Raw genomic sequence first — 57671 nt, 5'->3', positions numbered from 1 at the left:
TCCTGCCCGAGCTTGCGGTGATCGCGCTTGGCGGCCTCTTCCATGCGGGACATATAGGCCTTCAGGTCGTCCTTGCTCGCCCACGCGGTGCCGTAGATACGCTGAAGCATCGGGTTCTTCTCATCGCCGCGCCAATATGCGGCTGCGGTGCGTTCCAGCTTGAATGCCTTGATGTAGCGCGTGTTCGGCAGGTGAGGTCCGCGGCACAGATCCTTCCACACCACATTGCCTTCACGGTCGACATTGTCGTACATGGTCAGCTCGCCCTTGCCGGAGACCTCGGTGGACGCGGCCTCGTCGATTTCGGCTTCCTTGGCGCCAATCAGCTCAAGCTTGTAGGGCTGACCCGCTTCTTCGGCGCGAGCTTCTTCCTCGCTGACCACGCGGCGGCGGAAGGACTGGGAGGACTTGATGATGCGCTGCATGCGCTTTTCGATTTCCTTGAGATCCTCCGGAGTGAACGGATCCTTGACGTCGAAATCGTAGTAGAAGCCATCCTTGATGACAGGGCCGATGCCGAGCTTGGCATCAGGACGAATCTCCTGCACGGCCTGTGCCATGACGTGGGTTGCGGAGTGCCGCATGATGGCCAGACCGTCCTCGGAATCGAGGGCGATCGGCTCAACCTTGTCACCATCGTGAAGAGGGGTGTACAGGTCACGGGGTTCGCCGTTGAGACGCACGGCGATGATGTCTTTGTTGTCGCTGAAGAGATCGACGCCGGTCTGGCTTGCATCCACCTCCTTCACTTCACCGTTGACTGTGATGGAGATGGTTTGTTCTGCCATGAGGTGTCCTTTGCTATCGGGGCCCGCGGTACTAAGGTGCAGGCCTGGACTGTGTGTTACCTCGTTTACGGTAAATGCGGGACACGACATTGCACCCCGGTGCGGCATGAAGACTGTGGATGTCCGCCAAGTATCGCCCAATCTGTGTGTCTGGAATTGGGTGTGAAGGGTGTGTTGTCGGGTGTGTCGCGGTTTTGGGTCTTCTGGTCTGTGGGTTCGGACCGGGCAGGCATGGGTGCCTGAAACCCGCACGGACCTGTTGCGATGCAAGGTGTACGTGCGAGTTCGGAATGCCGTGCCGCGCATGCCCCGGCATACGTCTCACGCTAGGTAGGAGATCTTCCAGCCTGTCTGGGTGACGGAATGTCACTTTACATATGTCCGGGCATGCGCAAGGCACGGAACACGATGCAGTGCCGATACTTTCCGGCTATATCTGTTCAGTTGCGCATGCCACGGCGTACAGGACGCACGCAACTACCGGAACAATGATCCTAACTGTCGTACGCTCCACAACCGGACACGCATCCTGGGCAATCACTTCACAAACTGACGGCGTTGACGATGATCCTGGCGTAACCAGTTGTAGGTGACGGCATTGTTCCGTTGGCGCGCCGCTGGACACACATGTTGGCCTATAACCCGGCCACGGAGGGGAAGCCGACAGTGGAAAACAAAAAACGCCACGCTAAGCATGACGTTCCTGATGATGTGGGTGATGCAGGAATCGAACCTGCGACCCCTTCCGTGTGAAGGAAGTGCGCTAGCCGCTGCGCCAATCACCCGATTGGTGAAGAAAGCCGGATTCCTCCGGACTCGTGGGCGATACAAGATTCGAACTTGTGACCCCTTCCGTGTCAGGGAAGTGCGCTACCTCTGCGCCAACCGCCCAGGTTGTGTCTTGGTTTGGAAGACTTACGCCTTCCTCGCCAGAGGTGGGTACGAGAGTCGAACTCGTCTATACGGCTTTGCAGGCCGCTGCCTAACCGCTTGGCTAACCCACCGTAAGGTCGTCAACTCATCGGACCTCAGAGCGGACAACGGGACTCGAACCCGCGCTCTCGACCTTGGCAAGGTCGCGCTTTACCAACTAAGCTATGTCCGCGTTTCAACCACATTGCTGTGTTTGAAGCAACGAGTAATTACTATAACGACATCCGTGTGATTTGCAAAATCGAGTGCCTTCCTCGGCGTGTCGCTTTCTGCCGCCGTCGTTCCCACCAGTAGGAAAAGCTCAATATTTCCAAGGGCTGAGAGGATTCACCACCGGCATAAGCACCGGCACACACCGCAAGGAACAGATACATTAGAGGCTATGAGAGCAGAACCGATGCATGAGACATTCATGATCTCCGCCTTCGAGGGCTGGAACGATGCGAGCCAAGCCGCAAGCGAAGTCATCCATTACCTCATCGGCCACTACGAATCCAAACTCATCCACGAAATCAATTCGGATGGCTATTACGACTACCAGGCCACCCGCCCGATGCTCTGCCATATCACCGGCCGGGCACGCATCATCTGGCCGCACACCTCGTTCTACGACATCATCCTCTCCCCCGACCTGCACGTTCTGGTCCAGATCGCCCCCGAACCGAATTATCACTGGAAAGACTATTGCAGGGAGGTCCTGCATATCGCCGAGGACTACGACGTCACCCATGTCATCACGCTCGGCTCGATGTACGCCGCATGCCCGCACACCAGGCCGCTGCCGGTAGACATTTCCAGCGCCACCTGCTCTTGCGAGCTCGACCGTGAATACAGCGGCCCCATCGGTATCACCACCATACTTGACCAGATGGCCTGCAACGCTGGCATGCGGACGACATCCATGTGGGTGTCCATTCCCAAGTACATGAATACGGATATGTGTGCGCAGGGTACATTAGAACTTGTGCACGGACTGTCCACGATTCTCGGCGTGCCGCTTGGCACCAAGGATCTGGCGGCGAAGGCGGAGACATGGAAGATGAAGGCGTCCACAATCGCCGCATGTGACGACCGGCTGTCAGCGTATATCGCCAAGCTAGAGCGCGAGTACGACCTCGCCCAGCGCGCCCGCACCATAGCCTCGCTCGGGGCGCCGCAAGCCGAACAGCTGGTCAAAGAGGCCGAGGCATTTCTCAAACGCATGGAGTAAAGCGGCGATTCACCTTCAGCAGTCGTGTCGACCGGCCGACACGCCGTGGATTTGTCGGCCGGTCGACATGACGCTATAGTAATCCACGTTCCAAGTCGCGCGGTTACGTTGTGACAGAAGAGCATGCGGACATAGCTTAGTTGGTAAAGCGCGACCTTGCCAAGGTCGAGAGCGCGGGTTCGAGTCCCGTTGTCCGCTCCATCATCCCGGGTGTCAAGCCCGGGTTTTTTGTTTTCCACTGTAGGCTTCCCCTCCGCGGCCCAGCTTCTCCCGCCCGTGGACACGTCAGTTGCCGCATGCACCGCCGCAATCGGCTCCCGCCCCAATCACCCCTGCACGGGCGAACGCCGCTCGGTAAATCGACACCAGATCATTCAGCGACTTGGCCGCGTTTGCCGGACTCGTGGACGCCACTGTCATCATCTCCACATCGATACCGAGCCGTTTGAGTTCGGGTTCGACAAGTTTGACGTACAGCTGTCCGGCCTTGCTTCCGGTGGTCATCACCAGCCGTATCGGCGCGCCGCGTAGAATCATGCTGATGTCGTTGGACTCGGGATTGCGGATGCTACCGTCGTTCGCCCCCGAAATATCACACGAGGCAAGCACGTCCCACAATGCGACATGATGGTTCAACGCGAACGCCGCACGCGTGGCTGGCTCGCGCCCGGGATCGCCGCCGAACACCGCCGCCATCACAGGCCAGAACCGGTTTCTGGGATGCATATAGTAAAAGCCCCGTTCCCTTGATTTCGGGCTCGGCATACTGCCCAGCACAAGCACTTGCGAAGCCTCGTCCCATACAGGGCCGAATCCGTGAACCACATGTTGCATCATGGAAGGGCATGATACCCACAGGCCTGCTCAGGGTAGACATCGCTCTTCGGATATGCGAAGGGCGCCATGCGTATGAATCCGCGAATCCGCGGAACCACACGCATGGTGCCCCTCGCCGCCCGCCACGTGCGTGGCGGCAACCCAAAGCCTTATGTAGGTCAGAACATCGCTGCCACGGTGTTGACCATCTCAATCGCAGCCGTCTTGGTCGTCTGCTCCATCGGCTGCAATGCGCCGGCGATCAGCAGAATCGCGACAATAACGGCAATCACGATGCGGTAGATGGCGAACGCGCGGTACGAGAACGTCGAAACGAACTTCAGGAAGCCGATGATCACGACATAACCGACCACGAAACTGACGATGGTCGCCGCGATGGTCGCACCCCAACCCGGGAAGGTCGGATCGGCAGCAGCCGAACCCACCGATTTCACGGTTTCCAGAATGCCCGCACCGAAGACCGCCGGAATCGCCATAAGGAAGCTCACCCGCACTGCGTCTTCACGGGTGTATCCCATCGCACGGCCGAAAGTGATGGTGCCGCCGGAACGCGACACGCCAGGAATCAAAGCGAGCATCTGTCCGATACCGAAAATCAGCGCCTCTTTCCAGTTCATCTCGCGAATCGTCTTCTTCTGCGGCGCCTTCGCATCAATCACCCACAGCAGGACGCCAAAGACGATCAACACCGTCACCGTGATCCACAGGTTGCGCAACGTGGTCTCGATGGCATCCTGGAACAGCAGACCGGCCACGACAATCGGAATGGTGCCGATGATGATGTACCAGCCTTCGGCTGCGTCCCTATTCCGCGTGCCGAACCGCTCCTTCCAGTCCCCCGTGACCGGACGGGTGAACAGGCAACGGAACCAGTGGGACAGAATGCGCGCAATATCACGACGGAAATACAACAGCACCGCGAGCTCAGTACCCAGCTGAATGATCGCGGTGAACGCCGCACCCGGATCCGTATGGAGCATCAATTCGCCGATGATGCGGATATGGGCGCTTGACGATACCGGCAGATACTCGGTAAGCGCCTGCACCAAGCCGAGAATAATCGCTTGGAAGAAATTCATGATCCCTCTTATCACTACTAATCGTTGATCTGGTTGTTCATCCGTGTAGGCTCAGCAGATGACGTGACCACTTTATCCATAGACAGGAATATTGCACACACCTGTTCGATTTTCATCGCAAGGATGGCACACTACGCCAAGACGATGCCAAGGCGCCACGCGACACGGAGCATACACTAGAGGTAAACAACAGGAGGTTCCATATGGCGAAATATCGTAAAAGCAGGATGTTCGCGCCCGCAGGGTTCTTCGAATGCGAAGGCCGCGGGCTGCAATGGCTTGGAGCGGCACACGCCCAGGGCGGCCCGCGCGTCGTCGACGTCTACGACTGGGGTGACGGCTATCTGGATATCGAACGCGTCGAAGGCTGCTCCCCCACGCCGAAAGCCGCATACGATTTCGGCGCGGCGCTCGCCCACATGCATGATGCCGGAGCACCGTATTTCGGTTCGGCGCCAGAAGGATATACGGGAACGTGTTACTTCGGGCCGCTCCAGGACCCAGTGAAGATGGACACCGGCGAATGGACCGACCCGGTCGCCTACCTCGCCGAAGGCAGATTACGTCCGATGGTCGAGCTGGGTATCCAACGCGGAGAACTCAGCGAAGACGATCTGGCCTTGACCAATGAAGTCATCGACCGGCTGCCGGATCTGCTTGGCCGTGCTGGCGAGGACAAACCCGCTCGTGTCCATGGCGATCTGTGGAGCGGCAACGTCATGTGGACCCGGGACAGCGGCGATGTGGAGGCAGTGCTCATCGACCCAGCGGCACACGGCGGGCACCGGGAGGAGGATCTCGCGATGCTGAACCTGTTCGGCATGTCGTATCTGCACGAGATTCTCGACGGATATCAGCGTGTGCATCCGCTCAAGGCAGGATGGCAGGACCGCATCACCATCTGGCAGCTCTATCCCATCGCCGGACACTGCGTGTTCTTCGGCGGCGGGTATGTCAGCGAATACCGCTCGATGTGCCACTCATTGTTGAAATAACTCCTTGCTGAAATAACAATGAACAGCGGGCTGGTCTCCTTGCCAGTGCGCAACCGAATGTGCCCGTTTGCTGTTGATGGGAATCCTGAAAACCCATCAACAGCAAACGGGCACCGTTATTGAATCACCGGGCCGTCACCATATCTGTGATGTCAAGTCTAATCAGCCCAAAGCGTCTTTCAGCTTGCTGAAGAAGCCTTTCTTCGCGCTCAACGGCTTGGAGCTTTGCTCGACCTTCGGTTTGTCCCCGTCGTGACGTTCGCCGAACTGCTCAATCAGCTGGCGTTCATCGTCCTTCAACTTGGTCGGAATGACCACATTGACGTGGATGATCAGGTCGCCGCGGTTCGTCTCACCGAGCTTGGTCGCCCCAAGCCCCTTCAAGGTCACGGTTTGTTCTGGTTGGCAGCCTTCAGGAATGTCAAAATGCTGCGAACCATCGAAGGTGTCGATATCGAGCCCGTGTCCAAGCACCGCCCAACTCATCGGAATCTGTACCCAGCAGTGCAGGTCATCGCCGTCACGGGTGAATTGTTTGTCAGGCTTGATGCGGATATCGACGTACAGGTCGCCCGCGGCACCGCCGCCTTCGCCGACTTCTCCCTGATGCGGCAGACGCAGCCTGGTGTCATCGTGGACGCCCGCCGGGACAGTCACTCCGACGTCACGGGTAGTACGTACGCGGCCATGCCCCATGCACGCCGGGCAAGGATGCTCGATGATGGTCCCATGTCCTTCGCAACGTTCGCACGGCGCGGATGTCATCATCTGGCCGAGCATCGTGCGCACGACTTTCTGGCGGTACCCCTGTCCGTGGCAGTCGGGGCATGTCACCGGCTGGGAGCCTTCTGTGGCACCCGATCCGCCGCATTCCTGGCACAGGCCAAAGGTGTTGATAGTCACGTGGGCGACACCGCCGAACACCGCGGTTTTCAGGTCGATGGACGTTCTGGCGAGCGCATCCCTACCCGGCTGGGTGCGCGGGGTGGGACCTTGCGAAGCACCGCCGCCGAAAGCACCGCCGAAGAATTGTCCGAAGATATCGCCCATATCGCCCATATCGAAGCCGGCGGCTCCGGACCCGAAACCGCTTGACGGGTCGTTGGGGTCGACGCCCTGGTCGTACATCCGGCGTTTGTCGGGGTTGGACAACACTTCGTAGGCGCTGTTGACCTCCTTGAATTTGTCCTCGAATTCGGGACCGGCGATATCAGGATGGTATTTGCGGCTCATCTTGCGATAGGCCTTTTTGATTTCCTCTTCGCTGGCCGTGCGTTCCACGCCCAGGGCCTCGTAGTAGTCTGCCACTGCTTATTTCCTTTGGTTGGTTTCTGCAAGTATTGTGTCACAGCCCTATGTCAGCTGTCTGCGTCTGTCGCGTCTTCGCCGATGATCCCGGTGAGGTATCTGGCGACCGCTCGGACCGCGGCCATGGTCGTGACGTAATCCATATGCGTGGGACCGATTGACCCGACAAAAGCGACAGGCTTGCCGGTTTGCGCGGAGGCAGAGCCTTCGGAGATGGTCGCGTTGATATGCCCGTATCCGCTGGTGATGACGGAGGCGTGCATGAGTTCGGGGGTATGCGTTTCCGATCCGATGGCGACGCCCACGCCGTTTTCCGTGACTTCCTCGCTTAGTGAATTCATGAGTCTCATGATGACGACCTGTTCCTCGAGCGCGTCGAGCAGTGGGGCCATCTCTGTGCTGGAATGCTGGTGGGCGAGTTTCGATGTACCCGCCATATACATGTCGGTGGCCTGTTCGTCTGCTGCCATGCTGGTCAGGGCGTGGGACAGGGCCTGTGCCAGTGCCGACAGTCTGCCGTGTTCGACGGTTTTGCCCAAGGCGACGATGGTTTTCGCCGCCAATGTCAGGGATTTCCCGGCACAGCGCGCGTTGACCGTCTCCGAGAAGGTCGCGAGCAGCTCGGTCGAGGGTAACGGGCGCACTTCCAAGGTATGCTGGGCGACTCTTCCGGTATCGGTGATGATGACCGCAAGCAGTTTGTTCATGGATACGGGGACGATTTCGACGTGCCTGAGCGTGGATTTTGACAACGCCGGGGAGGCGACGACCGCCACCTGCCCGGTGATGCGGGCTAGCAATCGGGCAGCTCGCTGCAAGGTGTCCTCAAGGCTGACCGATCCGCCGAGGAAGTTGCCGATCGCCCTGCGTTGCGCTGGTGACAGGGGAACGACGGTCGCCAAGCGGTCAACGAAGTATCGGTATCCTTTTTCGGTTGGCACTCGACCGGCGGAGGTATGGGGCTGGACCAGGTAACCTTCGTCTTCCAGTGCGGCCATATCGTTGCGCACGGTCGCCGAGCTCACACCGAGATGGTGGTTCCGTGTCAGCGATGTCGAGCCGACCGGCTCCTGCGAACGGATGTAGTCCTCCACCACGGCGCGCAGGACCAACATGCGTCTCGATTGCGTCATATGCGCGCCTCCTTATTCATTCTTTTCTGTGTTTCTTTGTCGTTCTCGTGTTTCACGTTCCGTGAGGGTTCTTCTGTTGCAATCATGTCGGTCTCCCGTCCAGGCGGGCAGGTGCGCGCTTGTGTACCGGCATACACGACACATGCATGATTTCTGATGAGAAGTCGATATGTATTGTCTTAGCACTCCAGCGTCGAGAGTGCTAATCGGTTCATCGACAGGGAAATCCGCACAAACATCATGTTCATTTGCACCAACAAGAGCACACGAATGTGCCATAACACGCCAAAAGCGCACCCCGAAGTCTGATGCAATAGTTAGCATGGAAGGGCAATGTGAGGGTGTCCGTGGCGCGGCACAAGCCGAATGCGCGGCCACCCGAAGTATTGGAAGGAAAGTAGATCACCTATGACCGATTTCACCTGGTCTGAATTGGACGAGCGCGCCGTCAAGATGGCGAAGGTCCTCTCCGCCGACGCCGTCGAGCGTGCTGGACACGGCCACCCCGGCTCCCCTGTGTCCCTGGCTCCGATTGCCTACACGCTGTATCAGCACTACATCAAGCACGATCCGAACGATCCCAAGTGGGCCGGACGTGATCGCTTCATCCTCTCCGCTGGCCATGCTTCGCTCACGCAGTACGTGCAGCTGTTCTTCTCCGGCTACGGCCTGACGCTGGACGACCTCAAGTACTTCCGCGGCGGCGCCGACACCCGCACCCCGGGCCACCCTGAGTACGGCCTGACCCCGGGCATCGAAATGACCACCGGCCCGCTCGGCCAGGGTCTTGCTTCCTCCGTCGGTTTCGCATACGGCCAGCGCTTCGAGCGCGGTCTGCTCGACCCGGATGCCGCCGAAGGCACCTCCCCGTTCGACCACAAGGTGTGGGTCATCTGCGGTGAGGGCGACGTCGAGGAAGGCGTTTCCTCCGAAGCCAGCTCGCTCGCTGGCAACCAGAAGCTCGGCAACCTCTTCGTAATCTTCGATGCGAACCACATCCAGATCGAAGGCGACACCAAGCTCACCTTCTCCGAGGACATCCTCAAGCGTTACGAGGCCTACGGCTGGTACACCGACGAAGTGTCCTTCATCCAGCCCGACGGCTCCTACAAGGAGGACGTCGAGGCGCTCGCCGCGGCCATCGACAAGGCCGAGACCGTCACCGACCGTCCGCACTTCATCAAGGTCGACACGCTCATCGCATGGCCGACCCCGGGCAAGACCAACAACGAGGCTTCCCACGGCTCCAAGCTCGGTGCCGAGGCTGTCGCCGGTCTGAAGAAGGAACTCGGCTTCGACCCGGACGTCGACTTCCCGATCGACGAGGAAGCCCTCGCCCATGCCCGTAAGGTCGCCGAGCGCGGTCTCGAGGCCCACAAGGAGTGGGACGAGAAGTTCGCCGCCTGGCAGAAGGCCAACCCGGACAAGGCCGCCTTGTATGAGCGCATCAAGGCGCACAAGCTGCCTGAAGGCTTCGACGAGGCCATCGACACCTTCGAAGCAGCTCAGGAAGTCGGCAAGGGTGTCGCCACTCGTAAGTCCTCCGGCCAGGTCCTCAACGCCATCGCTGAGGTCATGCCTGAGCTGTGGGGCGGTTCCGCCGATCTCGGTGGCTCCAACAACACCAACATCAACGGCGCAAAGTCCTTCGGCCCATCCTCCGACGAGACCCGCACTTGGCCTGAGCAGTCCGAATACGGCCGCCAGCTGCACTTCGGCGTGCGCGAGTTCGCGATGGGTGCCATCACCAACGGCATCCTGCTCGGCTCCGACACCCGCCCGTTCAACGGCACGTTCTTCCAGTTCTCCGATTACGAGCGTCCGGCTGTGCGTCTGGCCGCACTCATGGAGATCCCGAACCTGTACGTGTGGACCCACGATTCCGTCGCCCTCGGCGAGGACGGCCCGACCCACCAGCCGATCGAGCATCTGGCCGCCTTCCGCGCCATGCCACAGTTCGAGGTCGTGCGCCCTGCCGACGCATATGAGACCGCAGAGGCCTACCGTTACTTCTTCGAGAAGAAGAACACCCTGCCGACCGCGATGATCCTCACCCGCCAGGGTGTGCCAACGCTCGCCGAGACCAAGGACAAGGCGAAGAACGGTGTCCGCAAGGGCGCTTATGTCCTCGTCGACACCGAGGGTACCCCGGATGTGATCGTCATGGCTTCCGGCTCCGAGGTCCAGTGGGCCGTGGCCGCCGCCAAGACCCTCGCCGCTGAAGGCATCAAGGCCCGCGTTGTGTCCTTCCCGTCCATGGAATGGTTTGAGGAGCAGGACGACGAGTACAAGGAGGAAATCCTCCCGGCTGGCGTCAAGGCCCGCGTCTCCATCGAGGCCGGCGTTGCCATGCCGTGGTACAAGTACCTCGGTGCTTACGGCAAGGCCATCTCCATCGAGCAGTTCGGCCTGCAGGGTGACGGCGCCCAGAACATGATTGATCTGGGTATCACCGCCGAGCACGTCGTGGAGGCTGCCAAGGCTTCCATCGCCGAAGTGAACGCCTGATTCCGTTCATTTCCACCACGGAAGGTTACCTTGGCTTCGCGTAAAGGAAACCTCAGGGTACCCTTCCATATAGAATAAATGTGTTCCCATCTAGGAATATCAAGGAGTAACACAACATGACTGAAGCAACTCAGCGCATCAGCGACAACGGTGTTTCCATTTGGCTGGACGACCTGTCCCGCACCCGCATCGAGTCCGGCTCACTGCAGGACCTCATCAAGAACAAGAACGTCGTTGGTGTGACCACCAACCCGTCCATCTTCCAGAAGGCCCTCTCCCAGGTCGGCCCGTACGATGCGCAGCTCAAGGAGCTCGGCAAGGTCGACGTTGAGACCGCCGTGCGCGAGCTGACCACCACCGACGTGCGCAACGCGGCCGATATCTTCCGTGATATCGCCGAGGCCACGGACTTCGTCGACGGCCGCGTCTCCATCGAAGTGGACCCGCGTCTTGCCCATGAGACCGAAGCCACCGAGAAGCAGGCTGTGGAACTGTGGGAGAAGGTCAACCGCCCGAACGCCATGATCAAGATCCCGGCGACCCTCGAGGGCCTTCCGGCTATCACCGCCACGCTCGCCAAGGGCATCTCCGTCAACGTGACGCTGATCTTCTCCATCGAGCGCTATGAGCAGGTCATCGACGCCTTCATCGAGGGCATCGCCCAGGCTGACGCCAACGGCCACGACCTCAAGCACATCGGCTCCGTCGCTTCCTTCTTCGTGTCCCGCGTGGACACCGCTGTCGACAAGCTGCTCGAAGCCAACGGCTCCGACGAGGCCAAGGCCCTCGAAGGCAAGGCTGCTGTCGCCAACGCTCGTCTGGCTTACAAGCTCTTCGAGGATAAGTTCGCGAACGATCCTCGCTGGGCTGCTCTCGAGGCCAAGGGCGCCAAGAAGCAGCGTCCGCTGTGGGCTTCCACCGGCACCAAGAACGCCGCGTACTCCGATTGCAAGTATGTCGACGAGCTCGTCGCTCCGCACGTGGTCAACACCATGCCGGAGAAGACCCTGAATGCTCTCGCCGATCACGGCAACGGCGCTCCGTCCATCAAGGGCACCTATGAGGAGTCCCAGGCCATCATGGACAAGCTCGCTGCCCTGGGCATCAACATCAAGGATGTCACCGACCAGCTCGAGGCTGACGGTGTCGCCAAGTTCATCGCCTCTTGGGATTCCGTGCTGGCTGACGTCCAGTCCGGTATCGACCGCGTCAACGGCTGAGACTATGAATCCACGCTGATGTAACTCATCAGTAGAGCAATAACGCAACTGGCCCTGCTTCCCCACTTTGGGAGGCGGGGCCAGCTGCGTTTTGGACGGAAACTGATATCGACACGTGCGGGCTCGGTGAGACGCGGTGCTATGTGGGACTTACAGGTCGGTAATCTTCTGTTTGCTGATGACGCCCATCTGTGACATCGTTGTCACAGCACACCTGACCTTTCTGTTTCTACCGACGCTGAGACTACTGTCAGCGTCGGTAGAAACAGAAAGAAGCGGCGTATTCAGGTCGAGCCAAGGAGGGAAACCGCCCGCCGCTGCACCAACCAGCTATGAATATCACGACGTCAGCGTAGCTAGTTTGTAGTGCTACACACAAACTGGTGACGGAATCCACGCGCGCAGCGTAGCCGGTTTGTGGACTGGCACAAACCGGCTATGTAACACGCACACTGAGGGTTACCGGATTGTGCGATGGCCACGCGGTTACGCCGCCATCACACACGGGCATTCGGTTCCCGTCGCATCAGGAACCACGGTTTCAGCTTTTGGCAGATTATTGATGATAGGTGGCCAGGAAATTGCGCAGTTTGGCGGTGGCGTCCTTGAGCACTTCGATTCTCGGCAAATAGACCACACGGAAATGATCGGGCTGCTGCCAATTGAACCCACTGCCCTGCACGATGAGGAGCTTCTGCTCGCGCAACAAATCCAGCGCGAACTTCTCGTCGTCCTTGATACCGAAGCGTTTGACATCCAGCTTCGGGAAGATGTAGAACGCGGCTTTCGGCTTGACCGCCGACACGCCCGGAATCGAGTTCAACGCCTCATAGATGTATTCGCGCTGCTCATAGATCCTGCCGCCCGGAACGATATAGTCGTTGACGCTCTGATGGCCGCCGAGCGCGGTCTGGATGATGGACTGTGCAGGGACATTCGAGCAGATGCGCATGTTCGTCAGCATGTTCAATCCCTCGATGTAGTCCTTCGCAATCTCCTTGTTGCCGCTGAGCACCATCCAGCCGACGCGGTATCCGGCAATCATGTGTGATTTCGACAGTCCTGAGAAGGTGACGCAGAACAGGTCGGGCGCCATGGACGCGATGGAGACGTGCTTGAGACCGTCCATCACCAAGCGGTCGTAGATTTCGTCGGAGAATATCATGAGCTGATGCTCACGGGCGAGTTCAACGATCTGCTGCAGCACTTCCGGCGGGTACAATGCGCCTGTCGGATTGTTCGGGTTGATGATGACAATCGCTTTCGTACGGTCGGTGATCTTGCGCCGCATATCCTCGATATCGGGATACCATTCCGACTGCTCGTCACACACGTAATGCACGGCCGTACCACCCGTCAGCGTGACGCACGCCGTCCACAACGGATAATCAGGCGAAGGCACAAGCACCTCGTCACCGTTGTCAAGCAACGCCGACATGCTCAGATTGATCAGTTCGCTCACACCGTTGCCCGTGTAAATCCCGTCGATGCTGACATTCGGGATATTCTTGAGCTGCGCGTATTGCATGATCGCCTTGCGGGCGGAGAACAGGCCTTTCGAATCGGAATAGCCTTCGCAATCGGTCAGTTGCTGCGCCATGTCGTATACGACTTCATCAGGCGTGCAGAAGCCGAACGGCGCCGGATTGCCGATATTGAGCTTGAGGACATGGGTCCCGGAGGCTTCCATTCGCGCCGCTTCGTCGACAACAGGTCCTCTGACATCATAGAGCACGTTATCAAGCTTCGATGACTTGCCGAAATGCCGCATGGTGGTTCCTTTCGTTGATGCAGTCTTAACGTCGAGCTGCTCAGGCGAGCCTTCGCCGGATTCCGGGGATGTGGAAGCATCCGGCTTCCTGCGGGTCATCTCGTCGCTGTCCCCCATCAGCCACGAGGCGCTCACGCCGAGCATATCAGCCAAGGCGTTGACTGTTTCGGTACGCGGGACAGTTTTTCCGCTCACATACTGGCTGACATGGCTTTTGCCAAGATGCACGCCGAATTCGGGTGCACGCCTGACGATGTCTATCTGCTTGAGGTGGCGTTGGTTCATCGCCTGGGTGAGCCGTTGTGCGAACAATCCTTCTGCCATAACACTCCAGAGTTCAACGTATGTTCAATCTTATCAGGAACTATAGCACAACTCTCGGAAACAATGAACCGAAAAGTCTGAAATTGAACCCTACAGCGTTATAGGAAGTTCAATTCGAATCCGGGGAGGGCATCACCATCGTCATTTGGGACGCTCATACCACTGGAAGATGCTCACATCCCCCAGTGCCGTTCAATCCATTGGGCCACACCATCCTCATTATTCGACGGGCAGATGTCATCCGCGATTGCCAACACCTTGGGGTTCGCATTCGACACCGCTACACCGGTTCCTGAACGCCGCATCATCGCGATATCGATCAGATCGTCGCCGAATGCAACAGTCTGCGACAGCGGAATATTCATCGACGCGCAAATCCGTTCCAGCGACCGTTCCTTGTTCGCCTGCGGGTTCATCAGCATCCACATTGATCCTTCGGAGATGCTCACCGAAAAATCGTCCGGGACGAGCCTACCCAACACCGACCACTGGTACGGATCGGGAAAGATGATAATCTTGTCGGCCACGCCATCGGGTACGTCCGTGAAATCCGTAATGACGAAGGTCTGCGTTTTCCAGTAGACGCTGACGTCAAAATTCGTGTACCGGACGTCATCCATGACGATGCCGATCTTCAACCCCGGCAATTCATGCACAAGAGACCTGCACACCTCGCATGCGCGTCGGGATGAGAACCCGATTTTCATCAGATGCCCATCATCGGGCAGTACACCGCTGGTGAGCATATCGACGTCGGACGACGACGGATTGGTGTCGATCAGTGCTCCATTGAGGTAGATGCACGCGTCGACTGGCAGTCTGTCGACAACATCGTATCCAGTGCTCACCGGGCGCGCCGTCGCAACGGCGAATCGAACGCCCGCGTCATGCATCCGCCACACGGCGTCGATGGAATGCTCGGCGAGATACCGTTCCTCGAAAGTCGGGGCATCGTGCATCAACGTTCCATCAAGATCGGCGACGACCAAACGCACGGGCGTATCGCCGCAGCGGTCCCGGTTATTATCGGGATTCATGGGTGCACCATGTTCAAGTCCGTCCCCATGTTCGGGACGCTCGGGGGTGGTGTCTGTCCCCGATTGGGATGATGATGCCGCCTCAATCATTGTTGCTTCCTCTCCCCCAACCGACCGATGCATGAGATTACCGCCGTTGCACGATTGCTTTCCTGGCGAGGGGGTGATGTTGGGCTGAGCATGTGATAGGCCGATGGATACAAAATCCGCCCTGTCTCCGTATGGGAAGCAGGGCGGTTTCATGACGATGCTGGACTGATATCCGCTGATATCTATCGCGCTGAATTACCGTGACGATAGCGAAGGAGCCGGCGAGGCTGCATAGCGTGTCGTCTGTGTGCCGGAATTTGCAACGATTCAGCCGCCGATATTGAATTTAGTGAACAAATCGAGGGTGATAATCAGAGCGACCCAAAGCACCGCGATAATCACCGTCCAACGGTTCAGGTTCTTCTCGGCGACGCCTGAAGAGCCCGCGTTCTGGGTGAGACCGCCGCCGAACATGTCGGAAAGGCCGCCGCCCTTGCCCTTATGCATAAGAATGAGCAGCGTCAACAGGAAGCTGAGTACAACGACCAGAATCTGGATAACCAGCTTGAGAACAGCCAAACCTGACACGAGTTGAACCTCCATTGTGTGTAACTTATCTAAGCATAGCGCAACCGCGGGATTTTGGCATGCTAACCCCGAAAGGGGCAAGGCACCCTGACAAACGGCAAGGATATACTGGACCAAACCAATCCCGTCGAGCGCGGCCCCACGCTACTTGCGGCCCGACGCCCCAGATTTCGCCACAAGCCGTACAATCTTTGCGAGTTCCTCCGGATGCAAGGACGCGCCACCGACAAGGAAACCATCGACATCGGGTTGGGTGATCAATTGGGACGCATTCTTCGAGGTCACCGACCCGCCGTACAAGATACGCAGGCTCGTGGCTGTCTCATCGCCGAAGGTCTCACGGATATCGTCACGAATCGCCTTGGCTGCATCCTGGGCTGACTGCGGGGTGGCCACCATGCCGGTGCCAATCGCCCAGACCGGCTCATATGCAATCAGCAGATTCGTGGCCTCTTCCACAGACAGGTCACGGGTCACATCCCGCACTTGGCCGACAGCGAAATCAAGCTCGATGCCCTGCTTGCGTTCCTCGTAGCTTTCGCCCACGCACAGGATGGGCCGCATGCCAGCTGCGAGCACGGCGCGGACCTGATCGACGATATTCGCGTCATCTTCCGGATGGTATTTGCGTCGCTCCGAATGACCGACAATCACATATGAACAACCCAGCGCCGCCAGCATATCTGCGGAAACGTCACCGGTGAACGCCCCTTGCGAAGTCACGGACACGGATTGCGCGCCATACTTGATGGGCAGATCATCGGCTTCGACCAGCACCTGGACACTGCGAATCGACGTGAACGACGGCATCAACGCGACCTCGCACGTGCGCGGATCCACATGAGCGTCCCGCAACAGCCATGCGAATTTCTGGACGAAATAGGTCGCCTCGAGATGATTGAAGTTCATCTTCCAGTTCCCCGCGACCAGCGGAATCCGATTCACCGCCATACCATCTCCATCCTTGTCAACAACCCCGACACCACTTTTCCGGCGACGATACGTGCACGACACCGGGAAACACGTGTGCGGGCACGCCGGTCACGACATGCCCGCACACGGTTCGCCGTACATGCGAATTACTCGAGCACCTTCAGCCCCGGAAGCTCCTTGCCCTCGAGGAACTCAAGGGAAGCGCCACCACCGGTGGAGATGTGGGAGAAGCCATCCTCCGGGAAGCCGAGGTTGCGCACGGCAGAAGCGGAATCGCCGCCGCCGACGATGGTGAACGCACCGGCCTTGGTCGCATCGACCAGCCCCTGCGCCACAGCGCGGGTGCCCTCAGCGAACTGAGCGACTTCGAAGACACCCATCGGGCCGTTCCACACGACCGTCTTGGAATCGACGATCTTGTCGTGGAACAGCTTCTGGGAATCCGGGCCGATATCCAGACCCATCTTGTCAGCCGGGATGGCATCCGCCTTGACGACCTCCGGAGCGATCGGGGTGTCGCCAGCTGGGAAGCCGGCGTTCACGACGATATCGGTCGGAAGCACGAGCTCGACACCGGTCTTCTCAGCGGTCTCGATGTAGCCCTTGACCGTTTCGAGCTGGTCTTCCTCGAGCAGCGAGGTGCCGACTTCATAGCCCTTGGCCTTGAGGAAGGTATAGACCATGCCACCGCCGATGACCAGACGGTTGGCGCTGCCGAGCAGGTTCTCGATGACGCCGAGCTTGTCGGAGACCTTGGAACCGCCGAGCACGACCGTCAGCGGGCGTTCCGGGTTCTCGGTGGCGCGGGACAGCGCCTTGACTTCCTTCTCGACCAGCAGGCCGGCCGCGGAAGGCAGGAACTTGGCGATGGAGTAATTGGAGCCCTGGGCGCGGTGCACGACACCGAAGCCGTCGGAGACGAACACGTCGCCGAGTTCGGCGATCTTCTTCGCATAGGCGTCGCGCTCGGCTTCGTCCTTGCTGGTCTCCTCAGGATTGAAACGCACATTCTGCAGCAGCACGACGTCACCGTCGTTCATCGCCGCGACCTTGGCATGGGCGTCCTGTCCATAGGTGTCCTCAGCGAGCGGGACATCGACACCCAACAGCTCACCAAGGCGCTTGGCAACCGGCGCGAGAGACAGTTCAGGAACAACCTTGCCCTTCGGACGGCCGAGATGCGCCATGAGGATGACCTTGGCGCCGTCGGCGCGCAAAGCCTTGATGGTCGGCAGGGCGGCACGGATACGGCCGTCATCGGTGATCGTGGTGCCGTCCAGCGGAACGTTGAAATCCGCGCGGACGAGAACGCGCTTGCCCTTGAGATCTCCAAGATCCTTCAGTGTCTTCATGAATATCCTTTCCTAACCGCATGCCACACAGGCCATGCGGGAAGATGGTGGCGTGACTACGCCAATTGCGATGATACAGGCAACGAAGAACAAAAGACGCCATCCTTCGCGTGCAGCAAGAAGGATGACGCCGTCAAAGTGGAAAAAACGCAACCGTGTCGCGAAACGAGAGGCTCACAACCCCTGTTGCCGCGCATTCTGGACTTTCTCCGCTTTCTGCAGCAGCCGCCGGATGCGCCCTGCGATTGCATCTTTGCTGATTGGGGGATCAGCAAGGCGGCCGAGTTCCTCTAGGCTGGCGTCACGGTGATCGAGGCGAAGCTGTCCTGCCGCACGCAGTTTCGGCGGAATATCCTCGCCGAGGACTTGGAAGGCGTTACGCACTTTTTCGGTCGCTTCTGCGGCTGCTTTCGCGCTACGACGCATATTGGCGTCATCGAAATTCGCCAGACGATTCGTCTTGCCTCGTGGTTCGCCGTCGGTGCGCTTGCCGGTCCATTCCCTTGCGGACTGGGGTGCGCCAATCAGGTTGAGCAGCCGTTCGATGGCGTCAGGATCACGAAGAGTCACACGCTCCGAGCTGCGCACCTGACGTGTTTTTGCACTGATGCCCAGACGATGAGCTGCGCCTTGGAGCGCCAATGCCGCCTCATGGGTTGGGCAGATGACCTCGAGATAGCCGGCCGTGCCGATGTCCGAGATACGGCCGTGGGCCATGAACGCACCACGCCATGCGGCTTTGATCTGCGGGATTTTCCCGTTCACGATCTCGGGCGGCAGGCCACGAACCACGCGATGGATGCGCGGATTGTACAGTCCCAGCCAGACAGCTAGTCCCATAGCCCCTTGATCGACGACGACGTTGTACCGCTGGATGATTTGACCCTGCGGGGTCTTAGGGCGGACCGACTTGATGACAGCGTCGAATTTCGGTTGCTTGGCACCGTTCTGCTCGTGCAACGGCTGTCTCTTCGCGACTTCCTGAGCCTGATGCTGGAACTGGTTGACAATGGCATTGCGCAGCCATTTCGCCGCTTCCAGCGAATCGAACTGTGCGAACAACACGACCTGTTTGCTGCTGGTCTGACGCAGACCGCCGCCAAATTGGAACATGGCGGCCGCCTGAGCCACCATTGCAGCTGGCAGGTCATCGTTAATCGTGGCGAGTTCGCTATTGACATCATCGAGAAGAGCCAAGAGCCAACCTCCTACTTCCTGTTTCTCTTCACTGCCTCTGCAACATGCCGGCATAATCCGGCAAGGTGGCAACGTGTAACTGTGATATCCAATATCTTGGACAAGATTACGACAAGCCGTGTAAATTCAGCTTGGGGCTTTTTGTCATGCGGTCAGGCCTGATGCAGATGGCGATGCAGCTCGCGCGCGGACACCGTCACGGACAATCCTTGCGCGCGCAAACGCTCGGCAAGTGCATTGCTCATGGCCACTGAACGATGCTGACCTCCGGTACAGCCGATGGCTATGGTCACATAATGTTTGTCTTCCCTGGCGTAACCGTCGATGGCGATGCTGATGGCTCGCTGGTAGGCGTCAAGGAACTCCTTGGCACCCTTGCTCGAGAGCACATAGTCGCTCACCGGTTTGTCCAGACCGGTCAGCTCACGCAGGGAAGGTACCCAGTACGGATTGGGCAGGAATCTGACATCCGCCACGAAATCGGCATCGATCGGGATGCCGTATTTGAACCCGAAACTGAAGATATGGACCGAAACCGTGGTGGGGCCGGAGCCGAGTAACGCCTCATACAGTTTGGTGGACAGCTGATGGATGCTGAGCGACGACGTGTCGATCACCATATCCGCATGTTCCTTGAGATTGGCGAGCAACGTACGTTCTTCGAGAATGCCGTCAATCAGCCGGTTGCCATGCTGGAGCGGATGCGGGCGACGGACGGACTCGTACCGTTTGATCAGCACTTCGTTGCTGGCATCGAGGAACAGGATGCGCGTCTTGACACCCAGATCATCAAGATGACTGAGCACCTCGGACAAATCGTCGAAATAGCTGCGCGAACGAACATCCACCACGGCTGCGAGCTTGTGGACCTTCGAACCGGAGGATGTCATCATATCGACCAACGGGATCAGGAGTTTCGGGGGCATGTTGTCGACAACGTACCACCCCATGTCCTCGAGTGCATCCGCGGCATGCGTGCGTCCGGCTCCGCTCATACCGGTGATGAGCAGCACCTCGAAAGAATCGGCGGGATCCGGTCGATCGCCATTTCCCGTGGCGGCGGTCGCAGGGCTTTGTTCGCTCGTTTCAGCCATTCAGTGCCTCCAATAACGCTTCTCTCATTGCATCTTCCAGCGGGGCATCGACTTCCTCCATGACCGCCGGCTGATCCCCGTTCCAGCGTTCCGCTCCCCTGCCGGTCATCAGGCATACCTGCCCGATGGCTTGATACAGGAGCATGTCCTCGCCGCCGATGGACAGGCCGCCCGCCTGCGACCAAGCGCGGTTCAATGCGCTGGGACGTGGATCATAGGCGACGTCGAGCAAAGTGCCGTGTACCATGGCTCCGGCTTCACCCAAGGCGTCCGCAATGGGATCCGCGGCCCTCGACGGGAGCGTCGAAATCACGATATCGCAATCGGCGATCGTCTCAGGGACACGGTCGAGCACGATGATGTCGACGTCGATGCCGATGCCCGACAATCTGCCGTTGTCTCGATGCTCGGCAAGTGCGACGATGTCCGCATTATGCTCTGGATGGCGTGCGGCTACGGTGATACACCGCACCACCGCTCCCCCCGGGGAAGACAACTGAGACAATGCGGCGATCGCGGACATCGCGGTGTTCCCGTTGCCGATGACCAACGCGTGCATACCATGCCTCTGGGGTCGCATATCCGCTCCTGCCGTCTGCCACGCGTGGCGGATGGCCAGGTCGATGCCGTCAACGTCCGTGTTATACAGGCGCATCAAGGGAAGGCCGTGTTCTCGCGCCGGGCCGGGGATGCCGGGCTCGTCCCAGTCGAAGACCACGGTGTTGGCGACGGCAAGCCTGCGCGCCCACATATTGGAGGGAAGCCCGTACGGCTGGATGGTGCGTTTCAACGGCATGGTGAGGCTCAGACCTCGCCAACTCGAATCAAGGCCTGACAGAAACGGCCCAAGATGATCCTCGTCGATCTCGTAGCGGTGATACGACCACGTGCCGGCGAGGCCGAGCGCACGGTAGGCTGCCTGATGCAGCGTCGGCGAGAGTGAATGCCTGATCGGCTTGCCGAGCACCGCGCACTGGTTGCCGGTAATCGGAGCTCCCGCGGAATCCTGGATATCCATCATGCGTGTGCCTCCCCGTGTTCCAATCGTGTCTTCATGCCGCACACCCGTTCGGTGACGACGTTTCCGGCATTGCCCATGGTAGCCGAATCACTCGTCCTTCGCGTGGAGCGCCGCGTACACGGCTTCGGCCTTGGCGTGGCCGACGCCCTTAACCTGTTCGAGCTGTTCGATACTCGCCTCGCGCATTGTCCTGACCGATCCGAACGCATTGAGCAGACGCTTCTGGTAGGACGGCCCGATGCCCGGAATGTCGTCGAGCGCGGAACGCAAAGCCCCTTTTCTGCGTGTCTGACGATGGTAGGTGATGGCGAATCGGTGCGATTCGTCGCGCACGCGTTGCAACAGGTACATGCCTTCGGATTGGCGCGGGAGAATGATCGGATAGTCGTCATCCGGGACCCACACTTCCTCGAGACGCTTCGCAAGACCGCATACGGCGACATCGTCGACCCCGCAGTCATGCAATGCCTTCGCCGCCGCCATGACCTGGGGTTTGCCGCCATCGACCACGACGAGATTCGGTTTATAGGCGAAATGACGCCGTTGGGTGTTCTGTTGGATGACTTCGTCCGCGGCGGCTTCCTGTACGGCGTCCTGGTTGACCGTGCGCTGCGCCAGGATCGACTGCGCAGACCCGGACACGCCGGCAGCTTCTGCCGTCGTCGCCATACCTGCCGGTTCGCCGTTGCCGATTTCAGACCGGTCTGTGACGAGGGACGCATGCTGTTCGGACGCGTGCCGTTCGGCTTGCCGGATTCTGCGCTCGTTGTCCATGCTGTCACCGGAGTCGCCAGCGATATTTCCGTGGCGGAATCGTCTGGTCAGAGTCTCATACAGTGCGCTCAAGTCGTCGAGCGCGCCTTTGCCGTCATCACCACGGATGGCGAAGCGGCGGTATTCGGATTTCTTGGCGATGGCGTCTTCAAACACCACCATCGACGCCACCTGATAGGCGCCTCCGATGGTGTTGGAGATGTCGTAGCATTCGATGCGCAGCGGCGCCTGGGGCAATCCGAGCGCGTCCGCGACGTCGTTCATCGCTTGGGTGCGGGCGCCGATATCACTGATTCTGCTCATTTTGCTGCGTTGCAACGCTTGGGCGGCGTTGTCGTTGGCGCGTTCCATCAGGGTCCGTTTTTCGCCGCGACCAGGGACCCGAATCGTGACCAGCGATCCGCGTTCGCCGCTGAGCCATGCCTCGAGGTCAGCCCGTCTTGCCGGCTCGATGGGCATGAGGATTTCCCGCGGCACCGGAGCAATCGGGGCGAGCAAGTCGGCGCGGCCGGTTTGTTCCAACCGCTCGTGGCGGGTTCTTGTCGCCTGCGCCCTGGTAAGGCTGTCCGAAGCGGTGACGCTCTGGGTGGCTCCGATAGCGTCCCTGCGTTCTAGAACATTGATTGGCTGGGCGCCCTCGCCGGTACGGGAGCTTTGACCGCTACCGCGTTCATGGAGTAAATCGGCATACACCTGGACAATGAGATCGGACATCAGTTCGTCATCCCCGATATCCTCGACACGTTCGACGGTCCAGTTGCGTTCGCCGCGAATCGATCCGTCCCTGACGAAGAACACGTGGACCGACGCTTCAAGCTCGTCAGAGGACAGGCCGAAGACGTCGGCGTCCACATCCTGGTCGAGAACGACGGAATTTTGCTGCATGACGGTTTGCAGCATCGCGATTTCATCCCGCAACCTTGCAGCGCGTTCGAAATCAAGGTCGTCGCTCGCCGTTTTCATCTCCCGGCCAAGCTGGGCGATGTATGATTTACCGACCCTTCCGGTGAGCACACCAACCAGCCGCTCGCATTGGCGGCGATGGTCGGCCTCGCTGATACGTCCGACACAGGGTGCAGAACATTTGCCGATGGAGGCAAGCAGGCATGGCCTACCGGTGAGACGCGCCTTGTCGAACACCCCGTCCGAGCATGTGCGCACCGGGAAGGTCTTGAGCAGCCTATCCAAGCTGTGCCGAAGATCCCACACCTTCGCGTATGGGCCAAAATACCTGGTATCGCGCCGTTTTCTGCTGCGCGTCACCCATACGCGCGGCACGCTTTCCCCCACCGAGACGGCGAGGTACGGATAGGTTTTGTCATCACGGAACACGACATTGAACCGCGGGTCGAATTCCTTGATCCATGTGTATTCGAGGGTCAACGCCTCAAGCTCGGTGCCGACCACCGTCCATTCCAAGCTTCGTGCGGTGAGCACCATGGTCTGGGTGCGAGGATGCAGCTGGTCAAGGGGCTGGAAATAATTCGTCAGACGGTTGCGCAGGTTCTTCGCCTTACCGACGTAAATGACCCTGCCTTCGCCGTCACGCCACTTGTATACGCCAGGTTCCGCGGGAATGTCACCGGTTTTCGGGCGGAAAAGGTCTCGTGAGTCGCCAAGCAGCGGAGCCCCGTTCACGTTCACGCCCCGCGACGCGCCCACCTTGCCGCCAGTTGCGTCGCCTGCAGGGCCGTCCACAGTAGTGGAATCATGCCCCTGCGCAGCCTGCTCGGCCAGAATCCCCTTGGCTGTGGCACGCCAGCGATCAGGGCTGTGGCGCTCGATGATGCCCATCTGCTCGTCGGTTCCTTTCCATGGTTATCTGTCGTGTTCCGGTTCCGGTGCGTTGACGTACATGTACGTCCCGCGCCCATACCATTCACGGTTTCCCGGAGATTCCTGGGGTTCAGAGCATGTCCTTGAGGAATCGGCCGGTCCAGCTGTTCTCGTTCTTTGCGACCTGTTCCGGCGTGCCCTGAGCAACAACGGTGCCGCCGCCATCGCCGCCTTCAGGACCGAGATCGATAATCCAGTCCGCCGATTTGATGACGTCGAGGTTATGCTCAATCACGATGACTGTATTGCCTTTGTCGACAAGCCCCTGCAGGACAAAGAGCAGTTTACGTACATCTTCGAAATGCAGGCCGGTGGTCGGCTCGTCGAGAATGTAGACGGTTTTGCCGGTGGAGCGCCGCTGCAACTCGGTCGCCAGCTTGACTCGCTGCGATTCACCACCTGACAGGGTCGTCGCCGGCTGTCCCAGACGAATATATCCCAAGCCGACCTGAGTGAGTGTATCGAGATACCGGGAGATGGACGGGTAGGCTTTGAAGAACTTTGCCGCCTCCTCGATGGGCATGTCGAGTACGTCCGCCACCGATTTGCCGTTGTATTTGACTTCCAGGGTCTCACGGTTGTACCGCTTGCCGTGGCATTCCTCGCACTGGACGTACACGTCGGGCAGGAAGTTCATCTCGATTTTCAACGTGCCGTCGCCGTGGCAGGCTTCGCAACGGCCTCCTTTGACGTTGAACGAGAACCGTCCCGGCCCATAGCCTCGCACCTGGGCTTCGGGCGTCTTGGCGAAGAGCGCACGAATCTTGTCCCACACACCGGTGTACGTGGCCGGATTGGACCGTGGGGTCCTGCCGATGGGGTTCTGGTCGACATGAATGACCTTGTCACACTGTTCGATGCCCTCAATCCTGGTATGTTTTCCTGGCACGATCCGCGCGCCATTGAGTTTGTCAGCCAACACGGGGTACAGAATCGTGTTCACCAACGTGGATTTGCCCGAACCGGACACGCCGGTAACACAGGTCATGACGCCCAGCGGGAAGTTCACATTGATGTTCTTGAGGTTGTTCTCCCGAGCGCCGACAACGGTGAGCCTCCGGCCAGTGTTGGTACGGCGACGACGTTTCGGCACTTCGATCGCACGCCGCCCGGCGATGTAGTCACCTGTGATGGAGCGCGGCGCATCGACGATATGCGCAGCCGGCCCGGAGTAGACCACTTCGCCGCCGTGTTCACCCGCTCCGGGGCCGATATCGACCAGCCAGTCCGCGGTTTCGATCGTCTCCTGGTCATGCTCGACGACAATCAGGGTATTGCCCAGATCGCGCAGATGATGAAGCGTTTCGATCAGCCGCTTGTTGTCCCGCTGGTGCAGGCCGATGGAAGGCTCATCCAACACGTACATGACCCCGACGAGTCCGGAGCCTATCTGCGTGGCGAGCCGGATGCGCTGTGCCTCGCCGCCGGACAAGGTCTTCGCAGCGCGCGACAAGGTCAGGTAGCTCAATCCGACATCGTTGAGGAACGCGAGACGTGCCCTGATCTCCTTGACCACCTCGCCGGCGATCGCGGCGGCGGAACCTTCCAGACGCAGATTCTTTATCCATGCGAGACTGCGTTCGACCGGCATATCGCATACGTCGGCGATGGATTTGCCGTCCACCGTCACTGCCAGCACTTCCGGGCGAAGGCGTTTGCCGCCACACGCTTGGCATGGCACCTCGCGCATGTAGGACTCGTAATATTGCTTCATCTGGTCGGAATCCGTCTCGTCATGGCGGCGCATCAGCGTACGCACGACACCTTCGAATCCCGTCGAATATTCGCGCAGACGGCCCCAGCGGTTACGGTACGAGACCTTGACCTTGAAATCATGGCCGTACATGATGGCATGACGGACGTCTTCAGGCAGGTCCTGCCATGGCGTATCGAGATCGAATCCCATCTCCTCGCCGAGGCCTTCCAACACATGCCGGTAATAATCACCGGTGCCCTTGGTCAGCCCCCACGGCTCGATAGCGCCTTCGTTGAGGGTTTTCGACGGGTCGGGAATCACCAGTTCAGGGTCGATTTCCAGGTTGTACCCGATGCCGGTACATGCGGGGCATGCGCCGTACGGGGCGTTGAATGAGAAGGTGCGAGGTTCGATTTCGTCAAGCTCAAGCTGATGACCGTTCGGGCACGCCCGCTTTTCCGAGAATGGACGCCGACGGTTCGGGTCGTGTTCGTCGAGATCGACGAAATCCGCGACGACCAGGCCTTTGGACAATTTCAGCGCCGTCTCGATGGAATCGGTGAGCCGTTGGCGGATGCCGTCCTTGATGACTAGACGGTCAACCACCACTTCAATGGTGTGTTTCTTCTGCTTGGCAAGTTTGATGTCGTCGGACAGTTGCCGCATGTCGCCGTCGATCAGGGCGCGGGCGTACCCTTCGGCGCGCAGGAGTTCAAGCAGATCCACGAATTCACCCTTGCGGCCTCTGACCACGGGGGCGAGAATCTGGAAACGGGTGCGCTCCGGCATGGCAAGCAAGGAGTCAACCTTCTGCTGCGGGGTCTGCGCGCTCACCGGTTCGCCGCACACCGGGCAATGGGGCTCTCCGGTACGCGCGAACAGCAGTCGCAGATAGTCGTAGATCTCGGTGATGGTGCCGACCGTCGATCTGGGGTTGCGGTTCGTGGTTTTCTGGTCAATCGACACCGCAGGGCTCAAGCCTTCGATGAAATCGACATTCGGCTTGTCCATCCTCCCAAGGAATTGCCGCGCGTAGGCGCTTAGGGATTCGACATATCGGCGTTGCCCTTCGGCGAACAGCGTGTCGAACGCCAGCGACGATTTTCCCGACCCGGACAATCCGGTGAACACCACCATGCGATTGCGTGGCACTGACAAATCGACGTTCTTGAGGTTGTGTTCGCGAGCGCCTTGGATGGTGATTTTCAGATCGTTGGGGATGTGGCTGATATCGGCGACGAGGGAGCCGTCATGCTCCCGCAATGGCGCTTTCGCGAGCTCCCGCTGCAGGAACGAATCACTGTCGAGGATATGCTCGGTCGCGGTGGTGCGATGCTGGTGCTGCACCTGTTGTGCTGTGCTCACGTCTTGCCTCCGATACGTCTGGTACTGGGTTCTAGGATACAGGCAAGCACGACGAAATTCGAACAGATGTTCGATATTGGGTTGAACCGCGGGCGAGCGCCGCGCGTGTCGCGCAATGACATGCCCGGCACGTCGGCGCCCCATGGGTAAGATAACCCGTTGGACTTTGACCCGGATGATGAAAGAAACGGCAGGTTGGCATGGCTATCGAGGCGAAGGGACTGGAGATACAGATCGGTGTGCGTACATTGCTGCATCCCACTGATTTCCATGTCGTCAAAGGCGACAAGATCGGTCTTGTCGGCCGAAACGGCGCAGGCAAGACGACACTGACGCGCGTGATCACCGGTGATATGCTCCCCGCCGCGGGTTCTGTTCGCATTTCCGGCAAGCTTGGGTATCTTCCCCAGGACACGCATGCCGCCGACCCTACGCAGACCGCGTTGGACAGGATGATGAGCGCCCGTGATATCGCGACGATCATTTCGCGTTTGCGCAAGGCGGAAAAGGATATGACCGATCCTGACCCTGATGTGATGACCAAGGCGATGAACCGGTATGACAAGGCCATGCAGGATTTTGAGAAGGCAGGCGGGTATGCCGCCCAGTCCGAGGCGATTTCGATGGCCGATAGCCTGGGTTTGCCGCAAGAGGTGATGCAGCAGCAGCTGGGCACATTGTCCGGTGGCCAGCGGCGACGCATCGAGCTGGCGCGCATCTTGTTCTCCGACGCCGACACGCTGATTCTCGACGAGCCGACAAACCATTTGGATGCTGATTCGATTGAGTGGCTGCGTGGCTATCTCAAGCGTTTCGAAGGCGGTTTCTTGGTAATCTCCCACTCCACGGAGCTGTTGGATGAGGTTGTGAACAAGGTGTGGCATTTGGACGCCCAGCTTGGCCAGATTGACATGTATTCGCTGGGCTGGAAGGCCTATCTGCACCAGCGTGTGGTCGACGAGGAGCGCCGCCGCCGTGAACGCGAGGTCGCGGAGAAGAAGGCGGAACGCCTGATGAAGCAAGGCATCCGGCTGCATGCGAAGGCTACGAAGGCGGTCGCCGCCCAGAATATGATGCGCCGCGCCGAACGGTTGCTCGCAGAGACAAGCGAGGCGGAGAAGAAGGAGAAAGTCGCCGACATCCGCTTCCCGGAACCGGCGCCTTGCGGCCATACCCCGATCATGGCGAAGGATATTTCCAAGGCCTTCGGGTCCAATATCGTGTTCGCGGGTATCAATCTGGCAATCGACAAGGGTTCACGCGTCGTGATTCTCGGCTATAACGGCGCCGGCAAGACGACGACGTTGCGGATTTTGGCCGGCGAGGAGCAGCCGGATACCGGCGAAGTGGTGTATGGGCACGGTTGCAAGATCGGGTATTTCGCTCAGGAGCACGACACGCTTGATATGGATGCGACGGTGTTGGAGAATCTCCAGCATGTGGCTCCCGAGCTTGACGACACTCATACGCGTTCGATTCTGGGCAGTTTCCTCTTCTCCGGTGATGACGTGATGAAGCCGACGAAAGTGCTCTCCGGCGGCGAGAAAACCCGATTGGCGCTCGCCACGCTGGTAACGTCCCGTGCGAACGTGTTGCTGTTGGATGAGCCGACCAACAACCTCGACCCCGTCTCCCGCGACGAAATCCTCAAGGCGATTGCGAAATACGAGGGGGCGATCGTACTGGTCACCCACGATGAAGGAGCCGTCGAAGCGTTGAACCCGGAACGTGTCCTGCTCATGCCCGACGGCGACGAGGATCTGTGGAACGACGGGTATTTGGAGCTCGTCGCCGAAGAATAACCGTGGCACTTGGCCAACGGAGCCCTGTCCTATGGGTTCTGCGGCTACAGCGTTGGGATCCTTAGCCGCAACCGGTGCTACCGCAGTTCGGAGGTCATCCATCCGCCGAGCAGCTGTCCGACGCGTTCCGCCATGCACCGGTACCCGTATGCGCTGGGGTGGAAATGGTCGTGCGCGTAGAAATCGCCTCGATCGGCATGCACATCCTCGTGGGTCATGTCAAGGAACCTGACGCCATGCTGTTCGCAGATCTCACGGCTGGTCTGCGTCTGTTCGTCGGTCATGTCCGCGATTACGTGACGCAATGACCGCCCCAGCGAAGGACTGCGGTACAGCTGGGCGGCACTGAACACGACCACATGGTCGGCGCGCCCCTTGGCCAGGTCAATCGACGCTGACAGGTCGTCACGCCACTGGGCGATGGTCCTGCGTGCCATCAAATCGTTCGAACCGGCGCACAACACCATGAGATCGGCATGGTGATCGACCTGCGGGAGCAGACGGTATCGAACGCGGCGCATCGTGGCGCCAAGCTTGCCGACGGCACGCCAGTCAACCGGCCTGTCGAGCATATCGGAGAACACCGATGCCATGGCGGGTGTGAATCCCTCGGACTGGTTCTCGACCCCGCAGCCGGCGATCATCGAATCACCCACGGCAACGAACGACAACGCGTCACCGGGATCATCGGTGTTGACGACACCGTGCCGCTTCCCCTGCGGCTCAGGATCAAGATGGATTGTATGCTGCGCCCATAACGCTTCAGCAGCCGCCACTACGTTCATGCCCACGCTCCCTGGTCTTCTCCCGGATGTTCGCCGATTCGCTCATCCCCACCACTGTACCGCCCTAGGGGAGACGAACACCTTAAGCCGGGTTTTCTTGCTGTATGCAACTGCGAACAAGGGAACGGGTGGAGCATGATTCACCCGGAAAGGGACTACAGTTGGAAGAGCAGTCCTGATGCCGTGCGCAGCGGGCCTGGACGCCAATGATAGGAAAGGGGCCATGCCATGGGTGAGAGCATCGATCATGAACGCCTGCAAATGCTTAGATTCAACGCATATGCCGCGGACACGGTACGTGAACTGGAGCGGCCGCTGTTGGATGACGGCGTCCCACTGATGCGTATGGCTGCGGCAGCCGCCGCGCATGAGGCTAAACGCATGCTCGGCGCCCAAGGCGTAGCGCTCGAGGACGCCAATGTGGTCGTACTCGCCGGAGCCGGCGACAACGGCGGCGACGGCTTGTTCGCAGCGGCGCAACTTGCCGGAGAGGATGCCCGGGTCACGGTAGTCGCCGTCGGACGAGGCCTGCATGACGCCGGTTTCGCAGCGTTCGCACATAGCGGCGGACGTGTGCTAGTCCTTGACCCGGAAGCCGAGATCCCCGGTTGCGTCACCGGTTTCTCCGCAGGCGAAGCCGGTGAGCGTCTCCGCGTAGCCGTCGATCTGGTCAATCAGGCGGATCTTGTCATGGACGCGATGACGGGGATAGGGGTTTCCGGCGCATTGCACGGCATCGCGGCGACATTGACGTCGGCGTTATTGGATTCGTGGGGTATCGACGGGCGGACTGGTTCCGAGACGATCCAAGACCATCCTGTCGAACGGCCGCTGGTATTGGCGGTGGACACGCCTTCGGGTATCGGCGTGGACGATGGTACACTCCCCGGTCCGTACCTTACTGCTGACCGGACCGTGATGTTCGGCGCCCTCAAGCCGTGCGCCATGCTGCCTCCCGCAGCGTACGCCTGTGGCAAAGTCACGCTCGTCGATTTCGGGTTCGATATCGACGAAGCCGAACCCGCCTCGGAAATGATGGACGCCGACCTCGCATCCTCCGCGATTCTCGTGCCGTCCGTACATGACATGAAATACACGCGCGGAGTCGTCGGGCTGGTCACCGGGTCGACGCGATATCCGGGGGCTGCGGTTCTGGGGACCAGCGCAGCCGCAAGATCAAGCATCGGCATGGTACGCTATCTCGGCCCGCAACGCGCCCAGGATCTCGTGTTGCAGGCGCTGCCGGAAGCGGTCATCGGCAAAGGGCATGTGAACGCCTGGGTCGTCGGTTCGGGCGTCCCCGCGTCCACGGACACAGCAGACAGTGACGATATCCAACGTGAGACGATAACACGACTGCTGGCACATTATGCGCTCGTCGACGAGTCCGGAACCAACGACGACGGTGGCGATGCAGTAGCGCAGGGCACCCATCCTGACGCGATGCCGCCCATTGTCGTGGACGCCGGCGCGCTCGACCTGCTGCCCGCCCGGGTTCCCGGCAATGTGGTGATTACCCCGCACGCCGGGGAGTTGGCGGGCTTGTTGACCAGACTCGATGCCATAAACGGGCCGGTTACAGCCGACCAGGTGATGTCAGCGCCCGTCCGGTATGCACAGCTCGCCCATGAGAATACCGGCGCAACGGTCGTGCTCAAAGGCGCGATCAGTGTCATCGCCGGAACCGACCCGTACGACAACAACCGCACGCGGATCCTCCTGTGCGGACGTGCCCCCGCATGGCTGGGCACGGCCGGCGCGGGAGACGTACTTGCCGGTATGATCGGGGCGTTGCTATCCCAGTCCGATGTGTTCGAATCACCCGATGACGCCCCAGCGGTGGCCGACACCGTCGCCGCGGCCGTGTATCTGCACGGTCTGGCTGCCGCCATCGCCTCGCACGCGACGCAATGCGGGTGGCGCGCGCCCGAAATCTACGGTGCCGGCGAGCGCAACACCGGGTATGATGCCGGCGAGCCGATTATCGCAAGCGATGTGGTGCGCTCCATTCCGCAGGCCATCGCCAAGCTCATCGGGTGAAACCCGCGAACGTCAGGTTCCCCATTTCCAGCGACGGTACAGGTACAATGAAGCCATGACGTGGTCGTATGCGTCAACAGTAGGAGAATGGTAGAAGAGTTTGTGCGCTTCGCTGAGGAAGGACATATCATGATCGTTTCCCGACATGGCAATGGTTCCAACGGTTTGTCGTCCGGTACCGGTTCATCACGGCGGTCCGGGGCTCATTCCCCGGCTCGGGCGTGGGCGGTAATCGCATTGAGTGCGGCGGTGATGGCCGGCTCCCTGTGCGCGTGCGGCTCGATATCCGGAACGAATGCCAGCCCGTCCGCCTCGGCATCGTCCCCCGCAGCTTCACAATCCCCCTCCTCCACCGCGTCGGCATCTTCACCGTCCGCCTCGGCATCGGCCTCCTCTTCCGCCGCCGCTACCGGCGCATGCACCACGAAGGAACTGACCGCGAAGCTGACGCAAGGCGCGGGTGGGGGCGCGGGAAGCTCCTACCCGTATCTGGTGTTGACCAATTCCGGTTCGCAAACCTGCACGTTGCGTGGATATCCGGGCGTTTCTCTACGTCACGGTGACACGCAAATCGGCGCTGCAGCGAAGCGCGACAGCACAGTCACTGCCTCCACGATCACACTCAAGCCGGGGCAATCCGCGCACAGCGCCCTGCGCATCGTGAACGCTGAGAATTTCGATGCCGCGGATTGCACACCAACCGCTGCTGACACGATGCTCATCTACCCTCCGGACCAGACGGACGCCCTCAGCATCGATGCCACTGGCCTCACCGGATGCGCGGACGAAAATACCCAGATTCTGTACGTTCAGGTATTCCAACCCGGCGAAGAGTGAGCCACGCCCTGTTTGCGATACGTTCCCGAGATGTTCATATCCCCGATACGCCGGTCTACGCAAGTCCGGGGGCCGTTGCCGCTAGACTGTGGTGCGGGCTTGGTCGCTGGCGGAGCTGACTGATGAATGACGCGCGCGTCGGTGACCATCGCCGAGGCCCATAGGAAGGGACAGCATGACGACACTGGCAACGCAGACGGCAGGACCGCAGGACGGCAAGAAGCACGCAGAGCCCACGGAACATGAAGCTGCGGCGATCAGCGATGTCGTGTTCGATTTCTGCGGTGTCCTGATCGACTGGCAGTGTGGTGCCGCGTTGCGCGGCCGCTACCCCGACAGTCTGGTCGACCGCATCTGCGCACCGGACGACCCGTATGGCTTCTTCGATTATGAGGACCGTATGGACCACGGTGAGGCGCTCGCGGATATCCTCCCGAATGTCAGGCACGACCACGGGGATGACATCGCCGATATCTTTGCCGACTACATCGCCCGCTACGACGATTCCCTGACGCGGATCATCCCGGGCATGGAATCGCTCCTCAAGGATTTGAAGGCCGCCGGATACGGCGTGTGGGGGTTGACGAACTGGTCGTATGAGACCTTCCACTTCGCGTTCGACAAGTTCCCACAGCTCAAGGAACTGCTCGACGGGACCGTGGTGTCGGGCGTGGAGAAGCAGTTCAAGCCGAACGCGGGCTTCTACCGTCTGGCTTTGGGCCGTTTCGGCATCGCCGACCCCGCATCCAGCGTGTTCTTCGACGACACGCCGCGCAATGTCGAGGGTGCGAAATCCGTGGGCATGCATGCGTTCCTGTTCGATGACGCGACGCACGCCAGACGCGAGCTGCAATTGTTGGGCGTGCGGATCTGATCCGGTGTTGAGGGCCACACCAGCATGTGGATATAACCACCCGATTCTTGACATCCTCGTGATATAAAATCCTCTTATGACTCTCTTGCAACTCAAGTACATCGTCAAAATCGTCGAATGTGGTTCGATGAACGAGGCCTCCCACGAGCTGTATGTCTCGCAACCGGCCTTGAGTTCGTCGGTCAAGGAACTGGAGCACGAGCTGGGCATCGAGATCTTCACCCGATCCTCCCAGGGCATCGCGCTGACCGTGGACGGCGCGGAATTCCTCACCTATGCGCGTCAGGTGCTCGACCAGGCCTCACTGCTCGAGGAACGCTACAAGAATGCGAAGCCACGCAAGCAGCTGTGCAGCGTCTCGACCCAGCATTACATGTTCGCTGTCGAGGCGTTCGTCGAAATGATCAACTCAATTAAATCCGACGAATACGAGTTCACCATCCGCGAGACACGCACCAAGGACATCATCAACCAGGTCGCCAACATGCAGTCCGAAATCGGCATCCTGTATCTGTCCGATTTCAACAAAAACGTGATCAACAAGCTGCTGCGCGAGAAGCATCTCGTGTTCCACCCGCTGTTCCGTGCGAACCTGCATGTGTTCATCTCGCGAGACAATCCGCTGGCCGGCAAGAAAAAAGTCACGATGGAAGACCTCAAGCCCTTCCCGTTCATCCAGTATGAACAAGGCTCCGAGGGCAGCTTCTATTTCGCCGAGGAAGCGGTGTGGCCGGAGTACTCCCCCAAGCAAATCAACGTGACCGACCGTGCGACGATTCTCAACTTCATTATCGGTCTCAACGGCTACACCGTGTGCACGGGCATCGACAACGGCGACCTCAACAATGAGAAGATCGTCACCGTGCCACTGGACACGGACGAGACGATGCTGCTTGGCTGGATCACCAACGAGCGTGCGAAACTCTCGACCGCCGCGCAGACCTATCTGGACAAGCTGCGTACGGTGATCGCCTCCCACGGGTATAAGCTCATCGACTAATCCCGCAAGGCGCAAGACGTCGCTCGACGCTCACCGGATGTGAGGACGTCGCATACCGACACGAACGCAATAACGATAAGGCCGGCCGGGAACCCCATACGGTGGTTCCTGGCCGGCCGTTGTCCGCAGTGACGTGCGAATCACATCATGCGGTTGTCACGCGCCATACGTGTCGAGATACTCCTTGGCACGCGTCTTGATGTCCTCGTCGAGCAGCGGCAGGCCATCATCGCCGGTCATATGCGACGCCGCATCGAAAATCTCACGCACGTTCGCGATGGAAACGACCGGGAAGCCGAACTCCTGCTGCACGGCGGCGACGGCGGATATATTGCTATCCCGCGTTTTCTCCATGCGATCGACCGACAACACCAGTCCGACAATCTGCACGTCGGCCGCCTCGCGCAGTTTGGGCACGACCTCGCGTACGGCAGTTCCCGCGGTCATCACATCGTCGACAAGCAGCACTTTCATGCCGTCACGCAGCTGGGTCCCGACGAACATGCCGCCGTCACCGTGATCCTTGCGCTCCTTGCGGTCGAAGGTGTAGCCGACGCCCATATCGTATTGCGCGGTCAGGGCGATCGCCGTGGAAACCGCCAGCGGGATGCCCTTGTACGCTGGCCCGAACACGGTATCTATATCCCCGGGCAGGGTTCCGTCCGCAATTGCGGTGTTGATCTTCTCAGCGTAGAACGAGCCAAGCAAAGCAATTTTGCGACCGGTGTCGAAGGCTCCCGCGTTGATGAAATACGGTGAGCGACGGCCTGACTTCAGGGTGAAATCTCCGAACTTCAATGCCTGCGATTGCAAGAGGAACGAGGTGAATCTCCGGTCGAGCGGCACTTTCTGCTCAGTCATAGGTCAGAGGATCCTTTCTCTATTCGGCCACACTCCAGGGCACGGCCGATGCCTGCACTGGGTGCAGACGGTTACCGGAACATCAGGGTACCGCAAGGGGGTTGACCGTCACCGCCAAGTCTGGCCTGCGGCAAGTTTCGCGGCAAGCTCGGGCCGGGAGTCCAGCAGGTCGTCCAATTCGCGGGCCACACGCATCGGAGCAGTCGGCTCATACAACGCCACAGCACCGACCTCGACGGCGTTCGCCCCAGCATACAGGTATTCCAAGGCTTTTTCACCGGAATCGATGCCGCCAATGCCGATAATCGGAATATCGGGCAACGCCTGGCGCACACGCCATACGGAGCTCAGGCCGATCGGGAAAATCGCCGGCCCGGACACGCCACCCGTGCGGTTCGCGAGAATCGGCTCGCCCGTGCGGATGTCGATACGCATGCCGACCAGCGTGTTGATCATGCTCAACGCGTCGGCACCGCCGTCCACCGCGGCTTTCGCAATCGGGACGATATCCGTCACATTCGGGGTGAGTTTCACAATCAAAGGCTTCGAGGTGATATGACGCAAGCGGGTAATCAGCCGGTTGAGTGCTACCGGGTCGGTGCCCACGCTCATGCCGCCGTGGGTGACATTCGGGCAGCTCACGTTGATTTCCAGCATATCCGCAGGGCAATCGGCAAGTTTGGCGACCACTTCGGCGTAGTCGTCATCGCAATGGCCGGCCACATTGGTGACAACCGTCGCGCCTTCCTTCTTGAGCTTGGGCAGCTCGTCGACGAGATAATGGTCGACACCCGGGTTCTGCAAGCCGACCGAATTGACCGTGCCCGCCGGGGTTTCGGCCGTACGCGGCCCGGGATTGCCTTCCCACGGGACCGGGGAAACGCCCTTGGTGGTCACCGCGCCCATCTGGCTGACATCGTAGAACCAGTGGCACGCGTCATACTGGAACGTGCCTGAGGCGGTGCCCACCGGGTTCTTCCACTCGACGCCGGCAACGACAGTGCCGTGCTTCCATTCGTGCGGTTCGTAAACGTTGATCTGCTTGTCCATCTGCTGCTCCTGCATCGTGCCTTGACCTCTACTTGTCCCATCCGAGTTGTTCCGGGGTGAATACTGGGCCGGCGACGCACACTTTCTGCCGTCCCTCCGCCGTGTCGACGACGCACACGTAGCAGGTGCCGTACCCGCAGCCCATACGCGCCTCGAGGCTCAACTGGCATGGGATATCGCGCGCGACCGCCCAGGAGGCGACGGCACGCATCATCGGCATCGGGCCACAGGACAGGATGACCGGCGGCAGTTCCCCGTTGACCAGCGAATCCTCGATCGAATCAAGCAGATCGACGACATTGCCTTGCGCGTTTGTGATGCTTTCCACACGTTCCGCGTATTTTGCCACCAGTTCGTCGGCGAAGCGTTCGTCACGATACCCGAACGCGGCGGTCGCGGTCGCGTCATCACGCAACGCGAGCTTCTGGGCGGCATACAGCAGCGGTGGCACGCCGAGACCACCCGCCACCAGCACATAGTTCGCGGCAGCTTTCATGTCGAATCCACGCCCCAAGGGGCCCATGACATCGACGGTATCGCCTGCTGCCAGCCGGGAGAACTCCTCGGTGCCCTTGCCAACGACCGCGAAGATCAGGCTCACGTCATCGCCCTCGACTTCGCTGACGCCGAACGGCCGGGGCATCAGGCGCGTGGGATCCGCGGAATACAGATCCACGAACTGGGCCGGCTTGGCATGTCCCGCGATGTAGCTGTCACGGAAGGTAAGTCGATAGATGCCATCCGACAATCTGCGGTTATCCACCACCGGTACGGTGCGCCTGCCGGGGAAGCGTCCCGCACGGGATGCTTCGGCGGTCACGTCGAAGGTTGGGATAAACGTTGCGTTGGGCATTGCCTCTCCTTTGGGCTGTTGGGCTTGGTAGCTGTGGGTGGCTGAACCTGTGCGGCTGAACGTGCGAGACGTCCGCCGACGGGTGCATTCTATTGCTTCGGTGTTACGCGGTGTGTCAGGCGAGCGTGGCCTCCAGGTCGTCCCGCATGGCGATTGCCGCGTCCCGGGCGCTGGTGGCGACCAGGGCGAGCGCATCGTCAGCGGACATGTTCTCGTCGTATCCGCCGTTCTTGCGCCATGCGCCGATGATGCCGCGCGACGAGTTGACGATCGCCCCGGAGCTTTCGGCATCGAACATGCCGGCGACATCCTGCGCGGTGCCGCCTTGCGCCCCGTAGCCGGGGACTAGGAAGAAGGTATGCGGCATGCGTTCGCGCAACTGTTTGCCTTGCTCAGGGTGGGTTGCACCGACGACCGCGCCGACACGCGTGTATCCGGATGCACCAAGCGTTTCGGCGCCCCACTGCTCGACGAGGTCAGCGACACGCTCGTACAGGCGTGTCCCGTCGGCGAGCTCGAGCTCTTGGATTTCCTTGCTGGACGGGTTGGAGGTGCGTACCAGCACGAACAGGTCCTTGTCGGCTGCCTTGGCCGCGTCCACGAACGGGGTGATGCCGTCCGTGCCCAGATACGGGTTGACGGTGACGGCGTCCTCGTGCCACAGGTCGAGAGCATCGCCGTCCTGCGCGTTGAGCCCGCCCAGATGCCGCGCGTAGGCGGCGGCCGTCGAGCCGATATCGCCGCGCTTGATATCCCCGAGTACGTACAGGCCTTGGGATTGCGCGTATTCGCAGGTCATCTCATAGGTGTCGATGCCGGCGGGCCCCAAGGCTTCATACATCGCGATTTGCGGTTTGACGGCAGGCACGATGCCCGCGATCGCGTCAATAATCGCGCGGTTGAACTCGAAATATGCGACCGCACGCTGCATGGCGGGGATTTCAGCCGGGTCATCGACTTGGTCGGCGACCTCCTCGTGGAAGGAGTCGATGAGCTGCGCCGGCACCACCTGGTCGGTCGGGTCGAGCCCGACGACGCTTGGATTGTGCGTCGTATTGATCGCTTCGATGAGCTTGTCCATGTGCCTTCTTTCAAAACGCTGTGAGCATGTGGCTTGGGTATTGCGACGGTTGCCGGTTCAGACTCCGATACGGGAGAACACCAGCCGCGAGCCGATGATAGTGGCGAGCGGCAGGCCGGTGACCTGCCAGCCGTCGAACGGCGTGTTGCGCGCCTTGGAATGGAAGTGGTTCTTGTCCACGGTCCAGTGCCGGGAGGTGTCGAGAATCGCCAAATCCACGGTTTCGGGGTGCTCCACCGCAGCAAGGTCCAGGGTGCGTTTGGTCGCGCATCGCGAGGAGGTATTCAGCAGTCCGGCCACGTCGGTCGGCGTATGCCCCATGAGGTGCTCCGGAGCCACGGACATGAGTTCGATGAGCCGCTGTTCGGAGATGTAGCCGCCGTCCACCAGCACCCGATGGCATACGCCGTACGCGCATTCAAGGCCGATGATTCCGTTCGGCGCCTGTTCAAGGCCCGCGGCCTTCTCATCTTGCGCGTGCGGGGCGTGGTCGGTGGCAATCAGGTCGACCGTCCCGTCCGCAATCGCTGCGACGGTGGCCCTGCGGTCTGCTTCGGAACGAAGCGGCGGGTTCATTTTCGCCATGACGCCGTAGGTGAGAATCGCCTCGTCGCTCAATGCAAGATAATGCGGTGCGGTCTCGCAGGTGATGGGCAGGCCTTCCGCCTTGGCTACGCGAATCGCCTCGAACGACCCGGCGGTGCTCACATGCTGGAAATGCACGTGCACGCCGGTGCGCCGCGAAGCTTCGATATCACGGGTGACGATGCGCAGCTCGGTGTCCTCGGGGATGCCGGGCACGCCAAGCTTGCGGCTGACCGGGCCCTCGTTGATGATGCCGCTGTCATGGTGTTCGCAATGCTCGATGAGGTAGAGTCCAGTGGCTTTCGCGTTGGCAAGCACCTGGTCGAGAATCGCGTCCGGGACGGCCGCGCCGTCATCGCTGATCGCGGTGACCGGATGCGCCCGTCGGCACGGGTCCTTGGCATCGTCACCGACGCCGGGCAGCTGTGCACGCCAATCCTCGGGGTCGGTGGCCTTCTCTCCGGCCCGGTCCACGGATGCGCACATGCACAGGTCGTAGCGCGCGGGCAGCATGCCGTCATGGGTCTCGTCGTAATGCTGCAGGTAGTCGATGGTGTCGCGCGCCCCTGCGGCGAGCACGTCATCCGCGCCGGGCGTGCCCGGACGTGCGGGTTTGCCGTCCATCGCGGGCAGGGTGTTCGGCATGATAAGCACCCGCGTGTAGCCGCCGGAAGCCGCTGCCGCGCACCCGGAACGCATGGATTCCTTGTAGGTCTGCCCCGGATCGCGGAAGTGGACGTGCGGGTCGGCGAACCCCGGTGCCACGGTCAGCTCTGAGGCGTCGAACTCGCCGTCGGACATGGCTCCCGGCTCGTCGAAGTAGCGCTGGGCGTCCGTGCCGGGGATCACGAGGTCGATCCTCTCCCCCGTATCCCAGACGCGGATGTCGTGCAGCGTGAGCATACTCATCGTTCCCTTCCTCGGCGCGCGCGGCGCACGGCTTTACAGCTTGGCTTCCTCGTCGCAATAGTCGCAGCGGTATTCCTGGCGTTCCGAGTGCACCAGATGGAACATCTGGTCGATTCCGCGTTCCGTGGTGGTCACGCACCGCGGATTCTTGCATTTGATGACGTTGACCATGTGTTCAGGCAGATTCGGCTTCTCCTTGCGCACGATCTTGCCGCCGCGCACGATGTCGATGGTCGCCTGGCGCGCAATGAAGCCAAGCACGTCGAGGTTCAAATCCCCCGCGTCTTCGATCTTAATGATGTCCTTCGAACCGTACTGGCGGCTGTCCGTGTTCATGATGAGCGCGAGCTTCGTGCTGGTCGGGTCGATCTTCAGGTACTGCAGTACCTTGAGCGCGGTGCCCGCGGGCACGTGGTCGATGATGATGCCGTTGCGGATGCTGGTGACTTCCATCAGGCGTGGACCTCCTCGTTCTTCCATTCCTCGTACCCGGGCAGCGTGTCGCCGACCACCGAGCTTTCCAAGGCCATGCGCATGAGCATGCCGTTGTGCACCTGCTCGAAGTAGGCGGCACGCGGATCATGGTCGACGTCCACGGAGATCTCGTTGACTCGCGGCAGCGGGTGGAGCACCGCCATGTCCGGCTTGGCGAGCTGGAGCTTCGCCTCATCAAGAATGTAGGTGTCGCGCAGGCGCAGGTAATCGTCCTCGTTGAAGAAACGTTCCTTCTGTACGCGCGTCATGTACAGCACGTCCAAATCGCCGATCACGCCGGCGAGGTCGCGCACCTCGGTGTAGGTGCACGAGGGCGCGCGCTTGATGCGGTCGATCACGTACCGGGGCATTTTCAGTTCATCTGGGCTGATGAGCACGAAGTTCACGTTGCCGAAACGGCACAGGGTCTCGACCAGCGAGTGCACGGTCCGTCCGAAGGTCAGGTCGCCGCACAGGCCGATGGTCAGCCCGGTGATCCTGCCGTAGCGCGAGGTGATGGTCGCGAGGTCGGCGAGCGTCTGGGTGGGGTGCATGTGCCCGCCGTCACCAGCGTTGATGACGGGGATGCCGAAGTCCTTGGCCGCACGGGCCGCCACGAGCGCCGCGCCTTCCTTGGGGTGGCGCATCGCGATGACGTCGACGAGATTGGACACGGTTTTCACGGTGTCGGCGATGGATTCGCCCTTGGTCACGGAGGACAATTGGGCGCCGGCGAAACCAATCACATGGCCGCCGAGCCGGAGCATCGCCGTTTCGAAGCTCAGACGCGTGCGCGTGCTGGGCTCATAAAAAAGGGTGGCCAGCACCCTGCCGTCGCAGGTATGCGCCACCTCATGACGATGCGTTTCGATGTACTGCGCTTTATGGAGCAAATCGACAATCTGGGATGTCGTCAGATCGTCAAGCGTGACCACGCTTTTGCCGACCATGGACGATGCGGTTTCTTGAGGAACGCCGTTTGCCGGCAACTGGGTACTGAGTTCAGACAAGGCTCACCTTCCTGTTGAGAGGTGGCCACCTTATGTGACCTAGCCAACTGTAGGACGATTCAGGGACATGCCGGCGGCTTGCGGCCAAGCTCGCGGCACACTCGCGTTCGGCGCGGGTTGGCCCGGCGCCACGGAGTCACCGCGGGTTCGCCGGGACCGGTCGCGTCAGCTTGCCCCAAGCCTGCCAGGAGCTTACTGCTGCCCGTAGAACAGACGTTCCACGACCTCACGGCATTGGCGCATCAAGGCGAGGATGTCGTTTTCGAATTGCTGGCCGCGATTGGCCCCATACCCGAGATATACGGCCATTCCACCGAGCGAATCGAGGTCGTCAGGCAGGATGTCCGCGCGCGCGGCACGTCCGGACCACAGGTAGTTGCCGTTGCGGGCCGCGGTGCAGATTCGCCATGCGCGACGCAGCGTGTCCGCGTCCTTGTGTCCGAGCATGTCTTGGGTTTCGAGCGCGTCAAGCGCATCCATCGTGGACCCGGTGCGCAACTCGGGACAGGTGCCGGCATGCTCCAATTGCAGCAGCTGCACGGTCCATTCCACGTCGGACAGTCCACCCTTGCCGAGTTTAAGGTGCCGGTCGCGGCGCACGCCCCTGGGCAGCCGTTCAGCTTCCATACGGGCTTTGAGCTTACGGATTTCACCGATCTGCTGCCCGTTGAGCGGTGCCGTTGGATAGCGCAGCGGATTGGCGATATTGTCAAGGAAATCATGGGCGAGCGTGCCGTCCCCCGCCGCATACCGCGCACGGATCAGCGCCTGACTTTCCCAAGTACTCGCCCAGGACCCGTAGTATTCCTCGCATGAGGCGTACGAGCGGATGAGTGGACCGTTCTTGCCTTCCGGCCGCAAGTCGAGGTCAAGGTCGATGCGTGGCTCCAACGTGGACGGGCCTTGCAGCAGGGAACGCACGTCATCAGTAACCTGTCTGGCGTAGGAGGCGGCGAGTGCCTCGTCCGGCGTTCCCTGTCCGGTATCTCCCGTGCCGTTGGCTCGGTAGATGAGAATCGCGTCGGCGTCGGAGCTGAAGTTGATTTCCCTGCCGCCGTAGCGCCCCATGCCGATGACGGCGATATCCGCCGGATATGCGTCCAGACCCATCATGGTACGGCGGTGTTCCAACGCCCAGCGCAAGGCCGCATCGATGATTGCGTCATACACGTCGGTCATGCCGGTGAGGGTGGTGTCCTCGTCGATGACGCCGCTCATCCAGCCCAGTCCGATGCGTTCGATCTCGTGCCGTCTCATGGCTCGCAACAGCGTGGCTGTGTCTTTGAGACTCGACCGGTTGCGGGTGATGATGCCGTCGCATTGCACGTCGAGGCTGGCTCGGGTGCGCGGCCTGAGTTCGTCATCGTCGCCCAGCCAGGTCACGGATTCGACCGAGCGATTGAGCGCGTCGCCCAAGAAACGCGAGTTGGACAGGATGTGGCACAGCCGTTGCGCTGCGGATTGGGAGTCGCGCAGGAAGCCGAGATAGTCGCTGTCTTCGCCAAAATGCTCTTCCAATCGTCTCCAGTTGAGCAGACCCATATCCGGGTTCTGCCCTTGCCCGAGCCACTGGAGGACGGCAGGCAAGAGGATACGATTGATGCGCGCGGCGCGTGACAGGCCGTCGGTCAACGCCTTGACGTGGCGCATGGCGGCGTCGGGGTCGGCAAAACCGATGGATTCGAACCGTTCGCGGGTCGCCTGGTCAGACAGGGTGATCTGGTCGTCATCCATGCGCGCGCTGATCGGCAACATCGGTCGGTAGTAGATGTCAAGGTGCAGGCGCCTGACTTCGCGCCGCGTCTCGTCGTAGCGTTCGACGAGCTCCTCGGGGTGCAGGCCGAAGGTACGCGCGAGCCGGCGAAGTTCCTCATTGTGGCTAAGCGCGTCGATATCGATGTCCCGTTTGCGTTCTAGGCCGCCGATATTGCCGGTTCCGAGGTCCGGGAACAGGTGGGTGCGCTTGAGTTCCCACATCTGCTGGCGGTGTTCGAGCACGCGTTCGAACCGGTAATCCTGCGCCAATAGCGTCGCCTGCTTACGCGAGACGTATCCGCCGTCGGCGAGCGCCTTGAGTGCGGCCAGCGTGCCACGTTTACGTAGTGTGGTGTCGGAGCGCCCGTGGACGAGCTGGAGCATCTGCACGGTGAATTCAACGTCCCGCAAGCCGCCTCGGCCAAGTTTGATTTCACGGTCTTTGAGATTGTCGGGGATAAGCCGTTCGACGCGCTGGCGCATCTGCTGGCAGTCCTGGACGAAATTGTCGCGTTTCGAAGCGGACCAGACGAACGGCCGGGTCATCTCCAAGTAGGCTTGTGACAGTTCGCTGTCGCCCGCGGCCGGCCGGGCTTTGAGCAGCGCCTGGAATTCCCAGTTCTGCGCCCACTGCTCGTAGTAGCTGCGATGCGATTCGAGCCGGCGGACCAGCGGGCCATCCTTGCCTTCAGGCCGAAGCCCGCCGTCAATCTGCCATAATGGAGGTTCGCTGGAACCCATGATGACGGATTGGCAGACGCGTTGCAGCATAGTGCCCATTCTGGTGCCGATGCGGGTGAGCGTGGTCGTGCCGGTGTCAGCGTCGGTGGGTTCAACCACGTAAATCAGATCTACATCGGAAACGTAGTTCAATTCCTGAGCGCCGAGTTTGCCCATGCCGATGATGCTGAACCGGCATCGTGCACTGTCCGGGGTCTCATGACGGGCGATGGCGAGCGCCGCTTCGAGTGCTGCGTCCGCGAGGTCCGACAACGCTTTACTGATTCGCGGCTGAATGTCACACGGCTGTTCGGCGGTGGCGTCAACGGCGACGATTGCGGCAAGCTGGCGGCGGTAGGCGGCACGCAGGCGGTCGGTGGCCTCCGGCAACGGCAGGGATGATTCGTACGCCAGATGTGTCTGGCCATCCTCCTGTGTGTCGGTAAGTTCCAATGTTTTGGCTTGTACCGCGTCGAGGAGCTTGGCGAACCGTTGCGGACGGTTATAGTCGCAACTATGGCAGGGGTCTAAGGCCGCGGAGCGGACAAGGTCGGCTCGGGTGCGCATGAGTTTACCCAGTTTGTCGCTCGCCCCGAGCACGGCGATGAGCCTACGCGCGGCGGTGGCGTCTTCGAGGATGCGACGCACGCTGTCATCGTCCTGCGGCAGGCCGTCGAGTATGCCGATGAGATTGTCGATTGCGGTGTCCGGGTCGAGGGCGCTCGCCAATGCGTCGGCGATCGGGCGGATATGGTCGGCGCCGATGCCGTACTCGTTAAGTGTCGAAAAAGCCGATCGAGCCTCGTCCAACCGTTGGAATCCGATATGGATGAGATCACGGGTGCTGAAAGGAAATGCCGGTGATGAATCCATAGTTCCAATATACCGCCGATGCGGGGAATACGGGCCTGATATGACAGCAACGTGATTACAGGCAGCTGTGTGACCTGTTGATCGCACCGCAGGCAGATACTGTATTACAACAGCCTCCTCCCGCGTTATATCTCCATGCTCTGGCACTGCGCAATCGCACCGCGGACAGATATCGTGACGCAACGGCCTCAATCCACGTCTATCTACAACACCGTGTAACAGCGCAATCGCACCACATGCCGATTCAACACAGCAGGCCTCTACACTCACGCATAACCGCGGGCGAATACCACACTCAGCCACCACCGCAGAGCCCTTCATCTGTATCAATCTACCCGCTATGCGTCTAAGCAATCACACAACTGGCCCATTCCGCCATGCACCAGCCCGGCGGCCGAATCAATCCTCTCCAGATGCGATTGCGAAATCACACGGCAATCCTTTACGGGGTATAGGCCAGAATGTATGTCCGGAATCAGCACCGACCCGTTGTGCTTCAAGACGCACGGGCGGTTCGAATGTGCCACGCCGCGCATGCCCGGACATACGCCGCACACCAGATACAAGTTGTTCTGTCCACCCGGGAGCCTATATGCCGGTTCGCGTATGTCCGGGCATGTGCAAACCGCAGAACACATACCAGCTCTACCATTTTTCGTCGATATCTGTTCAACTTCGCGTGCCACGACGTACAGGTCACACGCAAAGACCGGAACGATAATCCAGACTCCCACACACCCCACCACCAGACACACAAGTCGGCCAATAACACAGGAAGCACCTCCCTGCGTATCTGCGACAGAAGATGCTTCTTCTCCTTGTTGTAGCCGACCATCAGCACCTTTCAGGCAAAAAGAACGGGGCTGGAATGATTCCCGCCCCGTTCTCGGGTCTGTGCCCACTGCGTAGGCCGGTCGCCGCACTCTCGCACGACGTTCGCTCGCCTTCCATGTCCCAACGGTTTCACACAGGCGGGATGCTACACCTTCCTCTCGGGTTATCGGCCCATTCGGGCCGGCGAAGGTATCCCGCAGTGACCTCGTACAAGCCATTTCTCCCGCGCCGATTCGGGATGGTATCGCATGCCCTTCAAAATCGAGACAATCTCCCACATCCGAACAAGGCGAGACATGTCGAATGCCCGAACAATGAAGTCCAAGGCAATCCTTCAGTTTTGCAGCCCCTGCGACCCACACCACATAAGAAGCCGGCGGACAGTCACACCGCAATGGTGCGCCCGTCCGCCGGCTTGTTGCAATAGATTACTCAGGCGAAGTCTGTGCCCGTTTGCCCGGGCGAGAACAGGTCCTCGACGTTGTGCCAGATCTGCCTGGTGACAGCCGGCTTGTTCATCGAGTACAGGTGCACTCCGTCGACACCGTGGGCAACAAGGTCGGCGATCTGGTTCGACGCGTAGATGACACCCGCCTGTTTGAGTGTCTTCGGATCGTCGCCCCACTTGTCAAGCAGCGCTTCCAGCGGCAACGGCACGCGTGACAAGCACATGCGCACCATGCGCCTGATCTGCTTGGCATTGGTCACCGGCATGATACCCGCCTCAATCGGCACATCGATACCTGCGGCACGTGCCTTGTCAAGGAAGTGGTAGAAGTCCGCGTTGTCGTAGAACAACTGGGAGATCAGGTGGCTTGCACCCGCATCCACCTTGATTTTGAGATTGCTAATATCCTCGTCAAGGTCGCTGGCCTGCGGATGGCATTCCGGGTAGCATGCTCCGAAAATCGTCATATCCGGGTCATGCTCGCGAATGTACGCAACCAGATCGCTGGCATGCTCGAACGCCCCCGCGGGTTCGCGATCAGGAACCGGGTCGCCGCGCAGCGCGAGCACCGCGGACACCCCGGCCTGCTTGAACATGTCAAGTGCCTCATCGACCTGCTCGCGCGTGGTGTACTGCGCGGTCAGGTGGGCGACGACCGGGATATCGTACTCCTTGCGTATGGTGTTTGCGATGCGCGCGGTCGCCGTCCGGTCTGACGACTTGCCGGTCCCGTAGGTCACCGAAATGAAATCGGGGTTGAGGCCTTGCAGCCCGTCGAGCGTGTCGTAGATGGTTCCCACCGGCGCGTTGCGCTTGGGCGGGAACACCTCGATGGAGAACATCGGCTGGTGCATGTCACTCCCCCAGTCGTGCGCGCACCGCCTTGGCGGCGGCAACCAGATGTTCCAAGCTCGGCCAGGTTTCCGCGTTGCCACGGGTCTTCAGGCCGCAGTCCGGGTTGATCCACACCTTGTTGACGTCCATCTTGGCGAGGATCTCATCGATACGATGCTCGATCTCGGCTTCGCTCGGAATGCGCGGCGAGTGGATGTCATACACGCCGGGGCCGGCCTCGGTCTCGAAGTTCGCGTCATGGATCGCGTCCAGCACGACCAGATCGCCACGGGACGCCTCGAAGGAGATGACGTCCGCGTCCATCGCGTCGATATCGCGGATGATGTCGTTGAACTCCGAATAGCACATGTGCGTGTGGATCTGTGTGGTGGGCTTGACGGCGGAGTGCACAAGACGGAACGCCGGAATCGCCCAGTCCAGGTACTTCTTGTGCCAGTCGCTCTTGCGCAGCGGCAGCTTCTCGCGCAGGGCGGCCTCATCAATCTGGATGACCTTGATGCCGGCCTTCTCGAGATCAAGCACCTCGTCGCGGATAGCGAGCGCCAGCTGCTGGGTCTGCAATTCATGGCTGACGTCCTCACGCGGCCAGGACCAGTTGAGGATGGTCACCGGGCCGGTGAGCATGCCCTTCATGACATGCTTGGTGCGCGACTGCGCATAAGCGCTCCATGCGACGGTAATCGGCTCGGCGCGGGAGACGTCGCCCCACACGATCGGAGGCTTCACGCAGCGAGTGCCATAGGACTGCACCCATGCGTTCTTGGTGAACAGGAAGCCGTTGAGATGCTGGCCGAAGTATTCGACCATGTCGTTGCGTTCGAATTCGCCGTGGACAAGCACGTCGAGACCGATCTGCTCCTGATGCTTGATGCATTCGTCAATCTGCTGCTTGATGAACTCGTCGTACTGTTCACGGGTGATTTCACCCTTGCGCAGGCGTGCGCGTTCGGTGCGCACTTCCTTGGTTTGTGGGAAGGAGCCGATGGTGGTGGTCGGCAGCAGTGGCAGGCCGAGTGCCTCACGCTGCAGCTTCTGGCGTTCTGCGCGAGCGGGCTGGCGGACGAAATCGTCGGTGGTCAGCGCGGCGAGACGCTTGGCGACCGCCTGGTCCGGGGTGACGCGGGTGCCGTCGAACAACGCCTGGTTGTCGGCGAGTGCCTTGGCGTCGCGGCGTGCGGTATCGTCCTGGTCAGCCAACACCGCGATATCGTGCAGTTCGCCGAGCTTTTCCACGGCGAATGCGAAATGCTTGAGCACCTGCGGCTCGAGCCCGGTCTCTCCTTCGGTGCTGAACGGCACGTGCAGCAGGGAGCATGCGGTGGACACGGCGATGTTGTCGGTCTTGGTGCGCAGCGCGTCGATTACGCCAAGGCTGACGGCGTAGTTGTTGCGCCAGATGTTGCGCCCGTTGACGACGCCTGCGAAGACGGTCGTTCCCTCGGCGACGCCGTACTTGTCCACGGCGGCGAGGTTCTCGTCCTTGCCTTCGATCAGGTCGAGCCCGATGCCGTCGAAGCCTAACAGGTTCACGGTTTCGTAGATATCGGCGATGTGGCCGAAGTACGTGTTGAGCAGCAGCTTGACCTTGCCTTCGCGTGCGGGCAGGATCTTGGAATACAGGCTCTTGAACAGTTCGACATCGCCGTCTTCCTTGTCGAGCACAAGGTACGGCTCGTCGAACTGCACCCACTGGGCGCCGAGCTCGGCGAACTTGCCGAGCACCTGCGCGTAGACGGAGGCGATGTCGTTGATCAGGCCGCGGTCGAATTCGAGTTCTTCTGCCTGCGGGTCGCGTGCGAGCTTGAGGAAGGTGTACGGGCCGATGAGCACTGGCTTGGTGACGATGCCCAGCGCCTTCGCCTCGTTGAATTCGTCGAAGGGCTTGGTGCTGGCAAGGTGGATTTGCGTGGAGCTTTCGATTTCCGGCACGATGTAGTGGTAGTTCGTGGTGAACCATTTCTTCATCGGCAGCGCGGTCACGTCGCCCTTGTCGCCCTGATAGCCACGGCCGATGGCGAACAGCGTGTCCTCAGGCTGTTCGAAGCCCAGACGCTGATACCGTGCGGGGACAGCGCCCAGAAGAATCGCGGTGTCGAGCATCTGGTCGTAGTAGCTGAAATCATTGCTGGGGATGAGGCCGATGCCGGCTTCCTGCTGAAGCTTCCAATGGTTGGCGCGCAGCTGCTTCGCAGTGGTACGCACGTCCTCGAGCGTCTTGGCGCCTTTCCAATACCCCTCGATGACCTTCTTGAGCTCTCGGTTGCTGCCGATGCGCGGGAACCCGGAAACAGAAGTCAGTGCTGTCATATGGCTGTCCTCCAAAATCGAAACGGATATCTATTGCAACGCGCTCACCATATCAAAAATCCGCGTAACAAGGTCATCAGCCGATTATGGGTGTCGTTATAAGACTGACTTATATCCATGGAATTCCAGACACTGTCGGCTTCGGCACCGAACAGGCGGACACCTCGTATAAAGCGCGGTTTTCTGCGGATTGCCGTCAATCTCGGCGGTTGGTATGTGGTCTCGTCGCACGCTTTCCAGCCCGGGTGCCGTCGACCAATCAGGCGGCATCAGGCTGTGAATACCGTCAGATGAAAAACCTGGCCTGATATCAAAGAATAAGGTATTGCCATGCGACGCGAATGATTCTCGATCCTCACGGACATAGATGACTACAAACGTAGCTGACCACGCCGCCTCATGCTCACTCACACGTTATCCGGTGCACCTATTACTTGCCGTTGTTCATTCCGAGCAGCAGAGCGCCTCAGTCGCTGAAATCCTTGGGATTGAGCACTGCGAGCAGATCCGCCGCATGCACCTGCCAGCTCGAGAACGGTTTATCGGATCCGAATACCACCACCGATGCCGGGGACAACCCCAGCTGAAGACGGTCAAGTACTGACTGCTCCGAACGTTCCGATGCGATCCATTCGGATGCGATGGATACCGTGGGTTCATGGCCGACGACCATGAGTTTGTGGTATTTATCCGGCGTGCGCGCGATTTCGTCGAACACCGCCTGGACTCCGCCCTCATACAGGCTCTGCCGATAATCTACCTGCGGTCCGTCACCAAACACCTTGAGCATCCGGTCCAGCGTCTGCTGGGCGCGGACCGCTCCCGAGCACGCGATTCGGTCAGGAACCAGTCTGAGAGACTGGATTCCACGCGCCACGTTTTTCGCTTGTTTGCGGCCTTTGTCCGTCAGCTCACGGGCACGGTCCCCCACCAGATTCGCCGGTTCGGTTTTCGCGTGACGCATCACCAGCAGCACGTACCGATATCGGTCCGCTGTCTTGGCGATGTTCTTCAGTGATTGTGCCATTTCCTGCCTCTTTCGACTTGGTTTGTCCTTAATCCAACTCCAAGAAAGCATCATCCGCGGATGTGGCGGCGCTGGATTGCTGCCCTGATTGTGCGGAGGAGATGTTGGCGACCTGCGCATCGAGGTCGCGGAGGACTTTGCGCAGTTTTCTGTCGGAGATATCGCGCAGTTCCAAGTCTTCGAGCTGCGCTGCACGTTGCTGCGCACTCAACTCGTCGACATCGGTGGTTGTGTCCTTCGTGGCGCGATCCCGCTTATGCAATGCATGGCATCCTTCGGCCATGGCACGGGTGACGACGAGGAAGCCTGTATGCCCAATCATCTGATGGTCCGGGCGGACAGCCAAACCTTGGGCCTTCCAGCTGCGTTCCAGTGTTTCCTGGATGTCCGGCTCGGTCCACACCCCCGTCTGCCGCAGGGACTCGGCCATACGACTCAACTGCGTGGTCGTGGTGACGTAGGCGACAAGCACCCCGCCGGGGGCGATGACACGATACGCCTGTTCCAGGCGATTCCACGGATCAAGCATGTCGAGCACGATTCTGTCGAAGACATGCTCCGGCAGTTCACGTGCGACACTGTCAAAATCCCCAATGCGCAAATCCCACCATCCAGGACGCTCACCGAAATACACGGTGGCGTTCCCGAGGGCGACCTTCGCGAATTCCGGCCTCATTTCGATGGTGGTCAACGACCCTTCGCACCCCACGGCATCCAGCAGATTCAGACTCATGGCCCCGGACCCCGCGCCGGACTCCAGAACCCTCATGCCTCGCCTGATGTCTCCCAACTGGATGACCTGCGCGATGTCTTTCGGATACATGATCTGCGCGCCCCTAGGCATGGACAGCACATAATCGGCCAGACGCGGACGCATCACCGCGTACTCCCACCCGCCGATCGCGCGCGCGGACTTCCATGGTTTGCCTTCATCACGTTCGGGATGCTGTTGGTTGATCTGTGCTTCACGTTTCGCTTTGACAGTCGTGACCACAATCCCCTCGGTCCGCCCAATGATCTGGTCATGCATGATCAAGCCGTGCTCGGTTTGGGTTGTACCACCTACGGTCAGCTGGTCGGTGATCCGCTTGCCTTTCCGGTCGGTGAATTGCACCTTCTCACCGGCCTGCAACACTCCTCGGTTCGGCATACTGTCCTTTCCCCGCGTACTACGCGCTATTCGTTACTCTGTGTCTATGCTATCGCCGTCGGCGAAGTCCCGTCGGCGTACCCGCTTCCCCGTTTGAACGAGTCATCGTTTCCAGTCATCATCGCCCATCATCGTCTCCACGCGAACCAGCTCTGGCCGGATGGCAAATCCGATGCAGCATCAGATGGCGTAGGCACCCCACCTGTTGTGCTCATGGGTGACATTGAGCTGCAAACCTAATATGCCGCTGAGCCGTTCAGAGGTGAATCCGCGCTCAAGATCGCCTGCGTAGACGATGGTGCCCGGTTGCGGGTCTCCCCCGGCGACATTGGTTTCGTAAGCGTCTGCCTCGGAGCCTTCAAGCCTGCCCATAATCGCGACATGGTCGAACCCTTGGGGGATTTCTTCCAGCCGATGCGTCACGAGCACCACGGTCCGGTCTCTGTCTTCCCTGCCGATTCTGGCGAGCGCGCGAAGCGCAATTTCACGACCACCCAAATCAAGACCTGTTGTCGGCTCGTCGAGAATCAGCAGCTGAGGATCAGCCATCAGCGCACGGCAGATGAGTACACGTGTGCGTTCCCCCTCAGACAGGCGATACATTTGCTTGCCTTCGAGATAGGAGATATTGAATTCGGCCATCAGCTGCCGCGCTTGTTGATACTCCTCGGGAGTATACGTATCACGCCAACGGCCCAAGGTGGCCGTGAGCGCGGTGACGACTGCGTCCAACGGGTCCTCCTGCGGGGGCAGTTCCCTGGCGAGCGACGCGGAGCTCAATCCGATTAAGGGACGGTACGAGAATACATCGACTTTGCCAAGCCTGTTGTCGAGAATATCAACCGTTCCCTCCGAGGGGAATCCTCTGGTGCTCATCATGTTGACGAGCGTGGATTTTCCGATGCCGTTCGGGCCAAACAACACCCATTTCTCCCCTCGAGCGATGGTCAGGTTCACATCGGTGAGAATCACCCTGCCTCGTCTGCGGAATTCGACACCGGACAGCTTGATCGCCGGGGTCTCGCTCCCGGTGGGATTGAGATCATGTCCGCGCACAGCATCACGACCGGACGATTCGCGCCTGCCGTGCCCCGGTGTCGCTCCTGTTAGTGTAGGTTCAGTCCTGCTCATTTCAAGCCATCCTTTGTTTGTACGTTTAGTGTTTGCGCTGAGGTCGGTATTGAGCCATCCGATATCGTCTCCACGTTGTCCGTAATACTGCAGCCAGGCACACTCGGTGAACATATTCCGCCATGCAGCCCGCGGATGCAAAGTGGAATCTTCTATTCGAAGATACGCAATGAGGTGCGCTGCGCCGCCAGTATCAAGAAACCACGACCGCCGTGCCGCTCGCGGTGACCATCAGCATGTTCGAGCCTTCGCCCAGAGTCTCGTAGTCGATGTCAACGCCGACTACGGCGTTCGCGCCGTACTGTTGGGCGCGTTGCGCCATCTCATTAAGCGCCTGCTCGCGCGCTTTCATGAGTTCATCTTCGTATGACTGAGAACGGCCTCCGAAGAAGTTCCTGGCTCCGGCGAACATGTCTTTGACGACGTTGACGCCCGAGACGACTTCGCCAAAGACGATGGGCTTGTATTCGACGATGGCGTGGCCTTCGATGGTGGGGGTGGTGGTCAGGATCATCAGCTTGCCTTTCTCATGGTCATGGCTCTTGCACGTAGAATGTCAGTGTATGGCAATTCTATCCCGGCGACACGCCGAGAAAAATAACCGGATACCGTGTGCTGACACGACTTGCATAGACGCCCCGACGAGTACCATGGTGGATGACCAGACTGAAACGTTCATCGACGAAGTGGTTGAAAGGACCGGCCAAACATGAATTCACCAATGATCAAACCGATACTGTACATGATTCTCGGCGCGTTGCTGCTCATCAAACCGGATTCCAGTCTGCTGTTGGTGCAGTTCACGGGATTTGCGCTGATTCTGTGCGCGGTATTTCTCGGCTATACCGGTCTGAAAGCCCGCAAATCGGACGACGATACAACCGACAACGAGTCAACGCTGACGCTGTTCTCGTGTGCGGTATGTGCTGTGGTCGGTATAGTATTCCTGATGTCGCCCGGCGTGTTCGTCTCATTGGTGTTTGTGGCGCTGGGTATCATCATCATGGTGTCCGCGGCATTGGATTTGGTGCCTGTCTTGCGAGAAGGCGGTGCCTCCCAGCAGCTTGGCATGGTCATCCTTGATATTGTAGCGCTCGTCGTCGGATTGGTCATCACGATCCATCCCGGAGGCGCGAACGACATGCTGTGGCGGATCGTCGGACTGTTGCTGCTCATCAACGGCGTGCTGGGCCTGGTCGATATCATACGGAATCCGCGTCGTACTGTCGTGGATACGACAACAGCGGACAACAACAATCAGTAAGCGCGGCAGCAGCCGCGAGAGATAGTTCCGCCCGAGCGTCGGCAAATCGATCTGTCAGCACCCGGGCGGAGCTGCAATGCTGCATGCATTGTACATGCCAAGCAGATACCGCACTACAACAGGTGGATGAGCACCATATAGCACAGTGTTCCCCCGACCATCGGCGTCAGCATGTCACGTCTCCACGCGTATAATCCCGTGACGACCAGCAAGGAGATGAGTTCCGGCAAACCGTGTGAGCCACTGATGACACTCACATTCCTCAGGCAATAGACAATCAGCAGCCCGAACACCGCAGGCGCCAGCACTTTGCCTAGATACTTGACGACGGGCGGTATCGGGCGGTTTTCCGAAAACACGAGATATGGGGTGAACCGTGTGGTCACCGTGCCCAGAATCACCACGAGTATCGTGATCAGCTGCTGTTGCCAAGTCATTGTTGTTCCTTAGGTTTCATGCCGCGTTCCAACGGACGGCGTATCGCGAGCAGCAGTACAAGAATGATAGCCATGGCGGGGATGATGAAGCGTTCCGGACCGAACACCAGCAACGCGGCGAGCGAGCCTACGACCCCGATGAGTTCGCAGACATGGTCGGTCAATACGTGGCGCAACGATGTGCCATCCTGGAACCATTGCTGCAGGAAAATCACCATGAACATCGCCGTCATCACGAAATCAAGACCGCTGATATCCACAGTGATGAGACTGCCGAACACAGCGCCTGCCGCTGATCCCACGACCCAGTACATCTGGTCGAGGAAGGAAACCCAGAAGTAGAACCATCCGCGGTCCACGTGCCGGTCGCGCGGAATGCGGGCGGAATAATTCACCGAGAACGTCTCATCGCTCGTCGTAAAAATGAGATACGGCTTTTTCCAACCCATATTCCGGTATTTGCCAAGCATTGCGATCCCATAGAACAAGTGGCGCGCCCCGACCACCACAGCTGTCAGGAGCGCAGACAAAGGGTTGAACGACGATGACAGGATCCCCACGAGGAGGAATTCCATCGAACCGGTGTATATCACCAGTGCCGTAACGATGGGGAGCCAGAACGGGAATCCGTGAGTGGTCATCAACACCCCATACGTGATACCCAGGAACAGGTATCCGGTCAAGACAGGCAGCGTGTTCGGCCATGCCCACCGCAGGGCGGTCAGGATGCGGTCGCGCCTTGATTCGGTTGAGGCGTAAGAGACGAATCTGGAAGCGGACGCGGAATCGCCGTCAATATCGTGTTCGCCGATATGGTCGGTGACTTGGCCGGCAGTACGGCTGTCGGCACAATCAATATGACGGTCGGATGCAGCCAAACGGTCGGCAACACCGGAATCCACGCTTTCACGGTGCTCAACGCCGACCGGAGCAACGATTCTCTGGTCATCAGCTGCGGAACCGGCGACCGCGGAATGTGCCAATCCATCTGCGGTATCGGCGCCTTCTGCTTGTGCACCTCGGTCAGCATCAACGGCTGGATGCTCGCTCATACCCCTCCTGTCCTTGTTTCAGTAGCGGCGCGCGTGGTACCACCGGGTAGTTCCACCCCATAGTAAGTCGAAAGCCGTCTGACGGTCGGAACCCGTCAGACGGCCTCGTCTCGTTGGAGCTACTGATTGGCGTTATTTCTTACGCGGCACATAGATCTGATGATCGATCAGATCCTTGTAATGCTCGACAATTGCCTGGCGCCGCGCCTTGAGGCTCGCCGTCAGCATGCCGTTCTGCTCGGTGAAGGTGTCCGGCAGGATTTCGAACTTCCTGATGGATTCAGCCCTGGATACCAGCTCATTCGCCTTGTTGACCGCACGCTCGACCTCCGAGTAGATAATCGGATTGCGACTGGCTTCGTCAAGATCCTTGCACGGTTCGGCACCTTGGGATTCAAGCCACGCGTTGGCGTCGGCCAAATCAATCGTCACCAGTGCCGCGATGAACGGCTTGCGGTCACCGATCACCACACACTGATCGACAACAGGGGATGTCATGACGCTGGCTTCAACCTCGCCCGGAGACATGTTCTTGCCGCCTGCGGTAATGATGATATCTTTCTTGCGCCCGGTGACTTTGATGTACCCGTCTTCGCTGATATCTCCCAAATCGCCGGTATGCAGCCATCCGTCGACAATCTGGCTCTTGGTGATTTCGGGATGGTTATGGTAGCCGATGCAGACGGCCGGGCTCTTGATGTACAACTCGTCATCATCGGCGACTGCGAAACTCACTCCCTGGAACGGCTTGCCCAATGTGCCGATACGATAGCCGACCGTCGGGTTGACGCAAGCAGGAGCGCAGGTCTCAGTCATACCGTAGCCTTCCAGCAGTGGCAGACCGACGCCGTTGAAGAAGTGCGCGATCGACATGTCCAGAGGGGCGCCGCCACACACCGCGTATTCGCATTGTCCGCCGAAGACGTCCATGATCTGCTTGTATACGAGCTGGTTGTAGATGGCATGCTGAATCCGCAGAGAAACCGGAATGCTACCACTCTGCTGGGCACGGGACCATGCACGTGCGATATTAGTGGCACGAGCGAAAATCCGTCCTTTTGTGCCTTTGCCGGCTTTCTGCGAGGCGGCGTTGTAGATCTTCTCGAAGACTCGCGGTACAGCAAGGACGAAGGTCGGTTTGAACGCATGGAAATCAGCGAGCATCGACTTGAAATTGCTGGACAGACCGAGCGTCACATTCCCGGCGAAACACACATACTGCATGTATCGCGCGAAGACGTGGGCTAGCGGAAGGAATAGCCACAGACGACGACCGGGCTTGGTGACGACATCAGGCATGGTGATGGTGCCGGACATCACGATGAATACGAAATTTCCGTGGCTCAGTTCGATACCCTTTGGAGTACCGGTAGAACCCGACGTATAGACGATGGTCGCGAGATCGTCACCCTTGACAGCATGCGCACGTTCATAGAACTCTCGGTCGGACACGCCTTTGCCGAAAGTCTCAATGGCGTCGAGCGCATCAATCGCAATAACATAGACGTCTCCCAGCTCAGGGCATTCCTGCCGGACAGACTCGATTTTGTCACGCTGGCCGTCATCTTCGGCGAAAGCCATGCGTACATGCGAATCGTTGAAAATCATGCGTACTTGTGCAGGAGAGTTGGTCTCATACACCGGAACAGTGACTGCGCCAATGGACATGATGGCCAGATCAAGGGCAGTCCATTGCCATGATGTATGGGCGATGATGCCGACAGAATCGCCTGGCATGATGCCGCGTGCGATCAGTCCTTTGGCCAAGGCAACGACTTTGTCCTTGAATTCAAGGGCGGTGAAGTGCTGCCAGCTGCCGTCAGCACCGTGATACTCAATCAGCGTATCTTCCGGAGTCCGCTCGGCACGATCCTCAAGGATGGTGAAGATGCTGCGATCAGCATTGATCGGTGTGGTGAGTGGCTCAGTGTATTCCTTGATGATCTTGCTCGTCATATATTCTCCCGTGGGACGAATCCCGTAGGCCTTGCAATCACATGATGATCACAGGGCCATGATGTATGGACATATCCATAAACAGTCTAATAGAAGGTGCCAATTTCAGTGACGCGTGTTGTTCTGCGTGTCACGCTGCTGGTGCGTATTACACTACTGTCAAACATTCTGTACAGTTTCTGTCCCCGGTATTCAAAGTTTGGTGCTTCTCGGACATATGGGAACCAGGGTTGTTGCTTATGATTCCCGCAGGTGTTGTGGCCGTAGGCGTGTCGTGGCATCGGACGTGTATCCCGTGTCCTTGCCGGCCGCAGGGGATGCAACCGAGCTTGCCGTGCGGGCCGGGGAGTTTTCAAATGCGTTTGCCGGGACATGCGCCATATGCCGGAAGCAGGCGCCCGGCAGGCCTGATATGCCGGTAGCGGGGCGCCGCGTATGCCCGGTCATGCGCGGGCCGGCGAATGCCGGGCGATCCCGTCGTTGCCCGGCACCTTCCGTCTGGTTGTGTATGCCGCCGCATACGCGAAGAAATGGATCGCCTAAAGCAATACCTTTGGTTCCTATATGCCGTGCCTGTCGTGTGTGTGGTTGGGTTCTTGCCGGTTCACGGACGGGGTGTGCCATGGGCTTGTCCCGGCATGCCCCGTCGTGTTTGTTCGGGTGTGGGTGGTG

43 protein-coding genes and 5 tRNA genes (1 of these 48 running past the window's edge) are annotated in these 57671 nt (G+C 59.8%); 11 read left to right on the top strand and 37 right to left on the bottom strand.

Annotated features, from left to right (window positions below; translation table 11 throughout):
- The 5 genes from thrS to K315_RS0106480 form a co-directional block, all read right to left on the bottom strand.
- Positions 1–788, bottom strand: partial view of a threonine--tRNA ligase gene (gene thrS / locus K315_RS0106500; RefSeq protein WP_029576722.1) — the 5' end (the start) only. 1246 nt of this gene lie to the left of the window's left edge; only the first 788 of its 2034 coding nucleotides appear in the window; the start codon lies at positions 786–788; the stop codon falls past the left edge of the window.
- Positions 789–1500: 712 nt separating this feature from the next.
- Positions 1501–1573, bottom strand: a tRNA-Val gene (locus K315_RS0106495).
- A 34-nt stretch (positions 1574–1607) separates the two neighbouring features.
- Positions 1608–1679: transfer RNA gene (locus K315_RS0106490), tRNA-Val, on the bottom strand.
- Positions 1680–1721: 42 nt separating this feature from the next.
- Positions 1722–1792 (bottom strand) — tRNA-Cys (locus K315_RS0106485).
- A gap of 28 nt (positions 1793–1820) precedes the next feature.
- A tRNA-Gly gene (locus K315_RS0106480) sits at positions 1821–1893 on the bottom strand.
- A 225-nt stretch (positions 1894–2118) separates the two neighbouring features.
- On the opposite strand from K315_RS0106480, the gene K315_RS0106475 reads away from it, so the two are divergent.
- Both K315_RS0106475 and K315_RS0106470 read left to right on the top strand, forming a co-directional pair.
- The gene (locus K315_RS0106475) at positions 2119–2931 is read left to right on the top strand and encodes a PAC2 family protein (protein WP_244874299.1); all 813 of its coding nucleotides are present in this window, start codon (positions 2119–2121) and stop codon (positions 2929–2931) included.
- A gap of 125 nt (positions 2932–3056) precedes the next feature.
- A tRNA-Gly gene (locus K315_RS0106470) sits at positions 3057–3132 on the top strand.
- Positions 3133–3216: 84 nt separating this feature from the next.
- Here K315_RS0106470 and K315_RS0106465 read toward each other — a convergent pair.
- A complete protein-coding gene (locus tag K315_RS0106465) occupies positions 3217–3768 on the bottom strand; it encodes a DNA-deoxyinosine glycosylase (protein WP_029576720.1) in 552 nt (183 codons plus the stop codon).
- A 158-nt stretch (positions 3769–3926) separates the two neighbouring features.
- Positions 3927–4847 (bottom strand): undecaprenyl-diphosphatase UppP, encoded by a 921-nt coding sequence (uppP, locus tag K315_RS0106460; protein ID WP_029576719.1) that lies wholly within the window; start codon positions 4845–4847, stop codon positions 3927–3929.
- 203 nt (positions 4848–5050) lie between these two features.
- On the opposite strand from uppP, the gene K315_RS0106455 reads away from it, so the two are divergent.
- Positions 5051–5842 (top strand): fructosamine kinase family protein, encoded by a 792-nt coding sequence (locus K315_RS0106455; RefSeq protein WP_029576718.1) that lies wholly within the window; start codon positions 5051–5053, stop codon positions 5840–5842.
- Positions 5843–6004: 162 nt separating this feature from the next.
- Here the strand turns inward: K315_RS0106455 and dnaJ are convergent, their stop codons facing one another.
- Positions 6005–7150, bottom strand: coding sequence for a molecular chaperone DnaJ (dnaJ, locus tag K315_RS0106450; RefSeq protein ID WP_029576717.1), 1146 nt, complete (start codon positions 7148–7150; stop codon positions 6005–6007).
- Between the two features lie 50 nt (positions 7151–7200).
- A complete protein-coding gene (gene hrcA, locus K315_RS0106445; protein WP_029576716.1) occupies positions 7201–8283 on the bottom strand; it encodes a heat-inducible transcriptional repressor HrcA in 1083 nt (360 codons plus the stop codon).
- 408 nt (positions 8284–8691) lie between these two features.
- On the opposite strand from hrcA, the gene tkt reads away from it, so the two are divergent.
- Positions 8692–10791, top strand: coding sequence for a transketolase (gene tkt, locus K315_RS0106440; RefSeq protein WP_029576715.1), 2100 nt, complete (start codon positions 8692–8694; stop codon positions 10789–10791).
- 116 nt (positions 10792–10907) lie between these two features.
- Entirely contained in the window at positions 10908–12011 is a 1104-nt protein-coding gene (gene tal / locus K315_RS0106435) for a transaldolase (RefSeq protein WP_029576714.1), read from the top strand.
- Between the two features lie 556 nt (positions 12012–12567).
- Here the strand turns inward: tal and K315_RS0106430 are convergent.
- The 10 genes from K315_RS0106430 to uvrA form a co-directional block, all read right to left on the bottom strand.
- Complete coding sequence (locus tag K315_RS0106430) at positions 12568–14106, bottom strand: aminotransferase class I/II-fold pyridoxal phosphate-dependent enzyme (RefSeq protein ID WP_081666419.1); 1539 nt, start codon at positions 14104–14106, stop codon at positions 12568–12570.
- A gap of 173 nt (positions 14107–14279) precedes the next feature.
- The gene (locus K315_RS0106425; RefSeq protein WP_044086133.1) at positions 14280–15143 is read right to left on the bottom strand and encodes an HAD family hydrolase; all 864 of its coding nucleotides are present in this window, start codon (positions 15141–15143) and stop codon (positions 14280–14282) included.
- A gap of 357 nt (positions 15144–15500) precedes the next feature.
- The gene (gene secG, locus K315_RS0106420; RefSeq protein WP_015450598.1) at positions 15501–15752 is read right to left on the bottom strand and encodes a preprotein translocase subunit SecG; all 252 of its coding nucleotides are present in this window, start codon (positions 15750–15752) and stop codon (positions 15501–15503) included.
- A gap of 153 nt (positions 15753–15905) precedes the next feature.
- Positions 15906–16712 carry a triose-phosphate isomerase gene (gene tpiA / locus K315_RS0106415; RefSeq protein WP_029576711.1) on the bottom strand — a complete coding sequence of 269 codons (807 nt, stop codon included), beginning with the start codon at positions 16710–16712 and terminating at the stop codon, positions 15906–15908.
- A gap of 128 nt (positions 16713–16840) precedes the next feature.
- Positions 16841–18046 carry a phosphoglycerate kinase gene (locus K315_RS0106410; protein WP_029576710.1) on the bottom strand — a complete coding sequence of 402 codons (1206 nt, stop codon included), beginning with the start codon at positions 18044–18046 and terminating at the stop codon, positions 16841–16843.
- Between the two features lie 174 nt (positions 18047–18220).
- Positions 18221–19243: a DNA-binding protein WhiA gene (gene whiA / locus K315_RS0106405; RefSeq protein ID WP_029576709.1), complete on the bottom strand. Its 1023-nt coding sequence runs from the start codon at positions 19241–19243 to the stop codon at positions 18221–18223.
- A 152-nt stretch (positions 19244–19395) separates the two neighbouring features.
- Positions 19396–20337 carry an RNase adapter RapZ gene (rapZ, locus tag K315_RS0106400; RefSeq protein WP_015450602.1) on the bottom strand — a complete coding sequence of 314 codons (942 nt, stop codon included), beginning with the start codon at positions 20335–20337 and terminating at the stop codon, positions 19396–19398.
- The gene (locus tag K315_RS0106395; RefSeq protein ID WP_029576708.1) at positions 20330–21358 is read right to left on the bottom strand and encodes a shikimate dehydrogenase family protein; all 1029 of its coding nucleotides are present in this window, start codon (positions 21356–21358) and stop codon (positions 20330–20332) included. The genes rapZ and K315_RS0106395 overlap by 8 nt, the downstream gene beginning before the upstream one ends.
- A gap of 87 nt (positions 21359–21445) precedes the next feature.
- The gene (gene uvrC, locus K315_RS0106390) at positions 21446–23770 is read right to left on the bottom strand and encodes an excinuclease ABC subunit UvrC (RefSeq protein ID WP_483294749.1); all 2325 of its coding nucleotides are present in this window, start codon (positions 23768–23770) and stop codon (positions 21446–21448) included.
- A 268-nt stretch (positions 23771–24038) separates the two neighbouring features.
- Positions 24039–27011, bottom strand: a complete 2973-nt coding sequence (gene uvrA, locus K315_RS0106385; RefSeq protein ID WP_033520573.1) for an excinuclease ABC subunit UvrA — start codon at positions 27009–27011, stop codon at positions 24039–24041.
- A 218-nt stretch (positions 27012–27229) separates the two neighbouring features.
- Between uvrA and K315_RS0106380 the strand changes: the two genes are divergently transcribed.
- Positions 27230–28831 (top strand): ABC-F family ATP-binding cassette domain-containing protein, encoded by a 1602-nt coding sequence (locus K315_RS0106380; protein ID WP_029576705.1) that lies wholly within the window; start codon positions 27230–27232, stop codon positions 28829–28831.
- Between the two features lie 77 nt (positions 28832–28908).
- Here the strand turns inward: K315_RS0106380 and K315_RS0106375 are convergent, their stop codons facing one another.
- Complete coding sequence (locus K315_RS0106375; RefSeq protein ID WP_029576704.1) at positions 28909–29616, bottom strand: SGNH/GDSL hydrolase family protein; 708 nt, start codon at positions 29614–29616, stop codon at positions 28909–28911.
- A gap of 228 nt (positions 29617–29844) precedes the next feature.
- Here K315_RS0106375 and K315_RS0106370 point away from each other — a divergent pair, with 228 nt between their 5' ends.
- The 4 genes from K315_RS0106370 (at position 29845) to K315_RS0106350 (ending at position 34367) form a co-directional block, all read left to right on the top strand.
- Entirely contained in the window at positions 29845–31656 is a 1812-nt protein-coding gene (locus K315_RS0106370) for a bifunctional ADP-dependent NAD(P)H-hydrate dehydratase/NAD(P)H-hydrate epimerase (RefSeq protein ID WP_029576703.1), read from the top strand.
- 129 nt (positions 31657–31785) lie between these two features.
- Complete coding sequence (locus tag K315_RS0106360) at positions 31786–32493, top strand: DUF4232 domain-containing protein (protein WP_162142814.1); 708 nt, start codon at positions 31786–31788, stop codon at positions 32491–32493.
- Between the two features lie 175 nt (positions 32494–32668).
- Positions 32669–33367 (top strand): HAD family hydrolase, encoded by a 699-nt coding sequence (locus K315_RS0106355; RefSeq protein WP_029576701.1) that lies wholly within the window; start codon positions 32669–32671, stop codon positions 33365–33367.
- A gap of 76 nt (positions 33368–33443) precedes the next feature.
- Positions 33444–34367 carry a LysR family transcriptional regulator gene (locus tag K315_RS0106350; RefSeq protein WP_029576700.1) on the top strand — a complete coding sequence of 308 codons (924 nt, stop codon included), beginning with the start codon at positions 33444–33446 and terminating at the stop codon, positions 34365–34367.
- A gap of 156 nt (positions 34368–34523) precedes the next feature.
- On the opposite strand, the gene pyrE is transcribed toward K315_RS0106350, so the two are convergent.
- From pyrE to K315_RS0106280, 14 genes are all read right to left on the bottom strand, one after another.
- Positions 34524–35228 (bottom strand): orotate phosphoribosyltransferase, encoded by a 705-nt coding sequence (gene pyrE, locus K315_RS0106345; RefSeq protein WP_033520540.1) that lies wholly within the window; start codon positions 35226–35228, stop codon positions 34524–34526.
- A 108-nt stretch (positions 35229–35336) separates the two neighbouring features.
- Positions 35337–36293 carry a dihydroorotate dehydrogenase gene (locus K315_RS0106340; protein WP_033520539.1) on the bottom strand — a complete coding sequence of 319 codons (957 nt, stop codon included), beginning with the start codon at positions 36291–36293 and terminating at the stop codon, positions 35337–35339.
- A 13-nt stretch (positions 36294–36306) separates the two neighbouring features.
- Complete coding sequence (locus tag K315_RS0106335) at positions 36307–37131, bottom strand: dihydroorotate dehydrogenase electron transfer subunit (RefSeq protein ID WP_029576697.1); 825 nt, start codon at positions 37129–37131, stop codon at positions 36307–36309.
- Positions 37132–37246: 115 nt separating this feature from the next.
- A complete protein-coding gene (gene pyrF, locus K315_RS0106330) occupies positions 37247–38212 on the bottom strand; it encodes an orotidine-5'-phosphate decarboxylase (RefSeq protein ID WP_029576696.1) in 966 nt (321 codons plus the stop codon).
- 57 nt (positions 38213–38269) lie between these two features.
- Positions 38270–39700, bottom strand: coding sequence for a dihydroorotase (locus tag K315_RS0106325; RefSeq protein ID WP_029576695.1), 1431 nt, complete (start codon positions 39698–39700; stop codon positions 38270–38272).
- Positions 39701–39739: 39 nt separating this feature from the next.
- Positions 39740–40159, bottom strand: a complete 420-nt coding sequence (locus K315_RS0106320; RefSeq protein WP_029576694.1) for an aspartate carbamoyltransferase regulatory subunit — start codon at positions 40157–40159, stop codon at positions 39740–39742.
- Entirely contained in the window at positions 40159–41130 is a 972-nt protein-coding gene (gene pyrB, locus K315_RS0106315) for an aspartate carbamoyltransferase (RefSeq protein WP_029576693.1), read from the bottom strand. The genes K315_RS0106320 and pyrB overlap by 1 nt, the downstream gene beginning before the upstream one ends.
- Positions 41131–41382: 252 nt before the next feature.
- Positions 41383–44538: a bifunctional [glutamine synthetase] adenylyltransferase/[glutamine synthetase]-adenylyl-L-tyrosine phosphorylase gene (locus K315_RS0106310; protein WP_029576692.1), complete on the bottom strand. Its 3156-nt coding sequence runs from the start codon at positions 44536–44538 to the stop codon at positions 41383–41385.
- Between the two features lie 1266 nt (positions 44539–45804).
- The gene (metF, locus tag K315_RS0106305) at positions 45805–46674 is read right to left on the bottom strand and encodes a methylenetetrahydrofolate reductase [NAD(P)H] (protein ID WP_029576691.1); all 870 of its coding nucleotides are present in this window, start codon (positions 46672–46674) and stop codon (positions 45805–45807) included.
- A 1-nt stretch (position 46675) separates the two neighbouring features.
- The gene (metE, locus tag K315_RS0106300) at positions 46676–48982 is read right to left on the bottom strand and encodes a 5-methyltetrahydropteroyltriglutamate--homocysteine S-methyltransferase (RefSeq protein WP_029576690.1); all 2307 of its coding nucleotides are present in this window, start codon (positions 48980–48982) and stop codon (positions 46676–46678) included.
- 466 nt (positions 48983–49448) lie between these two features.
- Positions 49449–50009, bottom strand: coding sequence for a SixA phosphatase family protein (locus K315_RS0106295; protein WP_029576689.1), 561 nt, complete (start codon positions 50007–50009; stop codon positions 49449–49451).
- Positions 50010–50037: 28 nt separating this feature from the next.
- The gene (locus K315_RS0106290; protein WP_029576688.1) at positions 50038–51159 is read right to left on the bottom strand and encodes a tRNA (adenine-N1)-methyltransferase; all 1122 of its coding nucleotides are present in this window, start codon (positions 51157–51159) and stop codon (positions 50038–50040) included.
- Positions 51160–51339: 180 nt separating this feature from the next.
- Positions 51340–52290, bottom strand: a complete 951-nt coding sequence (locus K315_RS0106285) for an ABC transporter ATP-binding protein (protein WP_029576687.1) — start codon at positions 52288–52290, stop codon at positions 51340–51342.
- Between the two features lie 193 nt (positions 52291–52483).
- The gene (locus K315_RS0106280) at positions 52484–52807 is read right to left on the bottom strand and encodes a putative heavy metal-binding protein (protein WP_202962331.1); all 324 of its coding nucleotides are present in this window, start codon (positions 52805–52807) and stop codon (positions 52484–52486) included.
- A gap of 192 nt (positions 52808–52999) precedes the next feature.
- Between K315_RS0106280 and K315_RS0106275 the strand changes: the two genes are divergently transcribed.
- A complete protein-coding gene (locus tag K315_RS0106275) occupies positions 53000–53554 on the top strand; it encodes a DUF308 domain-containing protein (RefSeq protein WP_152571414.1) in 555 nt (184 codons plus the stop codon).
- Positions 53555–53667: 113 nt separating this feature from the next.
- Here K315_RS0106275 and K315_RS0106270 read toward each other — a convergent pair whose 3' ends face one another.
- From K315_RS0106270 to K315_RS0106260, 3 genes are all read right to left on the bottom strand, one after another.
- Positions 53668–53991 (bottom strand): branched-chain amino acid transporter permease, encoded by a 324-nt coding sequence (locus K315_RS0106270; protein ID WP_029576684.1) that lies wholly within the window; start codon positions 53989–53991, stop codon positions 53668–53670.
- Positions 53988–55043, bottom strand: coding sequence for an AzlC family ABC transporter permease (locus tag K315_RS09600; RefSeq protein ID WP_029576683.1), 1056 nt, complete (start codon positions 55041–55043; stop codon positions 53988–53990). The genes K315_RS0106270 and K315_RS09600 overlap by 4 nt, the downstream gene beginning before the upstream one ends.
- Before the next feature lie 132 nt (positions 55044–55175).
- Positions 55176–56999, bottom strand: coding sequence for an AMP-dependent synthetase/ligase (locus K315_RS0106260; RefSeq protein ID WP_152571413.1), 1824 nt, complete (start codon positions 56997–56999; stop codon positions 55176–55178).
- Between the last annotated feature and the right edge of the window lie 672 nt (positions 57000–57671).

This window comes from Bifidobacterium thermacidophilum subsp. thermacidophilum DSM 15837 (assembly GCF_000426425.1).
Classification (GTDB): domain Bacteria; phylum Actinomycetota; class Actinomycetes; order Actinomycetales; family Bifidobacteriaceae; genus Bifidobacterium; species Bifidobacterium thermacidophilum.
This window is presented reverse-complemented; position numbering and strand designations above follow the sequence as displayed.

Excerpts from the sequence above, each read along its gene's own strand:
- K315_RS0106475 (WP_244874299.1), top strand. The coding sequence starts at position 2,119 with ATGCATGAGACATTCATGATCTCCGCCTTCGAGGGCTGGAACGATGCG.
- K315_RS0106465 (WP_029576720.1), bottom strand. The coding sequence starts at position 3,768 with ATGATGCAACATGTGGTTCACGGATTCGGCCCTGTATGGGACGAGGCT.
- uppP (WP_029576719.1), bottom strand. The coding sequence starts at position 4,847 with ATGAATTTCTTCCAAGCGATTATTCTCGGCTTGGTGCAGGCGCTTACC.
- K315_RS0106455 (WP_029576718.1), top strand. The coding sequence starts at position 5,051 with ATGGCGAAATATCGTAAAAGCAGGATGTTCGCGCCCGCAGGGTTCTTC.
- hrcA (WP_029576716.1), bottom strand. The coding sequence starts at position 8,283 with ATGACGCAATCGAGACGCATGTTGGTCCTGCGCGCCGTGGTGGAGGAC.
- tkt (WP_029576715.1), top strand. The coding sequence starts at position 8,692 with ATGACCGATTTCACCTGGTCTGAATTGGACGAGCGCGCCGTCAAGATG.
- tal (WP_029576714.1), top strand. The coding sequence starts at position 10,908 with ATGACTGAAGCAACTCAGCGCATCAGCGACAACGGTGTTTCCATTTGG.
- K315_RS0106430 (WP_081666419.1), bottom strand. The coding sequence starts at position 14,106 with ATGGCAGAAGGATTGTTCGCACAACGGCTCACCCAGGCGATGAACCAA.
- K315_RS0106425 (WP_044086133.1), bottom strand. The coding sequence starts at position 15,143 with ATGAATCCCGATAATAACCGGGACCGCTGCGGCGATACGCCCGTGCGT.
- tpiA (WP_029576711.1), bottom strand. The coding sequence starts at position 16,712 with ATGGCGGTGAATCGGATTCCGCTGGTCGCGGGGAACTGGAAGATGAAC.
- K315_RS0106410 (WP_029576710.1), bottom strand. The coding sequence starts at position 18,046 with ATGAAGACACTGAAGGATCTTGGAGATCTCAAGGGCAAGCGCGTTCTC.
- rapZ (WP_015450602.1), bottom strand. The coding sequence starts at position 20,337 with ATGGCTGAAACGAGCGAACAAAGCCCTGCGACCGCCGCCACGGGAAAT.
- K315_RS0106395 (WP_029576708.1), bottom strand. The coding sequence starts at position 21,358 with ATGATGGATATCCAGGATTCCGCGGGAGCTCCGATTACCGGCAACCAG.
- K315_RS0106380 (WP_029576705.1), top strand. The coding sequence starts at position 27,230 with ATGGCTATCGAGGCGAAGGGACTGGAGATACAGATCGGTGTGCGTACA.
- K315_RS0106375 (WP_029576704.1), bottom strand. The coding sequence starts at position 29,616 with ATGAACGTAGTGGCGGCTGCTGAAGCGTTATGGGCGCAGCATACAATC.
- K315_RS0106370 (WP_029576703.1), top strand. The coding sequence starts at position 29,845 with ATGGGTGAGAGCATCGATCATGAACGCCTGCAAATGCTTAGATTCAAC.
- K315_RS0106360 (WP_162142814.1), top strand. The coding sequence starts at position 31,786 with ATGATCGTTTCCCGACATGGCAATGGTTCCAACGGTTTGTCGTCCGGT.
- K315_RS0106355 (WP_029576701.1), top strand. The coding sequence starts at position 32,669 with ATGACGACACTGGCAACGCAGACGGCAGGACCGCAGGACGGCAAGAAG.
- K315_RS0106350 (WP_029576700.1), top strand. The coding sequence starts at position 33,444 with ATGACTCTCTTGCAACTCAAGTACATCGTCAAAATCGTCGAATGTGGT.
- pyrE (WP_033520540.1), bottom strand. The coding sequence starts at position 35,228 with ATGACTGAGCAGAAAGTGCCGCTCGACCGGAGATTCACCTCGTTCCTC.
- K315_RS0106340 (WP_033520539.1), bottom strand. The coding sequence starts at position 36,293 with ATGCAGGAGCAGCAGATGGACAAGCAGATCAACGTTTACGAACCGCAC.
- K315_RS0106335 (WP_029576697.1), bottom strand. The coding sequence starts at position 37,131 with ATGCCCAACGCAACGTTTATCCCAACCTTCGACGTGACCGCCGAAGCA.
- pyrF (WP_029576696.1), bottom strand. The coding sequence starts at position 38,212 with ATGGACAAGCTCATCGAAGCGATCAATACGACGCACAATCCAAGCGTC.
- K315_RS0106325 (WP_029576695.1), bottom strand. The coding sequence starts at position 39,700 with ATGCTCACGCTGCACGACATCCGCGTCTGGGATACGGGGGAGAGGATC.
- K315_RS0106320 (WP_029576694.1), bottom strand. The coding sequence starts at position 40,159 with ATGGAAGTCACCAGCATCCGCAACGGCATCATCATCGACCACGTGCCC.
- pyrB (WP_029576693.1), bottom strand. The coding sequence starts at position 41,130 with ATGGTCGGCAAAAGCGTGGTCACGCTTGACGATCTGACGACATCCCAG.
- K315_RS0106310 (WP_029576692.1), bottom strand. The coding sequence starts at position 44,538 with ATGGATTCATCACCGGCATTTCCTTTCAGCACCCGTGATCTCATCCAT.
- metF (WP_029576691.1), bottom strand. The coding sequence starts at position 46,674 with ATGCACCAGCCGATGTTCTCCATCGAGGTGTTCCCGCCCAAGCGCAAC.
- metE (WP_029576690.1), bottom strand. The coding sequence starts at position 48,982 with ATGACAGCACTGACTTCTGTTTCCGGGTTCCCGCGCATCGGCAGCAAC.
- K315_RS0106295 (WP_029576689.1), bottom strand. The coding sequence starts at position 50,009 with ATGGCACAATCACTGAAGAACATCGCCAAGACAGCGGACCGATATCGG.
- K315_RS0106290 (WP_029576688.1), bottom strand. The coding sequence starts at position 51,159 with ATGCCGAACCGAGGAGTGTTGCAGGCCGGTGAGAAGGTGCAATTCACC.
- K315_RS0106285 (WP_029576687.1), bottom strand. The coding sequence starts at position 52,290 with ATGAGCAGGACTGAACCTACACTAACAGGAGCGACACCGGGGCACGGC.
- K315_RS0106275 (WP_152571414.1), top strand. The coding sequence starts at position 53,000 with ATGAATTCACCAATGATCAAACCGATACTGTACATGATTCTCGGCGCG.
- K315_RS0106270 (WP_029576684.1), bottom strand. The coding sequence starts at position 53,991 with ATGACTTGGCAACAGCAGCTGATCACGATACTCGTGGTGATTCTGGGC.
- K315_RS09600 (WP_029576683.1), bottom strand. The coding sequence starts at position 55,043 with ATGAGCGAGCATCCAGCCGTTGATGCTGACCGAGGTGCACAAGCAGAA.
- K315_RS0106260 (WP_152571413.1), bottom strand. The coding sequence starts at position 56,999 with ATGACGAGCAAGATCATCAAGGAATACACTGAGCCACTCACCACACCG.